Source organism: Carboxylicivirga mesophila, assembly GCF_018271975.1.
Lineage (GTDB): Bacteria > Bacteroidota > Bacteroidia > Bacteroidales > Marinilabiliaceae > Carboxylicivirga > Carboxylicivirga mesophila.
Map to the genome: position 1 here is coordinate 1 of NZ_JAGUCN010000030.1, position 57,671 is coordinate 57,671.

General features: G+C 42.8%; 51 protein-coding genes (1 of these 51 running past the window's edge). 42 read left to right on the forward strand and 9 right to left on the reverse strand.

The window, feature by feature from the left end:
• Positions 1-137 precede the first annotated feature (137 nt).
• Together ftcD and KEM09_RS19305 are read left to right on the forward strand one after the other, a co-directional pair.
• Complete coding sequence (gene ftcD, locus KEM09_RS19300; protein ID WP_212230867.1) at positions 138-1,826, forward strand: glutamate formimidoyltransferase; 1,689 nt, start codon at positions 138-140, stop codon at positions 1,824-1,826.
• A 143-nt stretch (positions 1,827-1,969) separates the two neighbouring features.
• The gene (locus KEM09_RS19305) at positions 1,970-2,323 is read left to right on the forward strand and encodes a hypothetical protein (RefSeq protein ID WP_212230870.1); all 354 of its coding nucleotides are present in this window, start codon (positions 1,970-1,972) and stop codon (positions 2,321-2,323) included.
• A 224-nt stretch (positions 2,324-2,547) separates the two neighbouring features.
• Here the strand turns inward: KEM09_RS19305 and KEM09_RS19310 are convergent, their stop codons facing one another.
• The 5 genes from KEM09_RS19310 to KEM09_RS19330 all read right to left on the reverse strand — a co-directional run bounded on the left by KEM09_RS19310 (position 2,548) and on the right by KEM09_RS19330 (position 11,212).
• Positions 2,548-3,879: a TlpA family protein disulfide reductase gene (locus tag KEM09_RS19310; protein WP_212230873.1), complete on the reverse strand. Its 1,332-nt coding sequence runs from the start codon at positions 3,877-3,879 to the stop codon at positions 2,548-2,550.
• A gap of 207 nt (positions 3,880-4,086) precedes the next feature.
• A complete protein-coding gene (locus tag KEM09_RS19315) occupies positions 4,087-5,601 on the reverse strand; it encodes a RagB/SusD family nutrient uptake outer membrane protein (RefSeq protein WP_212230875.1) in 1,515 nt (504 codons plus the stop codon).
• 38 nt (positions 5,602-5,639) lie between these two features.
• Complete coding sequence (locus KEM09_RS19320; protein WP_212230879.1) at positions 5,640-9,182, reverse strand: SusC/RagA family TonB-linked outer membrane protein; 3,543 nt, start codon at positions 9,180-9,182, stop codon at positions 5,640-5,642.
• Positions 9,183-9,351: 169 nt separating this feature from the next.
• Positions 9,352-10,521, reverse strand: a complete 1,170-nt coding sequence (locus KEM09_RS19325; RefSeq protein ID WP_212230882.1) for a FecR family protein — start codon at positions 10,519-10,521, stop codon at positions 9,352-9,354.
• A 136-nt stretch (positions 10,522-10,657) separates the two neighbouring features.
• Positions 10,658-11,212, reverse strand: coding sequence for an RNA polymerase sigma-70 factor (locus KEM09_RS19330; RefSeq protein WP_212230885.1), 555 nt, complete (start codon positions 11,210-11,212; stop codon positions 10,658-10,660).
• A 374-nt stretch (positions 11,213-11,586) separates the two neighbouring features.
• On the opposite strand from KEM09_RS19330, the gene KEM09_RS19335 reads away from it, so the two are divergent.
• The 15 genes from KEM09_RS19335 to KEM09_RS19405 all read left to right on the forward strand — a co-directional run bounded on the left by KEM09_RS19335 (position 11,587) and on the right by KEM09_RS19405 (position 31,764).
• Positions 11,587-14,385: a T9SS type A sorting domain-containing protein gene (locus KEM09_RS19335; protein WP_212230888.1), complete on the forward strand. Its 2,799-nt coding sequence runs from the start codon at positions 11,587-11,589 to the stop codon at positions 14,383-14,385.
• A 207-nt stretch (positions 14,386-14,592) separates the two neighbouring features.
• Positions 14,593-16,494: a transglutaminase-like domain-containing protein gene (locus tag KEM09_RS19340; protein ID WP_212230891.1), complete on the forward strand. Its 1,902-nt coding sequence runs from the start codon at positions 14,593-14,595 to the stop codon at positions 16,492-16,494.
• Positions 16,495-16,578: 84 nt separating this feature from the next.
• A complete protein-coding gene (locus KEM09_RS19345; protein ID WP_212230895.1) occupies positions 16,579-18,729 on the forward strand; it encodes a DUF3857 domain-containing protein in 2,151 nt (716 codons plus the stop codon).
• Between the two features lie 20 nt (positions 18,730-18,749).
• On the forward strand, positions 18,750-19,250 hold the full coding sequence (locus tag KEM09_RS19350; RefSeq protein ID WP_212230898.1) for a hypothetical protein: 501 nt from the start codon (positions 18,750-18,752) through the stop codon (positions 19,248-19,250).
• An 87-nt stretch (positions 19,251-19,337) separates the two neighbouring features.
• Complete coding sequence (locus tag KEM09_RS19355; RefSeq protein ID WP_212230901.1) at positions 19,338-19,823, forward strand: outer membrane beta-barrel protein; 486 nt, start codon at positions 19,338-19,340, stop codon at positions 19,821-19,823.
• Positions 19,824-19,994: 171 nt separating this feature from the next.
• Complete coding sequence (locus tag KEM09_RS19360; protein ID WP_212230904.1) at positions 19,995-22,295, forward strand: beta-N-acetylhexosaminidase; 2,301 nt, start codon at positions 19,995-19,997, stop codon at positions 22,293-22,295.
• Between the two features lie 192 nt (positions 22,296-22,487).
• Positions 22,488-23,525, forward strand: coding sequence for an aspartate--ammonia ligase (gene asnA, locus KEM09_RS19365; RefSeq protein ID WP_212230907.1), 1,038 nt, complete (start codon positions 22,488-22,490; stop codon positions 23,523-23,525).
• A gap of 145 nt (positions 23,526-23,670) precedes the next feature.
• Entirely contained in the window at positions 23,671-24,885 is a 1,215-nt protein-coding gene (locus KEM09_RS19370) for a M64 family metallopeptidase (RefSeq protein WP_212230910.1), read from the forward strand.
• Positions 24,886-25,116: 231 nt separating this feature from the next.
• Entirely contained in the window at positions 25,117-26,337 is a 1,221-nt protein-coding gene (locus KEM09_RS19375; RefSeq protein WP_212230913.1) for a glycoside hydrolase family protein, read from the forward strand.
• Positions 26,338-26,431: 94 nt separating this feature from the next.
• Positions 26,432-27,844 (forward strand): alpha/beta hydrolase, encoded by a 1,413-nt coding sequence (locus tag KEM09_RS19380; RefSeq protein ID WP_212230916.1) that lies wholly within the window; start codon positions 26,432-26,434, stop codon positions 27,842-27,844.
• Positions 27,841-28,521: a deiodinase-like protein gene (locus KEM09_RS19385; RefSeq protein WP_212230919.1), complete on the forward strand. Its 681-nt coding sequence runs from the start codon at positions 27,841-27,843 to the stop codon at positions 28,519-28,521. The genes KEM09_RS19380 and KEM09_RS19385 overlap by 4 nt, the downstream gene beginning before the upstream one ends.
• Positions 28,522-28,527: 6 nt before the next feature.
• Complete coding sequence (locus tag KEM09_RS19390; RefSeq protein WP_212230922.1) at positions 28,528-29,307, forward strand: hypothetical protein; 780 nt, start codon at positions 28,528-28,530, stop codon at positions 29,305-29,307.
• An 11-nt stretch (positions 29,308-29,318) separates the two neighbouring features.
• Positions 29,319-29,960 carry a SanA/YdcF family protein gene (locus KEM09_RS19395; protein WP_212230925.1) on the forward strand — a complete coding sequence of 214 codons (642 nt, stop codon included), beginning with the start codon at positions 29,319-29,321 and terminating at the stop codon, positions 29,958-29,960.
• A 107-nt stretch (positions 29,961-30,067) separates the two neighbouring features.
• Positions 30,068-30,976: a TolB-like translocation protein gene (locus KEM09_RS19400; protein ID WP_212230928.1), complete on the forward strand. Its 909-nt coding sequence runs from the start codon at positions 30,068-30,070 to the stop codon at positions 30,974-30,976.
• Positions 30,973-31,764: a PfkB family carbohydrate kinase gene (locus KEM09_RS19405; protein WP_212230930.1), complete on the forward strand. Its 792-nt coding sequence runs from the start codon at positions 30,973-30,975 to the stop codon at positions 31,762-31,764. Before KEM09_RS19400 ends, KEM09_RS19405 begins: the two co-directional genes overlap by 4 nt.
• Here the strand turns inward: KEM09_RS19405 and KEM09_RS19410 are convergent.
• Positions 31,738-31,887, reverse strand: a complete 150-nt coding sequence (locus tag KEM09_RS19410) for a hypothetical protein (RefSeq protein WP_212230933.1) — start codon at positions 31,885-31,887, stop codon at positions 31,738-31,740. The genes KEM09_RS19405 and KEM09_RS19410 overlap by 27 nt on opposite strands.
• Before the next feature lie 605 nt (positions 31,888-32,492).
• Here KEM09_RS19410 and KEM09_RS19415 point away from each other — a divergent pair.
• The 3 genes from KEM09_RS19415 (at position 32,493) to KEM09_RS19425 (ending at position 35,714) form a co-directional block, all read left to right on the forward strand.
• Positions 32,493-33,638 (forward strand): iron-containing alcohol dehydrogenase, encoded by a 1,146-nt coding sequence (locus KEM09_RS19415; RefSeq protein ID WP_212230937.1) that lies wholly within the window; start codon positions 32,493-32,495, stop codon positions 33,636-33,638.
• A 307-nt stretch (positions 33,639-33,945) separates the two neighbouring features.
• A complete protein-coding gene (locus KEM09_RS19420; RefSeq protein ID WP_212230940.1) occupies positions 33,946-34,605 on the forward strand; it encodes an NAD-dependent epimerase/dehydratase family protein in 660 nt (219 codons plus the stop codon).
• 191 nt (positions 34,606-34,796) lie between these two features.
• On the forward strand, positions 34,797-35,714 hold the full coding sequence (locus tag KEM09_RS19425; protein ID WP_212230943.1) for a helix-turn-helix domain-containing protein: 918 nt from the start codon (positions 34,797-34,799) through the stop codon (positions 35,712-35,714).
• A 141-nt stretch (positions 35,715-35,855) separates the two neighbouring features.
• Here the strand turns inward: KEM09_RS19425 and KEM09_RS19430 are convergent, their stop codons facing one another.
• Positions 35,856-36,695 (reverse strand): DUF4382 domain-containing protein, encoded by an 840-nt coding sequence (locus KEM09_RS19430; protein WP_212230946.1) that lies wholly within the window; start codon positions 36,693-36,695, stop codon positions 35,856-35,858.
• A gap of 207 nt (positions 36,696-36,902) precedes the next feature.
• Between KEM09_RS19430 and KEM09_RS19435 the strand changes: the two genes are divergently transcribed.
• Positions 36,903-37,388 (forward strand): hypothetical protein, encoded by a 486-nt coding sequence (locus tag KEM09_RS19435; protein ID WP_212230949.1) that lies wholly within the window; start codon positions 36,903-36,905, stop codon positions 37,386-37,388.
• 73 nt (positions 37,389-37,461) lie between these two features.
• On the opposite strand, the gene KEM09_RS19440 is transcribed toward KEM09_RS19435, so the two are convergent.
• The gene (locus KEM09_RS19440) at positions 37,462-38,127 is read right to left on the reverse strand and encodes a Crp/Fnr family transcriptional regulator (RefSeq protein ID WP_212230962.1); all 666 of its coding nucleotides are present in this window, start codon (positions 38,125-38,127) and stop codon (positions 37,462-37,464) included.
• Between the two features lie 125 nt (positions 38,128-38,252).
• Between KEM09_RS19440 and KEM09_RS19445 the strand changes: the two genes are divergently transcribed.
• The 10 genes from KEM09_RS19445 (at position 38,253) to KEM09_RS19490 (ending at position 47,193) form a co-directional block, all read left to right on the forward strand.
• Positions 38,253-38,702, forward strand: a complete 450-nt coding sequence (locus KEM09_RS19445; protein ID WP_212230965.1) for an OsmC family protein — start codon at positions 38,253-38,255, stop codon at positions 38,700-38,702.
• Between the two features lie 559 nt (positions 38,703-39,261).
• Complete coding sequence (locus KEM09_RS19450) at positions 39,262-41,223, forward strand: YncE family protein (protein ID WP_212230968.1); 1,962 nt, start codon at positions 39,262-39,264, stop codon at positions 41,221-41,223.
• A 79-nt stretch (positions 41,224-41,302) separates the two neighbouring features.
• Positions 41,303-41,839: a hypothetical protein gene (locus KEM09_RS19455; protein ID WP_212230971.1), complete on the forward strand. Its 537-nt coding sequence runs from the start codon at positions 41,303-41,305 to the stop codon at positions 41,837-41,839.
• A gap of 196 nt (positions 41,840-42,035) precedes the next feature.
• Positions 42,036-42,578, forward strand: coding sequence for a hypothetical protein (locus KEM09_RS19460; RefSeq protein ID WP_212230974.1), 543 nt, complete (start codon positions 42,036-42,038; stop codon positions 42,576-42,578).
• A gap of 61 nt (positions 42,579-42,639) precedes the next feature.
• Positions 42,640-43,341, forward strand: a complete 702-nt coding sequence (locus KEM09_RS19465; protein ID WP_212230977.1) for a Bax inhibitor-1/YccA family protein — start codon at positions 42,640-42,642, stop codon at positions 43,339-43,341.
• 28 nt (positions 43,342-43,369) lie between these two features.
• The gene (locus tag KEM09_RS19470) at positions 43,370-44,080 is read left to right on the forward strand and encodes an SIMPL domain-containing protein (RefSeq protein ID WP_212230980.1); all 711 of its coding nucleotides are present in this window, start codon (positions 43,370-43,372) and stop codon (positions 44,078-44,080) included.
• 88 nt (positions 44,081-44,168) lie between these two features.
• A complete protein-coding gene (locus KEM09_RS19475) occupies positions 44,169-44,813 on the forward strand; it encodes a hypothetical protein (protein ID WP_212230983.1) in 645 nt (214 codons plus the stop codon).
• 2 nt (positions 44,814-44,815) lie between these two features.
• Complete coding sequence (locus KEM09_RS19480) at positions 44,816-45,316, forward strand: YcxB family protein (RefSeq protein WP_212230986.1); 501 nt, start codon at positions 44,816-44,818, stop codon at positions 45,314-45,316.
• A gap of 37 nt (positions 45,317-45,353) precedes the next feature.
• The gene (locus KEM09_RS19485; protein ID WP_212231003.1) at positions 45,354-46,610 is read left to right on the forward strand and encodes an MFS transporter; all 1,257 of its coding nucleotides are present in this window, start codon (positions 45,354-45,356) and stop codon (positions 46,608-46,610) included.
• Positions 46,611-46,662: 52 nt separating this feature from the next.
• Positions 46,663-47,193, forward strand: a complete 531-nt coding sequence (locus tag KEM09_RS19490; RefSeq protein WP_212231006.1) for a GNAT family N-acetyltransferase — start codon at positions 46,663-46,665, stop codon at positions 47,191-47,193.
• A 16-nt stretch (positions 47,194-47,209) separates the two neighbouring features.
• Here KEM09_RS19490 and KEM09_RS19495 read toward each other — a convergent pair whose 3' ends face one another.
• Entirely contained in the window at positions 47,210-47,740 is a 531-nt protein-coding gene (locus tag KEM09_RS19495) for a hypothetical protein (protein ID WP_212231009.1), read from the reverse strand.
• Between the two features lie 238 nt (positions 47,741-47,978).
• Between KEM09_RS19495 and KEM09_RS19500 the strand changes: the two genes are divergently transcribed.
• From KEM09_RS19500 to KEM09_RS19550, 11 genes are all read left to right on the forward strand, one after another.
• Positions 47,979-48,347: a DUF2200 domain-containing protein gene (locus KEM09_RS19500; RefSeq protein ID WP_212231012.1), complete on the forward strand. Its 369-nt coding sequence runs from the start codon at positions 47,979-47,981 to the stop codon at positions 48,345-48,347.
• A gap of 232 nt (positions 48,348-48,579) precedes the next feature.
• On the forward strand, positions 48,580-49,176 hold the full coding sequence (locus KEM09_RS19505; protein ID WP_212231015.1) for an outer membrane beta-barrel protein: 597 nt from the start codon (positions 48,580-48,582) through the stop codon (positions 49,174-49,176).
• Positions 49,177-49,387: 211 nt separating this feature from the next.
• On the forward strand, positions 49,388-49,717 hold the full coding sequence (locus KEM09_RS19510) for a DMT family transporter (RefSeq protein ID WP_212231018.1): 330 nt from the start codon (positions 49,388-49,390) through the stop codon (positions 49,715-49,717).
• Positions 49,718-49,747: 30 nt separating this feature from the next.
• Positions 49,748-50,383, forward strand: a complete 636-nt coding sequence (locus KEM09_RS19515) for a hypothetical protein (RefSeq protein WP_212231021.1) — start codon at positions 49,748-49,750, stop codon at positions 50,381-50,383.
• Positions 50,383-51,159: a hypothetical protein gene (locus KEM09_RS19520; protein ID WP_212231024.1), complete on the forward strand. Its 777-nt coding sequence runs from the start codon at positions 50,383-50,385 to the stop codon at positions 51,157-51,159. The genes KEM09_RS19515 and KEM09_RS19520 overlap by 1 nt, the downstream gene beginning before the upstream one ends.
• 10 nt (positions 51,160-51,169) lie before the next feature.
• Positions 51,170-51,613 carry a hypothetical protein gene (locus KEM09_RS19525; protein ID WP_212231027.1) on the forward strand — a complete coding sequence of 148 codons (444 nt, stop codon included), beginning with the start codon at positions 51,170-51,172 and terminating at the stop codon, positions 51,611-51,613.
• Between the two features lie 226 nt (positions 51,614-51,839).
• Positions 51,840-54,092 carry a catalase/peroxidase HPI gene (gene katG, locus KEM09_RS19530; RefSeq protein ID WP_280516774.1) on the forward strand — a complete coding sequence of 751 codons (2,253 nt, stop codon included), beginning with the start codon at positions 51,840-51,842 and terminating at the stop codon, positions 54,090-54,092.
• A 184-nt stretch (positions 54,093-54,276) separates the two neighbouring features.
• The gene (locus KEM09_RS19535) at positions 54,277-55,164 is read left to right on the forward strand and encodes a LysR family transcriptional regulator (protein ID WP_212231030.1); all 888 of its coding nucleotides are present in this window, start codon (positions 54,277-54,279) and stop codon (positions 55,162-55,164) included.
• 72 nt (positions 55,165-55,236) lie between these two features.
• A complete protein-coding gene (locus KEM09_RS19540; protein WP_212231033.1) occupies positions 55,237-56,160 on the forward strand; it encodes a YeiH family protein in 924 nt (307 codons plus the stop codon).
• A 3-nt stretch (positions 56,161-56,163) separates the two neighbouring features.
• Positions 56,164-56,886: a sulfite exporter TauE/SafE family protein gene (locus tag KEM09_RS19545; protein WP_212231036.1), complete on the forward strand. Its 723-nt coding sequence runs from the start codon at positions 56,164-56,166 to the stop codon at positions 56,884-56,886.
• Positions 56,887-57,152: 266 nt separating this feature from the next.
• Positions 57,153-57,671: the 5' portion of a YybH family protein gene (locus KEM09_RS19550; protein WP_212231039.1), read on the forward strand. 282 nt of this gene lie beyond the right edge of the window; 519 of the gene's 801 nt are visible here — the first part of the coding sequence; the start codon lies at positions 57,153-57,155; its stop codon lies off the right edge, out of view.

Genomic DNA, 57,671 nt, shown 5'->3' on the forward strand with positions numbered 1-57,671 from the left:
AAAGACGAAAGACATAAGAAGCAAGATAAAAGACAATTCCGGACTTCGGGCTTCGAGCTTCGGACTTATTAAGAATAAACAAGCACGGTGCACAAAGCACTACGCACTAAATATTAAATCGACAAAAACTAAATAACATGCAACAACTAATCGAATGCGTTCCTAATTTCAGTGAGGGATGCGATATGACCATCATCGATAAGATTACCGATGAGATAAAGAAGGTAGACGGCGTTAAGCTGATTGATGTGGACCCGGGCAAAGCCACTAACCGCACGGTAGTGACAATTGTGGGTACACCCGACGAGGTATGTGAGGCAGCTTTCCAGGCCGTGAAGAAAGCCCAGGAGCTGATTGACATGCGTCACCACAAGGGCGCACACCCACGCTTTGGTGCTACTGATGTGTGTCCGCTGGTGCCTGTTGCCAACATCACCATGGAAGAAACCGTGCAGTATGCACACAAACTGGCCGAGCGCATTGGTACGGAGCTGAACATTCCTATCTATTGCTACGAGTTTGCCGCTAAAGAAGATAAGCGTAAGAACCTGGCTACTTGTCGCGAAGGTGAATACGAAGCCATCCCTAAGCGCATTGGTTCGGCCGAGTGGAAACCGGATTATGGTCCTGCTGAGTGGAATGAGAGCGTGGCTAAATCAGGTGTAACAGCTGTTGGTGCCCGTAACTTCCTGATTGCCTACAATGTGAACCTAAACACCACTTCAACGCGTCGTGCCAACGCCATTGCTTTTGATGTGCGCGAGCGTGGCCGTGTGAAGCGTGAGGGCAATCCTGTTACCGGCAAAATCGTGAAAGACGAAAACGGCAATCCGGTGAATGTACCAGGTATGCTGAAGTCGGTAAAAGGTATTGGCTGGTACATTGAAGAGTATGGTGTGGCGCAGATCTCCATGAACCTGACCGACATCACTGTTACTTCGTTGCACAAGGCCTACGAGGCCGTTTATGAGCGTGCCAATGCCCGTGGTATTCGCGTAACCGGTTCAGAAATGGTAGGCGTGGTGCCATTGCAGGCCATGCTGGATGCCGGTAAATACTTCCTGCGCAAGCAAGAGCGTTCAACAGGTATTCCTGAGCGTGAGATCATCAAGATTGCGGTTAAATCAATGGGTCTGGATGAGTTGTATCCATTCGATCCGGATAAGAAAATTATTGAGTACATCCTGAAAGAGGACAAGAAGCAGCTGATTGACATGAACCTGACTGAGTTTGCCGATGAGACAGCTTCTGAGTCACCGGCTCCCGGTGGTGGTTCTATCTCGGCTTATGTGGGCTCATTAGGTGCTGCCCTGGGTACCATGGTGGCTAACCTGTCGGCGCATAAGCGTGGCTGGGACGAGCGTTGGGAAGAATTCAGCGACTGGGCTGAGAAAGGCATGGCTGTGGAGAAAGAGTTGTTGAGCCTGGTGGATGAAGATACCAATGCCTTCAACCGCATTATGGATGCCTTTGGTCTGCCAAAATCAACGGATGCTGAAAAGGCGGCCCGTAAGCAAGCCATCGACGATGCTACTAAATATGCCATTGAAGTGCCTTTCCGCGTGATGAAAGTGGCTTTCAAAGGTTTTGAAGTGATTCGTGCCATGGCTGAGGTGGGTAACCCTAACTCGGTAACCGACGCTGGTGTTGGTGCTTTATGTGCACGCACAGCTGTAATGGGTGCCTTCCTGAATGTGAAAATCAATGCTGCCGGACTGGACGACAAAGCCTTTGTTGAAGGCATCCTGGCCGAAGGTAAAGCTATTGAAGACAAAGCTATTCAGGAAGAAAAAGAGATTCTGGAGATTGTGAATGGTAAAATTTAAGCTGAAAGCTGATTACTATTTACAGGACATAAAAAAACGGCTACCTTTGCGGTAGTCGTTTATAACTCAGGTGAACAGACGGAACATAACACGATAGGTAATAAGGAAAAAATCAACAATTAACTATTTAAAAACAAATCAGCATGAGACATTTATTTTTAATAGCTCTTTGTGTGAGCTTATTTACGAGTGTTACTTTCGCCCAGAGTTCAGATTCAAAAGTTAATGTGGGTGATGTTTTCACCATTGGTGAAGTAGAAAATAACCACTACGAACACATTAACTTCCCTAAAAACAATTTCATTGTTAAAAAAGGGGGAGTTGCTGATTACCAGGCGCTGGTTGGCGAAAAAGTTGAAATCACATCGATTAAAGAACAGAAAGATGGTCAGCTGGTAGCCACTATCAAACTGGCTTCTGACAAGAAATTTTTTAAGAGCCATAAGTACGTTACTGTGGCCATAGATGAGGCCATCAGCTCGAAAGAGTTATTGTAATCTTACAATAAAACAAAAAGCTAACGGCTGCTAATTATATTAGTGGCCGTTTTTTCTTGCCTCTAGTATCCAATAGAAACAATTGCAAGTAATTGGCTCTATTGCAAAAAAAGGCTGTCACGTTTGACAGCCCTCCTGTTGTCCATGAATATGAAGGAAAAACCAGCAGACGCTTAAAAGTGTGTTATGAGTAGGGTCAAAACGTCTGCCAGTTGGAAAGTTTCTTAACTGTTTGATTTAATCAGTGCTTCAAATGCAGGATTTGACGGAGCAGGTGCAAAGGCATCAATAAACCGGCCTTCCTTATCCAGGATTATAAACCGAGGTACACCAAATAGCTCATAGTCTTTAAACTCACTGCGATTACACACAAACTGCATCGACTGCTTCTCATGCTGCTCCAAATAGTCCTTCCAGGCTTTTCTATTGGAATCTATACTGATTGACAAAAAATGGATGGGTTTATCTTTGTACTTGCGAGCTAGTTCCTCAAAGTAAGGCGCTTCGTTTTTGCAAGGTCCGCACCAGGTGGCCCATATATCAAGTACCACCATCTGCCCTCTAAAATCCGATAGCTTAGCCTGTTGCCCATCGATGGTATTAATGGTTAAATCAGAAGCCACATTACCGGGCTGCAGTGTTTCGTATTTACTAAACGCCGTTTTGACTACTTGCTTGTAGTGCGCGGTTTTTAGTTTTGCCTCCGTCTCTTTACGTTGTTCCAACACCTGCTTAACAGGTCCTAACGAAGCCAAACCATAGCATAGGTCAGACGTTTCGATAAAATCACTTAAGTCCGGATTCAGCTGGTCAGCTTTAAAAAGTCCTACTACCACGCCACTAATATCCCGATAGGTATCAATGTTAAGATACTCGGCATTGTTGCTCTCCTTTAAATAAGCATCAACATGTGGTTTAAAATAGGTGTCGGCACTATCCTTGAAGCTCTTTGATTCTTCATCATTCAGTTTCTTCATCCAACCGGCATAGATTGGATAAGACAATAAGGTATTGGCAGCATCAAATTGAATTCGACCACTCTCAAGCATTTTAAACTGTTTGCTAACCCTTGTGAGCTTATCCAATCGTTTTTGCTCTTCCTCAACCGTATTGGCGAGGCGCTCAATCACCTCATCGAAATTAGGATGAGTGTTTAAATTGACATTTGGAATATATGAGCCACCTTTAGGAAATGGTTTGGCACGCAAATACATATTAGCCTCGGCCCCAGTGCCATTGAACACAGCTGCATTTGGATCATTCAAATTCACTTCCATAGATAGCACATCACCGGGAGATAAATACAAGGTATTGCGTCCCAAGCGATAATAGGCAGGATTGTCGAGCTGTATTTTTAGATCAAAACAGCCATTCTCATCTGTTTTTATTTCAAGCGACTCGCGTAATATGTATCCTTCGGGTGTTCCCACTCGCATAATAGCAACCGATGGAAAGTTGATTAGTTTTCCGGTTAAATGTACTTCGGCTGACTGCTTGGTGGCACATGCAGTGCATATCATCAGCAATAAGGCTATTGTAGATATTATTTGTTTCATTATTTACTTAGTTATGTTCATTTATTAAAGCTTGAAGACCATGGAGAGTTGATAATCCGTGCGACTGTTTATTGCATACTGAAGTGCATGACTATAGCTAACAGGATACTTAAAAAGAACCCTGTGAGCCATAGTCAAATCCACTCTTGAGTAAACCATTCCAGAGAAAGCATTAAGGCAGAATCCGGAATGGTTTGATGGTCAAGGTTAGTAAGTATTTTGTTTGATGACTCCTTCTGAAACCGTTATGTCATAGGTAGTGATTGGTCGTGCAAATTTTCTCGACTGCTTATCCAAAGTATAGATAACCGGCGCTTCCTTACCATGTATGGCAGATAAGTTGTAAGGATAAAACTCGCGTGTCATCACCACATCATCACTGGCATCGTCGTTGTTGTTGTAACGGCGTACATCAAACAGGCGCTGAGTAAATGGCATTTCGCGGCGACGCTCATCGATGATATGCTGCAATGCTTCATTTTTGTTAGCTGCCGACAGATTAATCACATTGGCAGGCGCATCGCTACTAATGCGTTTGGCGCGCAGCTGGTTGGCAGTGGCCAGCCCCTGCTCCCACTCGCCTTGTCGCACCTGTGCCTCTGCCTTAACCAGTAGCATCTCAGCCACAGTTGGTCCGCTTGGCACATAGCCATTTTCACAAAAAACATATGACGGATAGCTAAGCGGTGGATCAACCATGCCACGCGTATACGAATAGTCTTCTACAACATGATACCTATAACGTAAATCGTGCGTTTGGTCATATAAAGCCAACAGATCCTTAGAAGGCACAAAGTACTCGCTTGAATTATACAGATAGCGGTAATAATATAGTTCTTTCCAAGCCATACTATTCTGCGAATACATGCCTCCATCAAAAGTAATAGGATAGACGATTTGAATATTCTCATCGCCCACTGTCACCTCCTCAACAAAACTGGAATAGCTCATTTCGGTATTGTAATCGACCAATACGCCGTGGTTGGCCAAAGCCGCTTCTGCATATTTTTTCGCATTTTCATAGTCGTGCATGCACAAATACACGCGTGCAGCAAATGCATTGACAGCCGGTGTACTGGCCCGCCAGATACGGTATTTATCATCATCAAATTTTAAATCGTGCTTCAGCTGAAGTGCTTTCTCCAGATCACTCAATATCAGCGCCCAGGTTTCTTCGAGCGATGCCCTTTCAGCCGACTCTTCAAAGCTGGTCGTCTCCTTTATGGGCAATCCCATCTCCTGCATATTTCCCTGGCTGTATGGCAAACAGTAGGTATTAACCAATTGGTAGTAGCTGTAAGCCCTTACAAAATGGGCTTCTGCTTCTAAATGGCTAATCTCTTCTTTGGTCCCTTCCATTTTATCGAGGTTAGATATAATCATATTGGCCACAAATATTTTCTCCCATTCATGTGGCCAATAAGGACGCTCATAATCGGGCAGGTATTCCACATCCCAGGTGGCAAACTGCACTATATTAACACCGTATATATCTTTATTGTCAAACAATTCTGTATACAAACCATAGTCATCACTGCCATGTATCACATCACGATTAGCCTCAGATGCAAAACTACGGTAACTATTGAGTAAAGCATCGAAGTGCTCGGCCTTACCAGGCACTACATTGGATGATTTATTAGGTTCCTTATCGAGAAAGTCGTTACAGCCAGCCAACAGCAGAGCTATTGAAACTAAAAGTAAGCTACTATATTTTTTCATTTTAATAGATTTTAATTGATAATTAACCGGATTTAGTTTTACAATGAGAAATTAAATCCAAAGGTGTACATAGGCTGAGGTTTCATGGTGCCCATCGGGTATTCAGGATCCTCATCAAAGTCATTAAACAAGATTGTTCCCAGGTTATTCACCTGGCTATAAACCCTGATGCGCTCAAATCCAAGTTTATTAACGATGCGCTTTGGTACGTTATAGCTGACATTAACTTCCTGGAAGCGGATGTGTGATGCATCAGCCGTCAGGTAGTCAAGGAATGGATAGAAGCGTCCCCAGAAATAGTATTTTCTCTCATTCTCAGGGATCGGTACAATCTGATTCGGATCACCGTTCACTACTTCCGAATATTTGTTATTAACCAATGTATTCATTTGTGACATTGCCGGATAATTGAATGAATGGCGGCGATACACATGCCCAAACTTACCAGTGATAATAAATGACACGTCAAAATCATATACTTTAAACGAGTTCTGGAAGCCCAAGGTGTAGGGTGCCACTGTTGTTCCTTCATCAGACATATACTCGCGTGCATCTACTCCAGGAGGCCATGCACGGAAGGTGTATTTATCACCATCAGCACCATGGAAAGCTGGTGTCATCTCCGGATCTGTTTCTGTACCTACATTTGTTAGTCCGGCATAACGCAGAGCCCAAAGCGTATTTACATTGTGCCCCTCTACATACTTCACGGTTGGGTTACTGTTACCTGTCATATCGTAAAACTCATAGTTGGTTTTATACAGGTATTTTATTTCATTCTTGTTATACGATACATTCAGGTTTCCATTCCAGACAATGTCTCTGCCAACGATGGGTAAACGACTTCCCAATATCACCTCAATACCCCTGTTAAGCATGGTTCCATTATTAAACCTCGCACTTTTAGTTCCATGAACTGATGGGATTGACTGGGTTACAATCAGATCTTCACTGCGCTTATTATATACATCCACTGTACCATGCAGTTTACCTTTTAGCATGGCAAAATCTACACCAACATCAATGGTACGGGTACGCTCCCAACGTAAGGTTGGGTTACCAAAGCTGGACACGTTGGCTTTAATATCGTTGGTAACCGGATCCGGCGTACCTGGCATGCTGATTAAGGGTTTAAATGACGTTGAACGATCTACATTTCCATTAAAACCATAGGTTGCCCTCAGGTTTAAGCGGTCTAACCAATCTACATTTTTCAGGAATTCTTCTTTATGCACCTGCCAGCCAATACCAGTGGACCAGAATGGGGAATAACGGTACGATGGATCATCGGTAATAAGGTTAGAAGCATCTGTTCTGATACTACCCGAAATGGTGTATTTATCGTTATAGGTATAGGCCATATTTGAATACAGTGAAAAATAGCGATCGGTACCATAGCCAAATGATGGCATACTATACAGGCTTATGGGGTGAAAATAACGGGCAAATGACAGCGGCCAGCCATTCCACATTTTGGCCGTATTATAATCGTTTAACAAACGACCAACGGTAAGTTTATCATCGTCGTAGCCAACAATATCCGCATCATACTTTGACTCGGTAATCCGGTCGGTTATTTCGGTACCGGCAATCACATTAATCGCATGCTTATCATTAAATGTGCGGTTAAAACTTAACTGATTTCGGAAATTGTAGTTGCGCACCATTGACGAGCTCTGCTGCAAGGCACCACCTGACGGCACATTTTGCGTCACTTCACCGGTTGTTCGGTTCCATTCTGAGGTTTCGTTGATCAGGCTTCGCATGGTAAACGACTCCTCGGCATAGTAGCGCTTGTTACTTGATGTAAACTGCTCATACATGAATTTACTGTCCAGCTTCAGGCCTGGTAATATTTTAACTCCTAAACCTCCCTGCAAGCGCACATTTAAGCGACGATTAGTAAGGTTGCGGTGCTGAATCTCATCAATGGGGTTATACGACCAGTCGGCATAAGGGAAGGCTTCCTTATCCAGCAACTCATTCACCACAGGCTGATAGTAGTGTAAGTGATTCATATCGGTCAACGAACCATCTTCATTTTTCAGCATATCGTACGGAGCTAATCTTCGAATATCACTTAGGCTCACTCCATTATTGGTACGGTTAGATAACTGAATCATGGCACCGAAATCAAAATCTAGCCATTTGGTCACCTTTATCTGATTGCGGTAGTTAACCATGAATTTCTCACCATCATTTTCTTTAAAATAGTCCTTGTCGCCTTCATACATTAAAGTCAATACATTAGACATACGTTCGCTGGCTCCCGACACACTTAAGTTGTACTGCTGCGTAAAAGGATTCTGCAGAAGGTGATCTTTTATCTGATCTTTATTATTCAGCTGTGATAGTTGATTCAGACGTGCGTTCATCTCCGACTCGGAAATACGCCCTAAACGATAATCATTAAGTGTAATATACCCTAATGAATAAGGTGTATCAACATTTGATAAGGTGAAAGAAGGGGCCGGAAATGGTCCGCCAAATAAATCAGTTTCAAAGCCACGCTTCTCGTATTCAATTACCTCGGCACTGGTTGCCAAAGGATTTACGTAATCCAAATCCAGCTTAGGAGCTATTTTCCAGAAAGAAGAAAATTCCACCTTTGCTTTACCCTTAGCTGCTTTCTTGGTGGTTACAACGATTACACCATTAGCCGACTTGGCTCCCCAAATAGATGATGCTGCCGCATCCTTCAGGAGTGTAACACTCTCCACATCGTTCGGGTTGATACTCGATAAACCTCCCTGTATCGGGAAACCATCAACCACCACCAAAGGCTGATCGCCATATCCGCTGAAGCTGGTTTTACCCCTAACCTCCATAGATACGTTACCATTGGCATCCACGGTTGTTTGCACACCTGCTAAGGTTCCCACTAAACGCTCCGAAATATTGGATGCCGGCTTGTCAATCTGCTCTTTATCTACCTTATCAAAAGCTCCCGTAGCCCTTTCCTTAGATAGGGTTTGATAACCGGTTACAACCACCTCATCGAGGCCTTGCATCTCTTGTTCCAGCATCACCTCGAAGTATCTGTTTTCGCCTACAGCCATCTCTACATCTTTATATGACAAACAAGAAATCACCAATACCATCTCATCTTGTAGTTCAACTTCCAGCTCAAATTGCCCGTTTATATCAGTAACACCACCCAATGTGGTTCCTTTGATACTGATGGCAGCAAAAGGGATGGGCGTCCCCTCTTCATCTTTAATGACACCTCTTAGCTTTACTTTTTGTTCCTGAGCGGCTGATTCTGTTTCCAGGGCTTCTATAACAGCCGCCTTACGAATCAGAATAACGCCATTTTCAATGGAAAAAGCATAGCCCTGAGCCGTCAATAACGGTTCCAGAACCTCATCCACCTGTTCATTAAAGGCATTAACAGAGATGCCCTCTATCTTCCCTAGCTCTCTTCCGTTGTATAGGAATCCCAGGTTTGTTTGCTGTTCAATAGCTTTTAAACATTCCTTTAAAGTAACATTCTTCAGGTTGAGTGTTACGCGTTCCTGACTCAATACAGAGGCCGAAACATTCAGGTTAAGGACGAATAACAATAGAATTAAATTCTTCATAAAAAACAAAGTACGCCTTCGACTTCGCGCAAAGTCGAAGACCCATTCTGACATTTTTTTCATAATTTTGTATTGATTATTGAATAATTAAAGGGATCTCCCTTAAACGAAGAGTGGGAAAAGAACCAGTTTTTCCACTCTTCCTGTTTATGGTCGATCAAAACAACTTTTACTTTATTATCACCGTGTTATCCTGCAGGTTAAATTCGACATCACTTACTTTCTCTATCATATTTAATATCACATCCACATTTTCAAATCGCGGCAAGCGTCCGCTGAATATTTGTGCACGTTTCTCATTAGTTTCGAAAAACACATTAATGTTGTACCAGCGTTCGAGGGTTTTGAAGATACTCTCCAAAGACTCATCTTCGAAAAGGAACACACCATGAGTCCACGCAATATAATTCGCTCCGTTAACCCTTTGTACATTTGAATCAAGCGTGTATTTTGAGAAAACATATTGTTGATCGGGCCTGACAATAACTGGTACCGAAGCTCCTTGCTGATTGTTTATTTCAATCAATCCCTCAATAAGAGTGGTTTCAATAACATTTTCATTCTGATAGCAACTTACATTAAAAGTGGTTCCCAGAACTTTGATATTGTGCCCAGGTGTTTTAACAATAAATGGGCGCTGTTGATCGTGTGCTACATCAAAGCAGGCTTCGCCGCTCAGTATTTCAACTTCCCTGACAGACTCATTAAAATTGACAGGAAAACACAATTCACTCAGTGAATTTATCCACACTTTAGTGCCATCAGCTAATATTAAACTGAACTCTTCTCCACGGCCAACACGTATTGTGTTCTTTAAGTCATACCCCGATATGTCTTCATCTGAGTTATAAATGACCTCTTCATCACCCAGGTTAATCACTATTCCGTTTTCTTCAACAACTTCTTGCTTCTCGTTGCCTAGTCGTACCTTTTGCCCATTACTTAAAATCAGTTCTGCGCTGCGGTGACCCGGAACAATGCTTGTGATTTGCTTGGCCAGCTTTACATTATCGGCCGGTTGTTCAAGCAATATTAATAAAAGGGCGGTTACGGCTATAACTGCAGCTATCGAGGCTGCTACCATTACCGGGTGTTTCAAAAGGCGACTGCGCTGAGGCGGCAATCGATGTGTCAGTCTGCTCCAAACGTGCTTAGTATCGATTTCACTGGCATTTCTCACACGCCCTTTTGTATAATAATATTGAGCCTTCTCATAATAATCTCTGTTAGCCTTTTTCGTCAACCATCTCTGAAAACGTTCCTCTTCTTCAGGAGTAAGCTTGGAGAGCACTCTCTTACGAATCAACTCAATATCAACACCTTCTATTTGCTTTAACATGATATAGTTTTACTCATTTATATACAAGACAATGTCGATATACAAAGGGTGACAAAAAATTCATAGTTTTTTATCCTCAATTTTATACTATGTCATTAGCACCTGCTCTAGTTAATAAAATGATGGTTAACAGATATTAGAGAAGAAATAGAAGCCCTGTGCGATGTAGTAATTTTTCTTTCAGCTTTTGCCGGGCACGTTGCAATTGCGTTTTCACTGTATTAACTGATATATCAAGCTTTTCAGCAATTTGATCACGTGACAGGCCATCAACAGTTTTCATTCTGAATACTTTTCCCATCTGCTCGGGCAACTCATCAATAGAAAGCATAATATCTGTAAGGATTTTTGGATCGAAATGCTGCAAATCATCATCTGCCTGCAATACTCCATCCATATATAGCAGATGGTTTTTATCCTTCACTTTGAGAGCCTTTAGGTGATTGATGCACCGGTTGCGTATAGATTGATAAAAATAGGCTTTTATCGAGGTTGTAATATTCACTTTTGTTGCATGCTCCCACATGTAGACAAACAAATCCTGAACAAGATCCTCACTTTCATACTGATCAAACAAATAGCTTTTGGCAAATGCTACAAGTTTTTCATAGTACTCATCAAATAAAGACCTGTAAACTTCTTTATTCCCTTTCTTTATTTCATTAAAGATTATCCTGTCTTCTATTCGCATCTATTGGGGTGTATTAGCTGGATTCAAATATATACAATTATACAAATACTTCCTTATGCTTTCCTTTCACTCACTACATAAGCTTTAAGAAGCACACCTACAAGCTAACGTAAGACACCAGTGCAAGAAGGCATTACTTATTAAAGTATTATAGCCGTTCTCAGACTACTGGCGTGCAGGAAACCACATCCTCCAATGCACAGATATACCAAGCTGAATAACTGAATTTTACAAAAACACCAACTCATTACTACCAAAGACTAACGCTATGAGCATATGTGCACCCCTCATTTTGATAAACATCAATTTTAACATGACAAACGCAACATTTGGCCTGATAAAAAGTATAAGCCATACACCCAAACACGTTACACATGAATTCTAATTACATCTCAAAAAAGCACAGTACATTACTACTGTTTTTATTAGCCATATACCTACACAACCCTCTATCATTAGCATACGGACAATCGGCTGACGCCAATTGCGACGAGTGTTTCAATACTGAAATCATTTCCTTTAATGAGTCTGACAATTACCTGACTGTTGAGCTGCAAGTAAATGCCGATGGCTGCTCTGCTGCTCTATCGCACTTCACCGTTGAGATACCTTGTGGCACAGTGACTGAAGCAACCAATTCGGGCAACTGGCCGATGGAAATTAACAGCACCGATGCCACCACTGGTATTTATGGCCTGAAGGTGGATGATATACAAGGTTTTGGTGAGGATGGACAGGCCGCATCATTCACACTGAAGTACACCATTCAGTACGATGATGATGCCTGCCTGGAGCAATTAAAAAGTAAGCTGTTTAAGGTAGCTTACAAAGCAGGTACCTGCATAGCTATTGACGAAAAAGAACTGGTCAGCAACAAGCTGCAAGCCAGCATTGATGCATCGCCGATTATTTGTTATGGCAGTAATGATGGACAGGCAACAGTGACCGTTACCAATGGCACACCGCCTTATGAGTACGCCTGGAGCAATGGGGCAACAACTGAAACAATCAGCAACCTGTCGCCCGGTACTTATACAGTAATCATTAGCGATGCGGGTAATGAAACAATCACTCTAGAGGCCATCATTACACAACCAGAACCCCTCAGAGCAACAGCACAAGTGATTAATACGACCTGCGGTCAGGCAGACGGCGCCATCAGCACTGAGGTCAGTGGCGGCATTGAGCCCTACGCCTACTCATGGAATACAGGAGCAACAACAACATCTCTCGAAAACCTTAGTGAAGGCAGTTACACACTCACATTGACAGATGCCGGCGGATGTATTAAGACATTCAACTACAGCATTGCGGCAGAAACGGATTTAACGGCCAACATCAGCTCCAGCTACCTTGAGTGCTACGAGGAAGGAAAAGGTAGCTTAACAGCAGAAGTGAGTGGCGGAACTCCTCCCTATTCGTACCTGTGGGATAATGGCGAAACAACGGCCACCATCAGCGACCTGAACAGTGGCACACACCAGGTAACTATTACAGATGCCAATGGCTGTTCCATCACACAAAAGGGTTATGTGGCTATCAAGAAACTGAATATTATCTCAAACGTTAATAATCCGGTATGCTACGGCGATAACAGTGGCTCTATCAGCATTGACATCAGCAATGGTACCGAACCATATGACATTGTTTGGGATAATGGAGAAACAACGGCCACCATCGATGGCCTGGCTGGTGATTGGTATTCGGTAACGGTTACCGATGCTATGGGATGCACCCGCAGTAAATACATCAAGGTGAGCGAACCTGCTCAGATAAACTTAAGCGCACAAGTGAACCGTGTAAGCTGTGATGAAGCCGATGCGTCGATGAGCATTAGCGTGACAGCATCGGGTGGTACACCACCTTATCAAATCTACCACAACAACGAGCTGGTGAACGATTTAGTAGTTGAGCAAGAAGGATATTATGAATTTACAGCAGTGGATGCCAATGGCTGTAGCGTCACTCAACAAATCCTAATCGAACGTCCGGATACCGGACTGGATGCTACTGTCAATATCCAGCAACCAAGCTGTAGCCAGCCCTTGGGAAGTGTTAGCATTAGCGTTGAACAGGGCAGCGAACCATACAATACCATTTGGTCGGATGGATACAGCGGGCTGCAACGTACTGAGCTGGAACCGGGTGAATACATCATTACCATAGAAGATGCTGCGGGTTGCTCTGTAAGCAAGGCAATTACCATTAACACTTTCACTCAGCCAAGTGTCACCATTGTGGTACCAGAACAACAACCGACATGCAACAGTACTGATAATACCATATGGGCAGTTGTGGAGGGAGCAACGCAATACAACTGGTCAATTACCGATGGCGGCAATACGTGGACCATCCAGCAAGAGCAGATGGAAGAACTGCTATACAGTGCCGGCGAAGGACAGGTCAGCATCAGCCTGATGGTTCAGAATGCTGAAGGCTGCGAGGCACAGGATATGATTATCTTAAGTTGTACTGAAGCACCAACAGATGGTGGCGGAGAGAATGATGGCAACGAAGCGATCAATGATTGCGAAAACACCTGCTTTGACATACAAGCTGTTGAATGGACTAAAAACGACAATGGTTGCTATACCTACAAGGCGAAAGTTAGCACAGACGGTAGCTGTCAGCATGATCTATCGCATTTGACCATTCAGGTTGATAAGGGCTATGTGCAAACGGTGAGTAACTCCAGCAACTGGGCTACAGAGCTTAATTCGACCGATCCTACAACTGGCATTTACGGTTTTAAGGTGGATGATATTACTGGCTTTGGCCATTCGGCTGATGCGTTTGAACTTGAATTTACCATCTGCAACAGTCATGAACCGCAGCTAGCCTTTTTAGTGGCCTATAAAGCCGCCCAGTGCATTATGCGCGACACTTTGCAATACAACGCGCCGGCTCAATCACTATCATCGATGAGTTATCCCAATCCGTTTGTGGATCAAACCAGCATTACCTTCACCCCAGAAGAGGATGCCCATGCCATCCTTAATATATATGGCGTTAGTGGCGAGCTGATCGAATGCATTTATGAAGGACCAGTGAAAGCCAACACTAAATACACGTTTGATTTCAGGAGCCATTCAACAGGCAGCAACATCTATTTCTACCAATTGATTTGCGGTGAGCAATCCACCAATGGTAAATTGATACAAACAGCTTATTGATAAACTAATAATCTAACAACAGTATATCAAACGGTTACTTGCTTGCAGGTAACCGTTTCTTTTGCAACAACATTAACTCATACAGACAATAAGGCAATTTGATGGGCGTTTAGCAATAATACAAATAAATGAAACAAAACATTTTATCTTACGTAGTTCTATCGTAAGGTTTTCGAAAATCACTACACACCACACACCCATTTCAAAATGATAAGAACATTCTATTTTATAATTATTCTTGCTTTATCTGTGGCTGTTCAGGCACAAAAAAAGTACACCGATACTGATAAAGCCAATGCCTTAAGAAACATTTATAAAGACCAGCAAGTGGTGGCCAGCAACTGCATATCTGAAATTCGCTTTGAGCTGCAAAACAACCAACCAGTTGCCTACGAACAATACACTACTGATTTAATTGCTTTACAAAGCAATATAAAATACTACAAGAATGTGTATTACAACGACAATATTGACCTTACTAAAGGTCAGGTTAAATATTCTTCTGGCAGGGGTAACTTAAGATACAACAAGGTATTTGGCAACTATGAGGTGGATGACATATTTTACTCAGATGCTAAAATTGGTCATTACAGCTTTGATATGCTTTACGAAGGCACAGAGGCCACGTTTATATCTGAAAAGAAATACAAAGATCCCAGGTACCTGACAAAGGTTTTTTTTAAAGATACAGAACCGGTACATAAACGTGATATTACCTTTATCATTCCACAGGCATTTGATGTAGAATTGGTAGAAATGAACTTTGATGGTTATGATATTGTAAAAGAAGTCAACGAACGAGATGGTTCTAAGCTGATACATTACACCTGCAATAAGCTGAAAGAACTTGAGAATGAAACCAACTCACCTGGCCTCCTTCATTCAACCCCACACATTGTAGTGCTTACCAAAAGTTACAAGGCCAATGCCATTCAAAACAAGATACTGTCGACTACCGACGACCTTTACGCGTGGTATCACAGTCTGACACAAATGGTGCAAGTTAATCACGAGGCCTATCAATCCACTGTCGAGAAGTTAATAAAAGATGCAGGGTCTGATGAAGAGAAGATCAGAAATATTTATTACTGGATACAGGAAAACATTAAATACATTGCTTTTGAGGATGGTATTGCCGGTTTCAGGCCTGAGGCCCCACAAAATGTGTTTAATAACCGCTATGGCGACTGTAAAGGCATGGCTATCCTAACCAAATCAATGCTGGAAGTGGCCGGCATTGATGCGCGTTTAACCTGGATTGGTACCGATAAGATACCATACAATTATGATATTCCATCATTAGCCGCTGATAACCACATGATATGCACAGCCTTTGTAAAAGACGACATGTACGTACTGGATGCCACAGAAAAGTACATTGCCCTGGGCAAAGTAGCCGAACGCATACAAGGCCAGGAAATGTTGATAGAGGATGGCAACAGCTACATCAGAAAAACCGTCCCTGATTGCTCAACAAGTGAAAACCTGATAGCGCGCACTGAAACAATCAATATTAAGGACAACCTGCTGATTGGAAAAGGACAGGTGGAGTTTAACGGAGAAACAAAAAAATCGATTTTATACCTCTCCAATAATAGCAAAGTAGAAGACAAAGCACAGCTCTTTGATTTTCTATCAGTATCCGCCTCGGGCAACGAAGACCTTGTAAACGTCAATAACACGCCTGAAACTGACAGGGATAAACCTCTGGTAATTGAATACGACTATAGCATAGGTAATAAAATATACCAGTTTGATAACGAACTGTTTATTGAGCTTGACTGGGAAAAACCAATGAGCCAAACCAAGATTAAAAAAGAGCGTTTAAGCAGTTATGATTTGGGGCGTAAAATGTTGAATAAGACGATTAAACACCTCACTATTCCTAAAGGTTATAAAATTAGCCACCTACCCCAAAAGGTAAGTTATAAAAACGACAATATTGATGTTGAAGTCCATTATCAACACAAAGGCAATACAATTATTTATACCAATAGCATTACAATCGCAAAGGGTGAGATAAGTGCAAATGAGTTTGAAACATGGAACACCATTATCGAGAGCCTCAACACCTTCTATAACGATCAGATTATTCTTAAAAAGATATAATCCGGTTTATTTAATGAAGTCTTATAGAAGCTCATTAATTTTAATGATAGCACACCCAATATCAGAAGATAAATCACAAACAAAATGAAAGTATTTTTTTTAGCACTGACAGCCTTAATCGTCATCAGCATCCGCACTATGGCTGATGAGCGCAGCCAAATGATTCAGGAGACCATGTGGTCCGAAGATAATCAACTTTTTAACATCACCGAGGTGCCTGAAAAATGGCAAAATGAATCAGCTGTTATTCTTGCCAAACTCAACAGGCTCGAATACAAAAAGCCCCCAATTATTGCCGAGCTGCGTACCAATAGTATCTACCATCTTCGCATTAAACTAAACGACAAAAATGCCATAAATGAATACGCCGAACTGAGCTTTCCATCTGCCCGAAGAGGATTAACGGTTTACACGGGTTTTAAACTGATTAAACCCGATGGGCGTGAAGTGATTATCGACAACAGTCAGGCAGTCGAAATGGAGATGAAAGAAAGAAGTTCTCGTTATGCCTATAAAAAGATCGCCATTCCGGGGCTGGAAGAAGGGGATATTCTTGACTACTACATCTACGAAGAAGAAGCGCTTCCGCTATCCTCTAAGATGTACTATTTTGACCCGGTCCAACATTGCCTGCCACAAGAGTATCCGGTTGTTGAACAGCGCATTGAATTTAAGGCCCAACGCCGTTGTTTTATATCGCTCAACTCAAGCAACGGGGCACCACAACTTACCGAGAGCATAGATGAGGCAAGCGAGGACATTACCTATGTTTTAGTGGACAAAGATCGTGAGGCAGTGAAAGAACTGCGCTGGTTTTATCCCTATCGTGAACTGCCTACGATCAAATTCAGAGCTGCCTATGCTTCTGGCAAAGCCATCCGGCAAAACGATGTATTGTTGGGTGAAGCCGGAAAAGTTAAATGTGAAGTAAGTAACAAGGAACTAACCGATTTCTTAACCTACCTGTTGGTCAACACTTATACCGTTAACAAAACGATGCACAAGCACATTAAAAAGCAAGTACCTAAAGATGCTGGCAATTTTGAGAAGGCGAAAGCTGCTTTTTACTTCCGTCGCAATGAAGAGCTTAACTGGGATGAGGTGCAAACCATTGCTGATAAAGATACCTGGAATCAATCGCTGGCCATGTATAAGGACAGTCGCTTTCAAAGCCTTGACCGCTTTTCAACCTTCCTGGCCGTACAGAAAATTCCACACGATATTGTGATGGCTATCCCACGCGATGTGGCATCAATAGATGATCTGCTGCTCGAACACGAAATCAAATACCTGCTGCGTGTAAAAGAAGGCGACAAATATCTTTACCTCTCACCGGTTGATAACTACCGCATGCCCGGCGAATTTGATGCTGACCTGATGGGTACGGAAGCTTATATTGTCGATGGGTTAGCCAAATTTTCTGATTGGAAACCCGAGCTGATCACACTTCCGGTAATTGATAAGCAAAATAATTGTGAGGTCAGTCAGCTTAATGTAGAACTGGCTGACGATATGAAAACAAGCAATATCGCTATTCAAACCACCCTTAAAGGCTATCTTAAAAACTTCGTGCAATACACACTGCTGGATATTTATGATTATAAAGAAGAGGAAAGCAGCAAGTTTGATATGCAGCAAGACTTTGAAGGCACCCTGTGGATGAAAAAGAAGTTGTTGACTTTAAGGGAATCATATCTTAAGAACAAAGAAAGCAACCGCACTAAGGTCTTAAAGGAGATGACCGCTGGCAGTTACGATTTTGCCATTGATACGATAGCCGACTTTAAACTGATACAGAGTGGCCGATTCGATACCTTACCCGATATGCAATTCAGCTACTCTTTCTCAACCAATGAGTTAATTAAGAAGGCTGGGCGCAATTACATGCTCGATATAGGCAAACTGATTCAGAAGCAAGCCACTCTGGAGAAGGATGAACTGGAGCGTCAGCAAAGCATATACATGTACAGTCCCCGCTCATACTCATATGCGATTACCCTTACCATACCCGATGGCTATGCAGTGCAAGGCATCGACCAACTGAATACTGAGGTAACATCAGAACAGGGCGGTTTTATTAGTACCGCTAAACTAGATGGTAATCAACTCATTGTTGAAACGCAAAAATATTACAATAACATCTACGACGAAGCCAGCACTTGGCCTAACTATGTGGCTTTTTTAAATGCCGCTGCCAACTTCTCTACCCAAAAAGTACTACTTAAAAAACTGTAACAATCTAAATACATCAAACTATGATACAATTTGTAAAAACCTCCCTGCTAGCCCTGGCCATCATCAGCCTGATAGGCTGTAGCAAAGATGATGATCCTACCGTTAACAATGTAAAAATGAATGGGGAATCTTTCAAAATAGTTGAAGCCTCTATAATGGGGCTATCAGTTGACAATGGCGGTCACACAGCTATCTCATTAATAAGTGGCAATGCCAACAACGTACAAACACTCACCATCGACATCGAATCATTTACCCGTGAAACACTTGAAGGCACCTACTCTTATCCAGTAAGTGAAGGGGATAAAGCGCTGGATGACTGGTTAACCAATTATATGTTTTTTGAGGGAACTGAACCTACTACTTCCAACCTTGCAGACGGCACAGTAACAATAACTCACAACAAAGGAGATAACTATTCCATTGATATGGATTTAACCATGGTGGATGGACTCATATTTAAAGGAGAATATACCGGTGATTTTACAGTGGTTTTCCAAAATCTTCAAACAGGCGAATAAGCTTTCACATTCCTGCTTCACAAAAATCAATATAATTATTTACATTTGACTTGTTATAAATAAACCTAAACAATAAAATTAATTAACATGAAAAAGAGCATTGTATTAGTTTTTGCCTTAATCCTTTCTTGCAACCTGTTTGCACAATCGTTTGACTCTTCAAAAATCAGAGCCGGTGCCGGTTTAGTATATGCTACTGACATCAGCAACATTGGTATTAACATCAACGGTGTATATGCCTTTAATGAGAAGTGGGAAGGCGCTTTTGGCTATACGCATATTTTTGAAAAAGACAATATTAGCTACAACATCTTCGACTTTGATGCCCATTATGTATTCCATCAGCAGGATGAAAAAATGAATTTCTATGGTATTGGCGGTTTAAACATTACTGGTTGGAAAGCAGATTTTGGTGCAGCTGGAGATCTTTCTGATTCCGATTTTGGCATTAACCTGGGTGTTGGTATGAACTACAAGCTATCTGATAAATTAAACCTGGCTCCTGAAGCTCGTTTCACCATTGTAGATGATACTTATTTCAGAATTGGTGCCAGCTTACAGTATATGTTCTAAGCACAGATATCAATTATATTAATATAACGACTACCGGTTAACCGGTGGTCGTTTTTTTTATGTCATACTTATTCTTCTTAACGTCTGCAACAATAAATGAACAATTATCCCCCCCTCCTATCCAGATAATCAGGCTGGTTTACTCTAATTTAGTTGCAAACAAACTCAGTTATGATTCAACTAAAAGCAATTGTACCGTTTCTTATTATTTTACTGACCATAGGCTGTCATCATAAAGAAACAATATCCCCATCTATTATTCCTGAACCTCTGCATGTAGCATTGAGCGGCAATAGTCCTTTTCTTATGAAACCGTCAACGCCGGTTGTTATTGAGGATTCGAGCATGCTACCAGCCGTTGCTTTGCTTAGCGAGATAAGCCATATTGATTTTAACCTTAGTTTTGGAGATCCGAAAGACACCTCACATCCGGCCATTGTACTGGCCTTCGACAATCGCCTTGACAGCTTGAGCATGGAAGGCTATGTGCTGGATATCAATCAGCAAACACTAACAATTAAAGCTGCCGGGCCCCAAGGTCTGTTTTATGCCGTTGAAACCATCAGGCAACTGCTGCCTGCTGATGCAGCTACTTCGGGCAGCGAACTGGCCCTGCCTGCAGGCCATATCATTGATCGTCCACGTTTTGAGTGGCGCGGCATGCACCTGGATGTATCACGCCACTTTATGCCCACGGCATTTATTAAGAAATACATCGATTACCTGGCCATGCACAAGCTTAATGTTTTTCACTGGCACCTGGTGGACGGTATCGGATGGCGCATCGAAATCAAATCGCACCCCGAGCTGACAGATATTGGAGCCTGGCGTAAAGTAAAACCCAATCTTCAACCCTGGCAGGAATTTGAGGTATGGCGCAATGGCGACGAAGCACACAAATATGGTGGCTACTACACCCAGGATGAAATACGGGAAATAGTAGCTTATGCTGCCGAACGCTTTATTACAGTGGTACCGGAAATAGAATTGCCCGGCCATTCTGAGGTGGTTTTCCAATGTTACCCTCATCTGACTTGTAAAGATGCAACTGGCAAATTCATTAAGAACAGTGGCGTGTATTGTGCCAGCAACCCGGCTGCCTACCAATTGCTTGAGGATGTATTGGATGAAGTTATTGAGCTGTTTCCTTCCAATTACATACACATTGGTGGCGACGAAGTAAGCAAAACCAACTGGAACAATTGTCCCGACTGCCAACAGTTGATGCAACGCAAAGCTTATGATGCCTATGAGCTTCAGAGCCATTTTATCAATCACTTTGATACCTACCTGAAAAGCAAAGGCCGTCAACTAATAGGCTGGCACGAGATATTGGAAGGCGAATTATCGCCCACTGCCACAGTTATGTACTGGGGAGCCGAAACCGGTGTGGCTGATTGTTTAAAAGAAGGGCACCCAACCGTTTTAACCACCGGCTCGCATCTGTATTTCGATCACTACCAAAGTTTGAGCAAGCACGAACCTAAAGCCTTTGGCGGTTATGCTCCACTCAAAAAAGTGTATGATTACGAGCCTGTTCCTGATGGACTGGACCAGAAACATCTTAACCAGCTGTTGGGTGTTCAGGCTAACATATGGACAGAATACATGCCCAACGAAAAACATGTGGAGTACATGCTGTTTCCACGCATCGCGGCTTTATCAGAAGTAGCCTGGCAAAAAAAGGGCACAAAAGACTGGGAGCATTTCAGGTACAAAATGAACCAAATGCTGAAACACTATGAGACCATGGATATTAACTATGCCTATAGCGCTTTGCGACCAACTGTTCATGTTGAGCTTCTTAATGCGCAGCAACTAAAAGTAAGCCTTAGTACCGAATTGGAGGCTGATATCTATTATACCACAGATGGCACTGAACCCAATCCGGAGAGTGCCACTTTATACAAACAACCATTTATACTCAGCGAGTCGGCCACTATCAAAACCATTGCCTACAAAGATGGCCAAGCAACAGGTAAAGCAGAGAGCCGGGAAGCCATTCTGCATAAAGCAGCCGGAGCCAAAGTAACACTGCACTCAGCACCCGAAGCTAAATACGCATCCAATGGGCCTGCCACACTCACTGACACCGACTTTGGCGGCGACAAATGGGGCAATGGCAAATGGCTGGGCATACTGGATAAAGACTTTGAGGCGACCATCAGACTTAGCGAACCAAAGCAGATTAGCTCACTCAAATTGAGTTGCATTGAAGAGAATGGTGCAGGTATCTTCTACCCCTCATCCATAGAAGTATTGGTTTCCGATAATGGTAAAGACTATCACCTGGCTGGCACATGGGAAAGCCAGATTAATTACCAGCCTCCCTGGTCATCAGCAGTAAGCAACACCAGATTTCCTGTCATATTCGAGCCAGTTACAACTCAGTATGTGAAGGTCAGGGCCCATTACCCAAAGATAAAAGGCATGGGAGTATTCCTGTTTATTGATGAAGTAGTGATTGAGTAACTCTCTGACAATTGTCGCCAGGTTCACCGGTCAACTGTTACTGTTATTAAAGCTAAAAAGCCCTATAGGACTATTTCAATTTAAAACTATCAAATAGATTTTTTGTAGCATTTTAATATTTTAACAACTCACAAAGTTTCTATTTGATAGTTTTTGTTACATTTGCCTAACAAATCACTAATTAAATTTGAGATGGCAAAACTATTTATACCAAAAAACTACGAACCACTTCTTGATCTGAAACAAACGGAACATGCGATTAAAACCGTTAAAGATCATTTTCAAACAGCTCTATCGGCTGAACTGCGCCTGCGCCGGGTAACAGCCCCATTATTTGTAATGAAAGGCACTGGTATCAATGACGACCTGAATGGCACTGAGCGTCCGGTAGCTTTTCCTATTAAAGAGTTCAACGATGAGCAGGCTGAGGTGGTACACTCGCTGGCCAAGTGGAAGCGTATGATGCTGGCAGACTACGAAATTGAGCAGGGCTACGGACTGTATACCGATATGAACGCCATTCGCCCAGATGAAGAGCTTTCAAATATTCACTCGCTGTATGTTGATCAATGGGACTGGGAACGTCACATTGGTAAAGAGGAGTATAATCTGGACTATTTAAAGCACATTGTTCGCAAAATTTACGAAGTGATGAAGCGAACTGAATTTGTGGTATTTGAACGCTACCCATCTATTCAGCCTATTTTACCAGAGGAAATAACCTTTATTCAGGCACAGGATCTGTTGGACAAATACCCGGATCTAACACCCAAAGAGCGCGAAGATGCAGCTGCTAAGGAGCATGGTGCCATCTTTATAATTGGTATCGGCGGTATTCTATCCAATGGCGAGAAGCACGATGGCCGGGCCCCGGATTATGATGACTGGAGTACTCCAACAGCAGATAGCTACAAAGGTTTAAATGGTGATATCGTGGTATGGAATCCCATTCTGGAACGTTCATTTGAAATATCATCAATGGGTATTCGCGTGAGTCCTGAAGTATTGAGCAAACAGCTGGATATGGAAGGTTGTCCGGAGCGTAAAGAACTGCTGTTTCACCAGCGCCTGTTAGATGGCGAATTGCCATTGTCTATCGGTGGAGGCATTGGCCAATCGCGCCTGTGCATGTTCTTCCTGCGCAAAGCGCATATCGGTGAAATCCAGTCGAGCATATGGCCGGCTGATATGCGCCAGAAATGCAAAGAGAATAAAATCATTCTTGTATAAACACCCCATCACTCCCTAAGCACCCGCAATAAGCTTAGGGAGTTTTTTCTGCAACCATCCAGCCAAACTGGTAATGACAAAAAACACTTTTTCCCTCCCTTAGATTCATTAACTTGCATACCATTAAACTCAAAACTATAATCGTATGCATCGTAAATATCTATTATCACTTGTGGTACTGCTGTCATCCATTATAACTTCAGCACAGTACGAACAATACTTCACAACTGCCACCATGCGCCTCGACTACAACCATGTTGGTACTGCCAGTGAAGAACATTTTGCCTTTGACCAGATGGTGAACGATGGCCAGTGGGCCGGTAGTAAAACAGTACTTATCGATGAGTTTCGACTGGGTAAATACTTCTTTGAAGTGAAGGAGCCCGAAACTCAAAAAGTACTTTACTCAAGAGGCTACTCAAGCATTTATGGCGAGTGGGAGACCACACCCGATGCTAAGGATAACTGGGGCAGTTTCCATGAATCGGTTCGCTTCCCTTGGCCTAAAGCTGAAGTGGATGTGACCATTTACAAACGTAATCGTCTGAATGGTTTCGATCCGGTATGGACCTACCGTGTTAATCCGAAACACCACAGAGCATTTACAGCCCCGGTTGAACAGCACTACAACACTTTTGATGTCGTAGTGAATGGTACACCCGAAAAGCAGGTGGATATTGTGGTATTAGGCGAAGGCTATGCCAAAGAAGATATGGATAAGTTCCATAAAGATAACAAAACCATACGCAATGCCTCGGCTGCAGTACCGTATGAGTTTACTGCCATTCTGATGAACGACTCTATCTATGGGGGTGGCGGTATTTATAACCTGTATATCACAGCAGCTGTCAACAATGCTTTCCAGGAGTACCTGTTTGTGCACGAGTTTGGCCATCACTTTGCCGACCTGGCCGATGAATACTATACCTCAGCCACGGCTTATGAGATGGATGCCGAACACCTGGAACCATGGGAATTAAATGTAACAGCCAATCCCGATCCGGAAACTATTAAATGGAAAGACATCGTAACACCGGGCACCCCTATTCCAACGCCCTGGGAAAAAGAGAAGTATGACAAGCATAGCATTGACGTGCAAAAGAAGCGTGTGGAAATGCGCAAAGCCAAGGTAGATGAAAAGGTGATGGAAGATTTCTTCCTGGATAAAAAAGCCTGGGACGATAAACTGCTGGCTAATATGAAATACAGCGGCCAGGTAGGTGCTTTTGAGGGCGCTCAGCACAAAGCCACCGGCATGTACCGCAGTGCGGCCAACTGCATCATGTTTACGCGCCACGACCATTTTTGTCCGGCCTGCCAGCGTGGTATTAAACTCATTATTGATCAGTATACCAAGTAAGCTGAAACTGATTCCGATTATTGAGATAACAACATTAAGAACATCCAAAACATGGGCCACGGCTGATGTTTTGGATGTTTGTTTTTTTGACGGTTTCATAAAAGAAAACCTTCAATGCACACACCTACAGGCATCCTGTTCATAATTCATTATCTTTATAAATCCCAAATACTTATACTCATAAAAATATGGGCTGCAATATCATATTTAAACCTATTAATGTTGGACAGTATGTTAAAACTAGTAAGTAAATTTATCCTGATTGCAGTGACAATAAGTTATCTTGCAAGTTGCAACACCAAAGCACCAGAACCACTACAAATAAGTCCATTACCTGTTGATGCATTTATTGATGGCGATATCCTTATGGGGTCATCCACCTTAAATGATCCCAAACGTTTTATATGGGGAGGCAGTGTTATAAAAGGCGATGATGGCCGTTACCACATGATTTATAACACCTGGGAATGTGGTGACTCCATTCCACAGTTTACCGATTCATGGGTGTTGCACTCAAAGCTGGGCTATGCAGTTTCGGACTATCCGGATAAAGGCTTTGAGTTTCAAAAGATCATCCTGCAAGGCAGACGATTTAAAGGCGACACCACTGCCTGGGATGCACAAATGGTGACTAATCCTCACCTTAAAAAGTTTAACGATAAGTACTACCTGTATTATGTTGGTTCCAGGGAGCCTGGTGTTCAACCAGAAGGTTCGAAGGGGGAACACCTCAATCAGCGCAACCGTATTCAACAGATGCAATGCATTGGCGTAATTGAGTTTGATAGTTTCGAAGACCTGATGGCAGGTAACTTCAGGCGCCCGGACCAGCCCATATTGCAACCTCGGACACGCGTTAAAGCCGATAACATTGTGCATCCATCGCCAGAAGGCACAGTGGCTAAACCCGATAATATTATTGTGGTGAATCCATCGGTGGTACAACGTCCATCCGACGGTAAATACCTCTTGTATTTCAAAGGCAATATCTATGACCCCCATTGGAAAGGAGTTCACGGCGTGGCAGTTGCAGATAGTCCAATGGGGCCTTTTCAACCAGGCGACAATGTGATTTTTGAAGTTATGATGGACGATGGTAAAATTGCCTCAGCCGAAGATCCGTTTGTGTGGTACCACCAAAGAAGCGAACGATTCTATGCTGTTATCAAAGACTTTTCAGGACAAATAACTGGTGCAGAGCCCGGGCTGGCCATACTGGAATCAAAGGATGGCATGAGCTGGACCCAACCCGCCAATCCTTTCTTTATGAAAAAGGAAGTACAACTAAAGAGTGGTGAAGTGGTGAAAGTAAACCGACTAGAACGGCCTCAGCTCTTGCTGGATGAAGAAGGTAATCCATTGGTATTATATGCGGCCTGTTCGCTGGTTAACATCAACCCACGCCAGGACGGCGCCTCATTTAACATCCAGATACCACTTAACATTAAGTAGAATCAAGAATAAATGAAAAATAACATTCATGACTATCCTCACTATACAGTGCAACTATTTTAATGTCCGGATGGTTATGGTTTAAAAGAGGATAATGACAATCAAAATAAAACAGTATCTCATTTTAATACCATGCTTGCTAATGGTAGCCTTATCGTGTAAACGTCAGTCCACAGTTATCACCTTTGAACTGGATATGCGACCAGCCATTGCTGAAGGTTGGTTCACTCCGGATGAAGACCAGGTTGGATTACGCGGCGACCAGCAACCCCTTAGCTGGTCAGAGACCTGTATGGCTAATGCCACCAATACTTATGGTATCTATTCACTTAAAATGCCTTTCTCAATAGTGGGCGATAGCCTTGAACTCAGTTACAAAATAAAAACTGAGGGAGCAGGACACCCGGAAGAAGGCTGGCAAACCGGTCACAATCATCGTTTAGTGTTATACAAAGGCCAACAACAAACCGTTAAACTATCCTGGAATACTCAGGCACCTGAACCTTCTTCGAGCATCACAGGCCATGTGGATATATTGCGCCAATTTGATAGTGGTGCGCTGGCCAGCAGAGATATTTTTATATACCTGCCACCTGGCTACCACCACTCAAACCTACATTACGATGTATTGTACATGCACGATGGTCAGAACCTGTTTGATGCCACCAGCATCGGTCAGGAATGGGGATTAGATGAAGCAGCTGAGGATATGATAACTTCTGGTAAAATAGCTCCATTAATCATTGTGGGTATTGGTAACACCTCCAATCGCATTGATGAATACACGCCAACACGTCAGCACTGGTCATATACCTTCATAAAAGCAGACGGCAATAACAATGAAGTAGCCGGCCATTATCAGACTGATACCGGCGAGGAACTTCAAGTAAAAAAACAATCAGACACATTATGGGTCATCATACCGGGAAGTGATGAATGGCAGTCACTGGAAGCCCAATCTGACACATCGTATTACCTGCCACGAGCCGGTATTCGCTTTACGTTTCAACAAGATAAACAAGGCTCCACTATTCATGCCAACAAGCCTCCGATGGGTGGACAGGGGCCCATATACGAAGCCTTTATTCTGAAGCAACTAAAACCATATATCGACAGTACTTATCGCACCAATCCATCTGCTGAACACACCTCATTGGGTGGCTCCTCACTAGGTGGTCTCATCAGTCTTTATACCGGATTACGCCATCCCGAAACATTTCAAAACTTGTTGATTCTGTCTCCTTCACTCTGGTGGGATGGTAAAATGATGTTTGATTGGGTGAATACCATTGAACCTTCCTCTCACCAAAGAATTTGGTTATATATTGGTGGAGCTGAAGGAGAAGAAGCTGTTAGCAATGTGAGAGCCATGAAGCAACTACTGATTGATAAGGGCTGGCAATTGCAATATAAAGAAGCCGAGCACGAGCAACACAATGAAACAGCGTGGAAGAAACAGGCTGCTAACATCCTTCACTTCGTGGCGGGCAACAACCAGGAGCAATGAAAAAAGACGATTTAACAAAGGAACTAAGAAGAGAGTTATTATCGAAAGACCTGGCAGCTTTTGAAGAAGCCATTGGTTTTACCGAAGAGGAGTGGCATCAAATAAAAAACGGACTCAACCAACGGGAAGCCGGCATGAAGGCGACACTGAATGCGCAAGCTCCAGCCTTTTCTGTGACAATGATGAATGCGGAAGGTGAGATAAGCAGGTCAACCGTGTCACTGGCCGACTACAAAGGTCGTCCGCTGGCACTGGTTTTGGGCAGCTACACCTGCCCTGTGTTTCGCAGGCACAACAGCCGGATAAACGCCATCTATGAGGCGTACCATAACAAAGCAGCCTTTCTGCACATTTACGTATACGAAATGCATCCGGTCAATAGCTGGTTCATACCCATTAATCTGCAGGATGATGTGGTGTATGACCAACCAACAACTCTTAGCGGGCGTGCTGCTGTAGCAAGAGACTGGATTAAAGCACAAAACATACGCATGCCGGTGGCTTTGGATGATATGCACAATACTGTGGATGAACTCTATGCCGGTTCGCCGGAGCGGTTATATGTGATTGACAGCGAAGGATTCATTCGGTACCGCTCCTCACAAGGCCCCTTTGACGACCATGAAATTGACCAGTGGGAAGCAGCTCTTCAGCAACTAACCAGCCACCGTATCTAAAGCACCATGAAAAAGCTCTTTTTACTGATAACCCTTATATCAGCATGGCCCTCGTTAATGGCACAAGACTGTTATGAAGATAAAACAATAGAGTACCTCAGCTATGATTTCTCAGAAATCTGGCTCCATAAAACCTTTCAGGGTACAATAGGTGACAACAACCAGCGGATACAAGTGCGCTTCACAGCCATTACAAAGCTCAATGACTCCACCTATCAGGCCGTTGGCAAATCAAAAGTACGCTCCAATATTTGTGATTTTAAAGGTTACCTGCAGCTTTCGAAAATTGAGATTGTTAAAACAACGTGTGACGAGCCCTACAACTCTTATGGCATCATAACGGCCAGTTATTCGCTCAATGAGGATTCTACCCAAAACCACGTGGGGCAATTTACCGGTGTGCTACAAAGCATGTTTGACCAAGCCGAAGAGGGTTTTCAACAGTTTCCTGGCTGGTATAGCGACGAAGGGGTAAATGTGTTTACGGGTACCTGGCAGGAATACGGAAACCCAGCACCAAAATATTGCAGCTGGGGACTGCAAATCCCGCCTTGCCCTCGCAATGACTTATTCAGGCATCTGGAAAATGAATTCTACCTCTTCAATAACCAGTATATTAACCAAGGGTGGCGCTCATATGTGCTGGCTCACCTCAACACCTTCATTATTGTGCCCAAATCTTTTAATGGCGACCTATCCGCATATCCAAAAGAAACCATTACCTTCAGCAATGAAGAGATAAGCCAGAGCCGGGCCATTGAAGAGGAGCAATGGTGGAATCATTAAAACATGCAAATATGCCCTACCTGTTAGCTTTCATTAAAATTGCCATCATCATGGCCATCCTTAGTCTCTTAAGCATCTTTGGTGCCAACTGGCTGGTGGTGCATTCTACAAAGGATAAATTGTACAACGCAAGCAATGAAATTCCGCATAACAAAGTGGGACTGTTACTGGGTACCGGCAAAGTGCTTTCCAATGGCAACACCAACCTTTACTATACCTATCGTATTGAGGCAGCGGTGCGTCTTTACAAGGCTCAGAAGGTGGATTATATTCTGGTGAGTGGTGACAACTCGCGCAAAACCTACGACGAACCCACCACCATTAAAAACGACCTGATTGCCAAAGGTATTCCCGCTGATAAAATAATTCTGGATTACGCCGGTTTCCGCACCCTGGATTCGGTGGTGCGCTGCAAAGAAATATTTGGGCAAAGCAGTATCACAGTCATTTCGCAGCAGTTTCATAACGAACGTGCCATCTACCTGGCCCAGCACAATGGCATCACTGCCGTAGGATATAACGCCAAAGATGTCAGCCGGCGATATGGCTTTAAAACCAAGCTACGCGAGCGTCTGGCGCGGGTTAAGATGCTGCTGGACGTAGCCTTTGGCAAAAACCCGAAGTTCCTGGGCGAACCCATTGAAATAAAATAGTCATCACCAACCTATATTAAATGTATACCCATATCAAACTCCTGCTTCTTCTGTGCCTGGCCTGTATAAGTTGCCGGCAACAGTCTAATAAAGTCAATCAAACTATAGTGGATATCAACTCAGCAGCCGACACTCTCAGCCTGCTGGGTGAAGGCGTTATCTCCACGCCGCTTTATGAACGAGACATCGCCATATCGCCCCAAGGTGATGAGATAGTATACACCCTGGGCGATTACAAACAAACCTGCCGTGGACTGGTAATACTTACCAGAGAAGGCGAACAGTGGTCTGAACCGGCCCTGATGAATATTTCAGGCGAATACATGGATATTGAACCCTTCTATAGTCACGATGGCCAGCGCCTGTATTTTGCATCCAACAGACCTATTTTTAATGACTCCACGCGCAAGGATTACAACATCTGGTATAGCGACAGGCTGAATGATGGCTGGTCGGCACCGGTGGCACTCGATTCGCTTATCAACACGCGTGCCGATGAGTTTTATCCCTCGCTGAGCCGCAATGGCAACCTGTATTTCACAGCAACAAGGCCCAATGGCATAGGGCGCGAAGATATTTTCATGTCGGAACTGATTAATGGCCATTACCAGACTCCAAAGCCCTTGCCAGCAGAAGTCAATTCGGACCTGTATGAGTTCAACGCTTTTATCAGTCCAGATGAAGATTACCTGCTGTTTGGCTCCTTTGGCCGCAGTGATGGATTGGGAGGTGGTGACATTTACATCAGTGAAAAAGACAGCTTAGGTCACTGGACACAAGCCCGCAACCTGGGAAGCCCCATCAACTCAGACAAACTGGATTTCTGCCCATTTGTAGATGCCTCCTCACGCAATTTTTATTTTACAAGCGAACGAAGCGGCAACCAGAAAAGTCCAATAAAAAGCATAGCTGAACTAAAAACTTCTGCCAACAGTCCTCTTAATGGCTTTGGCAATATCTATAAAATAAGCTTCGAAGCCTTAAACGTAAAAACAACGATAATATCTAAACAATGAAAATAAGTGCATTAACATCCTGTTGCGTTGACTTCTTCCCCGAGGAAGAAAAGGTATATGTTGGTGGTAACTCTTTGAATTTTGCTACCCAATGTAAACTGTCAGGTATTGATAATGTATCTGTACTTGGAGCTGTGGGTAATGATAGCTTCGGCAAAAAGATAATTAATCACCTGGATAAGGTTCAGATAGACCAGTCACATCTGCATACCATGGATGCTCCTACCGCATCAAATAAGATATATCTGGATGAGAAAGGAGACCGTTACTTCAAGGCTGACAGTTGGAATGGAGGAGCTTTTGACCTGTTCCGCCTCTCCGAAGATGACTGGGATTATCTACATGACAGCAACATTATTGCCATGCCGGCAGGCGATCCTAACCTTTCGGAGTTGCTGCGCCGGATCCGTAACGAACAACTGGTTGCAGTAGACTTTCTGGATTATTTTGGCATAGATGATATTGCCAGGCACATAGCTAATATAGACATTGTATTTTTGAGCGGTAAAGAAGGCATGCTGGATGGCCTCCAACAAATATCAGAGCAATCGGGCAAGCTAATTGTGGCTACCCTTGGTGCCCGGGGAAGCATTGCTTTTTATAAGAATAGCGTCACTCATCAATCAGCTATTGAAGCAGATGAGATAATAGATACCACCGGATGTGGTGATGCCTTTCAGGCTGCCTTTTGCATTAATTGGTATACCAACCGCAACATCAAACAAGCATTGAAGGTAGGAGCTCTTGCGGCCAGCAGAGTATTAGGCTTTATGGGAGGTGTGGAATAGTCGTTTCATGCCTTCTACTGCAGCTACTTGTGCATCCATAGTTGTTTTATTTGCTGCAAAAACATCAGCTTCATCAGTAATAATGGTCTGATAACCTTCTTGTTCGAATACTAGGATATACATTTCGGCATCAACCCCTAATACAGTGTAATTACCATCAGCATTGGTAAAGGTATGGTGTACTTCTCTTCAGCGGGCTTCACAGTTAACTGAACACTTTCCAAAGTGTATTCAGCACCCTTCAAGTGCCCTACAAAGCGTCCTGTGGTTGACAAGCTAGCAGATTAATGACCGCCAAATTGTATTTAAAATGCGCATAATGTATAATTTCAAAAACTACAATGGCTTGCTAATTATCCATCCCACTAAATGGTAATCATTGTTTCTGCATCTGTTTTTAAAACATGCTGATGTTTCAATAAAAACATAGTGACGTTTTACTTAAAACATAAGCACGTTTTTTCAGCTCATTAATCGCTATTGATAATCAAAAACTTACAACAATTAAAAATCCTCCTGTTTTTACCGCTGATAAATCACCTCCAAAAACACCTCAATACGTTGCGATAATCACTTACCTCCAGCCAGGCAGATATTTATCGACCTCAACGCAAGAAATATACCCCATCAGTAAAATGTATACATCAATCAGGAATATATTTCAATTAGTGTATTGACAGTGCTCTACTTTTGAATTATCAATTGCATAACACTTAAAACAAACAATAATGAAAGATTTCACATTTTACAATCCCACTCGCATTGAGTTTGGGCAGGGAAAAGAGAATAACATTGGCCAATATGTCACAGAATATGGCGTCAGCAAGGTATTGATCGTTTACGGTTCGGAGCGCATTAAAAAATCCGGCTTGTTCGACCGCGTGGTGGCTTCATTACAAGAAAAAGGCATTAGCTACGAAGAGCTGGGCGGCGTTGTGAGCAATCCGGTTTTGAGCAAAGTGCACGAGGGCATTCAGCTGGCCAAGGAAAAACAGGTGGATGGAATACTAGCTGTTGGCGGTGGTTCGGTGCTCGACTCAGTGAAAGCCATTGCGGCCGGTGCCAAATACGATGGCGATGTGTGGGACTTCTTTGTATTTAAAGCTTTTGTGCAGGAAGCTCTGCCGCTCTTCTCCATTATTACCCTGGCCGCCACCGGTAGCGAAATGAACAATGGCGGGGTAGTCATGAACGAAGCCACCAAAGAGAAATTTGCCCTGATGGCTCCAAGCTTATTCCCTAAAGTATCAGTGATGAGCCCTGAGCTGCAATCAACCGTTACGCGTGAGTACCTGGTGTATTCAGCCGCTGATATATTTGCCCACTGCCTCGACCTGTATTTCTCGGCTTCCTATATACCCACATTCATCAAAGGCCATATCGAGAATATATTAAGGACCGTTATCAGAACCACCGAAATATTACTTGAAGAGCCGGATAATTATGAGGCCCGCGGCGAATTTGCATGGGCAGCCACACAAGCCTTAAATGGTTCAACCTTTACAGGTGTTGAGGGTAACTCTTACGATACGCATATTGTGGAGCATGCCATGTCGGCCTTGTTTAACATTGCCCACGGAGCAGGCTTGTCCATTGTGTTACCAGCCTGGATGAAGTGGCACAAACAGCAAAACATGGCCCAATACGAACGCTTCGCCAGAGAGGTATTTGGCGTGGAAGGTGCCGATGCTGGTATACAAGCGCTGGAAGACTGGTTTAAGCAAATTGGGACACCCGTTAAGCTGGAAGAAGGCAACATACCACGCAGCGCCATTACCGATTTGGCTGAAAATGCCCATGGACTGGCTACCAACTGGGGTGTTGGCGAAAAGTATACAACACAAGTCATCGCCGAAATATTGGAGCTAGCCTAAGCACTGCTAGTTATGAAGAACTTGTCCGAAAATTAAGATAGGCAATTTCAAAACTAACATTATCACCTCATCCCGGCCTTTCCGCTTTGGCGGAATAAATCCTCCCAAGGAGAAGGTGACATTATTGAAAAGGCAACTATCTCTGATGTAAGATTATATCTTCGTTGAGGAGCGGTTTCCTCTCCTTGTAGGAGAGGATTGAGGAGAGGTGTTTTCTTACGAATTACAAGTTTACAATTGTCTTTTTAACGTTTCGGACACCCGCTTCTTAAAAATCAACTAAGAACAGTATCAAACTAAAAAAGCAATGAAAGTAATTATAACCGGTTCAACTGGTATGGTGGGCAAAGGCGCTCTTCTGGAGTGCCTCGACAGCCCTTTAGTAAGCAAGGTACTGGTCATTAACCGAAACAGTGTAGGCATTCATCACCCTAAACTGGAAGAGATCATCCACAAGAATTTCAGCGATTTATCGGCAATAAAAGATCGGCTGGCCGGATATGATGCCTGTTTTCATTGCATGGGCATTTCAGCAGTAGGCCTAAGCGAAGCGCAGTATACCGAGATAACCTACACCATGACCAAAGAGTTGGCAGACACGCTCTACAGCCTCAACCCACAGATGGTTTTCAGCTATGTATCGGGCGCCGGTACCGACAGCAGCGAAAAGGGCCGCGTGATGTGGGCCCGTGTTAAAGGCAAAACCGAAAACATGATTCTGAATAAGGGCTTTAAAGACGCGTATGCATTCAGGCCGGGTGCCATACTCCCCGAAAAAGGTATTAAGTCGCGCACCAGCTGGTACAATGCCTTCTACCTGGTTCTGCGTCCGTTTTTTCCCTTGCTCCGAAAGATGAATTCCGTAACTTCAACCACAAAAATCGGACAAGCCATGATTCAACTTGTACAGCAGCCCAGCAATAAAAAAATACTGGAGAATAAGGATATCAATAGTATTGTTGCATAATATGAAGACAATCAACAGGCAGCTTATGAACCACTGGCTTTTAGCAAACGATGAAAAGTAATTTGCTGTTGGCGATATAAATGGCGCTAATATTTAATTTTTTTGACACCATGTAAATCCATCTCATTACTCATATCTCACTACTCACTTCTTAAAAATACACTACTGACTATTAACTACTGACTAAAAACATGAAAGATATTATCCACATAAACAGCATTGCCGAAGTACACCAGCACATGGGACTTGAAGCCCCCGGGCATCCATTGGTAAGCATTTATAAACATGATGAAATAACTCCCAACCATGAATTCAAGGGGAAGAACCTTTCCATTAATTTGTACCAGGTGATGTTTAAGATGTGTAAGTCAGGCTCCCTCTCCTATGGCCGCAGCAGCTATGACTATCATGAGGGAACCTTAATATTTATGGCGCCTGGTCAGGTCGTTAATTTTGGTCATGAAGAAGAGTGGGACAGGAATGAGATGAAGGGTGGCTGGTCGCTCAACTTTCATCCGGATTTGATACGCCGCTCGCACCTGGGGCAACACATCGATAATTACAGTTTCTTTTCGTACGAGGTAAATGAAGCCTTGCACCTGTCGGATATGGAGAAGCAAACCATTGGCGAGATACGGGATAAAATTATCCACGAATACAGCGCCAACATCGACAAGCACAGTCAAAAGCTGATTATCTCCAACATTGAGCTGATGCTGGATTACTGCACCCGCTTTTATGACCGACAGTTTTACACACGCGAGAATTTAAATAAGGATACCGTCAGCCGTTTCGAAAGGCTCTTAAAAGAATACTATGCCTCGGAAAAACCGCTTGAAACAGGCCTGCCCACAGTCAGATACTGCGGAACAGAGCTTAACCTGTCGGCCAATTACCTTAGCGACCTGCTGAAGAAGGAAACCGGAAAAAATGCCCAGGAGCACATTCATAATTTTATTGTTGACAGGGCCAAAACCAATCTGCTGAACACCACCGAGCCCGTAAGCCAGATTGCCTACTCACTGGGTTTTGAGTATCCTCAGCATTTCAGCAAAGTGTTTAAGAAGAAAACAGGTGTAAGCCCTGCCGAGTACCGTCACAGTAATTAGAACGGCCTGTTATCTGATAGAGGCTTTGGGGTATAATTACCTGTTTAATACGAAATAGGACATCTAAACAGCAAGCGCAGATAACAAAACAGGGAACCCTGTTGGATTCCCTGCATATCTTATAAACCAATAAAGTTAACGCTACTCAGTAATCTCTACTGCCGCCACTTGTGCATCTACAGTTGTTTTATTTGCAGCAAATACTTCAGCTTCATCGGTGGTGATGGTCTGATACCCTTCTTTCTCGAATACCAGGGTATACATACCTGCATCAACCCCTAACACAGCGTAGTTACCATCAGCATCGGTAAAGGTAGTGGTGTACACCTCTTCACCCGACTTCACTGTTACCTGAACTCCTTCAACCGGCACTTCTTCAGCATCCTTCACATGCCCTACCAGACGACCTGTAGTTGACAGATTAGCAGCCTTAATAACCGGCGTAAAGTTAAACCCCTCAATACCAGCAGGTGAACTTATATCACCATTAAGTACAAATGATTTGCTTACATCCAAATCAAGCAGTAGTTCAGCAGTTAAGCCTCCTTTTACCACCAAGGCAGGACTAATAAATACCTTGATACCCGTTTCGGCACCACTCGGTATTTTGAGGGTGTACTCGCTGCCATCTTTCAGCTTGATGCCGGCATCGCTTACATACAGGCGTACCAGATCATATTCCCCGGCCTCAATAGGCAGGTCAACCAATCCGGCTGTTACGCCATTGGTCAAATCCAGCATGTTAAAGTCCATCACCTCTTCGCTTAAAGTGATAAACGGACTGCCCTGTGAATCATCTTTCTTCCTGATTTCAATTTTGTTAATCGTTACGTTCGCCTCGGTCACCAGGTCCGTTGGAAATGGTGCATCAGTCAGGTGAACCTTTAAGGTTCCGTTTGCAGGTACCTCATCACTGCTGCAGCTAAAGAATAAGCCCGACAGTAAAATTGCCATGATGGCAATCAATTGTTTTCCGTCCATAAATTGTGAGATTTAAATTATGTTATCATCTCGCAAACGTTAAAAAAAGATCAAAGGTTTCATTTTTTTACCATAAATTTTCAACAGGCTTATAAACAAGCCCCAGAAATATCAATGCTATATGATGGGTAATAACACAATGGCAATACTCAACAAATAGCCTGAATGAATGGTTAATAAGAGTAATCAGAACTAATACACCGGAACATGATCAATAACCGCTATGTACTTATACTTTTACTACATTTAATGCTATGGCAGGCCAGCGCCCAAAACAATGAGCATGCCTCACACCATCACCACCACAGGAGTGAGTTAGGTATAGCCAATGCACCAGTGTATTTTGTGAATGAAAAAGAACTCGCTTATGGGCTTCACTTGCACTACATACGCATGAAGCCCCATTCACCCTTTGGTATAGGTCTGGGGTATGAGCGAATTTTCGATGACCATGGACATAACACCTTTGGCATAGTAGGTTCGTACCGACCAACTGACAGACTTGTTATTAATCTGTCGCCAGGCATCACCTTTGAAGACGGAGAGAGCGACCACAGTGCATTTGCCCTGCACTTTGAAACCTCGTATGAGTGGGAAATTAACAACCTACATATTGGCCCCGTGTTTGAAGCAGCCTACGATCCGGAAGATATACATATCAGCCTTGGCTTGCATATAGGTATTGGTTTCTAACCGTGGTCAACTATCCTATTCAGACCATACCTGGCTACAACTCCTGGCTTCTCAAAGCATACAATTATTTGCTTTACCCATACACAGAAATATCCTGAAGACGGCTATAGTCCAGAATCGTTATCTTCTTCCCATCACTTTCTACGATGCCTTGCTTTCTGAAGTCGGCCAGATTCTTTAACACACTTTCTTTTGAGAAGCCAATCACCCTGGCCATTTCACTCCTGGTGAGGGGAATTTCAAAAGTATTTTGCCCATAGTTTTTTACAAACTCACTTAACAAAAAGGCCAGTGCCCCTGCCGAATTACGTTCTGTGAGCTTCATGTGCCAGTTAAGAAAATTTTCATTGACCATGGATATGTACTGGATAAAAGACATGGAAAAGCGCGGGTTACTCTCCAGAAGCCTGGTAAACAACTGATAATTGATGATGAGCACCTGGCAATCACTCAACGCCCGGGCCGAGAAGCGATAATGCATGGTTGAGTAGGCACAGTTAACACCTATGATTTCGCCTGAAAATAGTAGCATAAGCGACTGCCGGCTGTTTGTATCGTCCAAAGCCAGCTCCACAGTACCAGTCTGCAAAAGGTACAGATCGTGCACGGGCGAGCCTTTTCGTATCACCACTTCGCCCGCTTTAAAATCGAGGATTTGGGCTGAACCAAACAGTTCATCCTTTTCTTCATGTTTAAGCTGTTCAATACAGCTGCTGCCCGTTGGATAGATTATTTCCATATGTGCCAATCGTTAAACAGGTGTAAAATTACACCCCTCATCATGGTTTAATACACGGCCTGCCTCAGCCTGTCCGCCTCCTAAACACATAGCTTTGCAAAAGTATTAAATTAAAAACTATTCAAATGGAAGCAATGGAAGTGCAAACCATCAATTTCAATGTGGAGTCAACAACCAAATCGGGTTCCCAGTCAGAAGTACAAGTTCGCCAGTTTAAGGTGTTGATTGATGAACCCAGCCAGTTGGGCGGTACCGACGAGGCACCCAACCCGGTAGAATACCTCTTGTGCGGTTTAAGCGGCTGCATGCATATCATGGCGTTCAAAGTAGCACAGGAACTGAATATGGAACTAAGCGACCTGAATATAAAAATTACTGGTGAGCTCAACCCCATGAAACTGTTTGGTATGCCCACCGATGACCGGGCCGGCTACCAGGGCATCACCATTGAGCTGCACCCCGTTACCAGTGCCATTCCCGAAACACTTGAACAATGGAAAACCATAATGGCACAGCGCAGTCCCGTATTGGATAACCTCATTAACAAAACACCTATTGAAGTAAAAATAGGGTGAGACAAACGTTAGCACCTACTTTCTAACACTCATTTTAAAGCCCCGGCCTCAACTTACTCTCCTCCATGGCCGGGCAACCTTTAGTCTGATAACAGGCAAAATACATAAGTTCTAAGGAACAATACATTAGACTTTAGCAATAAGCACCAGGCACTCATCCCACCCCTTACACAGAACTCGTAACCCGAAACCTCCAACTCATAATCCTTCGGACTTCGGACCACGAACCTCGGGCCTACTAATCCCCTCTTTCTCTCCATTCATCAATAAACCAACATAATTTATCAACTGCATAGGGCATATTTAACTAAAAATTCTAATTTAGCATACACTAATCGGAAAACTGCTGCCCCTCGCTGCCAGGTGAGGACGAGAATCGATAAAAGGGGGCGGTAAAAACATAAGGGATAATTTTAGGGATGTATGGGTGTGCATGAGGATGGCGTGGTGGTTCTGATAAATGACTGAGCATTGCCAGGTTATTACTAACACACAGAACTACAGGATTGATAGATAAGTAATTGTAATAAAACAACGCAAATAACCTAAAAAATTAAAAATGAAGAAACATAACTTTGTTTTCGCTATTTACTGGTTCCTTTTTATAGCCTTTGCTGTATCGTATGGCTGTTCTGACGATAGCGAAGAACCACCTGTTGTTGATGCCGAATTAGTTGTTTCCCCAGGTATTTTGTCATTTAACGCATCTGATACTGGCTTGCTATACCTATCTGTTCAACCGGCCTCAAAATTTACCTGGCAAATATCATCAGCACCCGAGTGGTTAAACATCTCACCTATGTCAGGTACAGTAAAGGATGAAATTATAGAACTACAGATAACAGCCAAGGCAGAGGGCTTAGGTGAGGGAAACCATTCCGGCCAAATAGAAATTATATCGAACGGTGCCGGCCACTTTAGAGCAACCGTTGTAATGCATGTAGATCCTCACCCGGTAGCTCAAGTAGAACCAGCAAAAGTAGATTTGGGCACTGAGAATGAGAAAAGCATCTTCATCAACAATTCAGGTACAGGTATTTTAACGTGGCAATTAAAAGATGCACCCGAATGGGTTAGCCTTAGTCGCACCGATGGTCGCTCGGGGGAAGACTACGGGACAGAAGTTATCGTTTCGGCTATCCGCAAGGGCTTGCCCGTTGGCGCAAAAACCGGCAGCATGGTATTAAGTTCAAATTCAGAAGAAGGAGATATTACCATTGACCTTAGTATGGAAGTACCTGCTCTGGCACTCATTAGTTCATCCGTTTCGGAAATTACATTTGCACACTCTGTCATCAACCAATCGTTTTATGTCAGAAACGAAGGAAATGTGGATGCTAATTGGGAATGGAGTATGAACGAAACTTTTCTATCAGCGGATATCACGGAGGGAACCATTAATCCTGGTGATTCGGCAAAAGTCACACTCACGCTCGACCGCTCTCAATTAACCGAAGAACAATATAGTACAGAAGCTACACTTTCCTGCAATGACGGAAATACCATCAGCTTACCCATTCATATTACCCATTACAATGAAGTTGAATTGCAAATTGATGGTAAAATTATTGATGCCGAATACGACCGAATCAATGATGTGATTATAGCTGTATCTGAAGGGCCTAATGAGCTACGTAAATTTGACCCGGTAACACAAACAATTAGTACTGTTGCATTAAACATGATTCCTAAATGTGTTTCGGTGAGTCAGGATGGTAACTATGCCGCTGTTGGGCACGATGGTCAAGTGGCTTATGTCAACCTGTCTACTATGACCATTGAAAAACATTATGGACTCACAACCAATGCCTATGACATTGTACTGGCGCCAAACAACTGGGTCTATGTGGTACCTGAGTCGAGCCAGTGGGAAAAGTTGAGATGCATCAACCTGGCCACTGGCGTTGAATCGAACCAAACCGGCTACTCCATCCATGGCCGCACAAAAATTAAACTACATCCTACGGGTGACTATATCTATGGTGCTAACAATGGTCTATCTCCTTCTGATTTTGAAAAATATGACATCACAGGAGGAACGGCGGCATACCTGTATGATTCGCCTTACCATGGCGATTATGACTTTAGTGGTGATATCTGGATATCAGAAGATGGCAACCGCCTGTTTGCCAAAAGCCGGAATGTGTTTAACTCATCTGCCACCCAAGCAAATGACATGACCTATAATGGCGCATTATCGGGTGAAGGGTATGTAATGACTTTAGATTATAGTGCGGCAGCCAGTAAGATTTGTGCTGTGTTTACCGAGGGTAGCTACTGGGACCAGATACCAGGCAACGAAGTGCATATTTATGAAACCACCTACCTGGCGTTTCAGGAAACCATGACTCTGCCAGCTTTCCTGGTTCCTGACGGACAAGGTGGTGTTACTAAATTTGAATCGCAAGGCCACTTTGGCTTCTTTAATGCCAGCGGAACAGCCTATTATGTTTTAGTAAAAGCAGAAGCCGGTTCGGGCATGATTAACGAATGGGCTATTACGACAATAGATATAGATTAAAAAGTCCCTTTAGTGGCGCAGATCCAATCTGCGCCACTATTAACCAATTAAACAAAAATAATCACCTTACACACATTATATGGAAACAATTGACAAAGCAAACACATCTTCATCCAAGTACCTGTATATACCGCCAAGCCGTTTTCTGCTGATGAGCATCATCACCGTTGGCCTTTACGAAACCTATTGGATGTATAAAAACTGGAGCTATCTGCGCCAGCGCGATAATCTGGATATTATGCCTGTATGGCGAGCCATATTTGGCGTATTCTTTATCCATAGCCTATTGAGTAAAATGGAAGATGACCGCGAACTCAGCCAGGTTACTAAAGCTGGGTTTTCGGCTGCCTCCCTGGCCACCGGTTGGCTAATTGTTATTCTATTGGGCAACATCCTTGGTCGCTTCGACGAGTACGAGATTAATGTTCTGGGTTTCATCATCGCATTTCCGTCATTTCTATTTTTTTTACCGGTTCAGAAGCACATCAACCGAGCTAACAGTAAGCTTACCCCCGGCCTTCAATACAACAGCTGGTCAGTTGGCCACACGGTATGTTTGATGCTTGGCCTGCCACTATTTATATTGGTATTGATGGGGTTGTTTGGCGGGTATTAAGTGTAGTGTGGCAGTGCTAGCCTATAAGCAACCCCTCCCGTTCGGCGAAGTTTACAACTTTGCCGACAGTTAATAATAAAGTAGCTGGAAACCATTAACACTCAAAAGTTATATCACCTAATATGCCGGTGATAATCAACCAGCCATTACGAACAATCTATAAGGCCCATTGCCTTAATAAGTAAGAAATCAACAAATGAAGAAAGTTATTATTAAGTCTGGATTCACTTCACATCAGAGGTTCATGCTCATTCTATTTTTTATTTTCTCCTTTATTGTCGGAACAGGAGAGGTTATTGGAATCGCCATATCTGATTCATTGGATCTATATCCTGGAGATTATATTGCATTGTTCCTATTCATCATTTCACCAGGCATACTGATTTTATTATTAAGCAAAGAGGGTATACTAATAAGCAAGGACCAATTATACAACTCTCAATTCATATTTGGCAAACCTTATTTTAAAACAAAAATAGACCTGAAAAACATGAAGGATATTAGTATACTAAACTATAATATGGCTCAACGATTGGTATTCATCTCTGCAGCCAATCCTAACTTCGCAGAAAAGATCCGAGTAAATAAGGTTTTTCTTCTTAATGAAAATCATAGCCAGAAAAGACTTGTACTAACAACAAAAAAAATGGAACATGCTGAGTTACTCGTGAGAGAGATTGAAAATGCATTTGCTCTTAACCATAGCGACTATAATCCACCAACACGAAGACGATGGTAATAAAGCAATACTTGATTCTTAACAAATTAATCTAATCCACCTCATCAATACGACAAATCTCATGAAACAATCAATTTCATTCACCCAGGAAGCCGCCATCGCAGCCGAACAGCAACGATTTATGACAAAAGTTTATGGATGGATGTCTTTTGCACTAATCATTACCGGGCTTGTGGCCATGTGGACAGCGTCTACCCCACAGCTAATCAACCTGATTTTCAGCAATCAATTTGTTTTTATAGGCATAATAGTGCTTGAATTTATATTGGTTGCCCGCCTGGTTTCGGTTATTAAGAGCATTTCGGCCCAGATGGCCACCATGCTGTTTATACTCTATGCCTTCCTCAACGGGATCACCTTGTCGGCTATATTCATTGTATTTACAGAGGCATCCATTGCCACCACCTTCTATGTAACGGCCGGCACCTTTGGCATAATGAGCCTCTATGGTTACTTTACCAAGTCAGACCTAAGCCGCTTTGGCAACCTGTTTTTTATGGCACTCATAGGCTTGATATTAGCGTCAGTGGTGAATATGTTCCTGCATAACGAGCAGCTATACTGGATTACCACCTATGTGGGTGTTTTACTATTTGTTGGCCTAACAGCCTACGACACCCAGAAAATCAAAAAGATGAACATCATTGGGAACGAGGGGACAGAAGAAGATAAGAAAGAAGCCATCATTGGCGCACTAACCCTGTACCTCGATTTCATTAACCTGTTTTTATACCTGCTCAGAATATTCGGGAAAAGGAAGTAATGTTTTAATCCCTTAAACAACAACACTTATGAAAAAAGAACTATTTATGCTAACAATTATGCTTTGTACAGCTAATTTGATGGCACAAAACGGAGATAAAAATTTTATAGTTCAGAACTACATTGAAGTCATTGGGAAATCTGAGATGGAAATCAGTCCTGACCTGATTTATATTAAAGTTCTACTCGATGAGAAGGATACTAAAAACAAAGAAAACCTGTCGCAGCTTGAGGCAAAAATGACGACCACACTCGAAGGCATCGGTATTAACACCAAAGAAGACCTATTAATAAAAGACATAAGCAGTAACTTTAAGTATTACTTATTAACCAGGAATAAAATTCTCTTATCAAAAGAATATCAAATTCTTGTTCGCGATGGAAAAACAGCTTCACAGGTGTTTATAAGCCTTGAGAATATTGGCATCTCAAATGTATCCATCGACCGACTGGACCATAGCAAGATAGTTCAACTAAGAAAGGATGTGAAAGTTAATGCCATAAAGGCCGGGAAAGATAAGGCTGAGTCATTGGCCCTGGCAATTGGACAAAATGTGGGGCGGGCACTATACATTCAAGAACGTGATAACATGCAGGATTACAGGACATCAAACAATATCATGATACGTGGCGTGTCCAGCAAAATATATGGTTCCAATGCAGCTTCTGCAGCACTTGATTTTGATTTTGAAAAGATTAAAATAGCGTATTCAATCCTTTGCCGCTTTGAACTTGAATAACGATTAAACTTCCTGACTAATCGCTAAATAATCTAATGAGGACATCGTCATGTGCACTATTAATTACAAAATAACAACCATAATATCTATGAAACAGTTCGTACTACTAATAACACTTATAATCTTAATAAACTCGTGCATTGTACCAGTCAATAATAACTCAACCAATCAGATAGTAAAGGAAGAACCCTATGCCTTATATGAAGATTTTGTAAGTAATAAATTAGGATGGATTGAAGAAAAAACCTATCAGCATGAGTTAGAAATAAAAAACGGGTACTACTTTATTCACTCAAAAGATACTTCATTTATTTACACTAGCACCTCACCATTAGATAAATCATTTTTATATGGACTTAAGAACTTTGAGTTAGAATCCAATTTGCAGTTAGTCAAACAAAGCCCCAAGGAAACCCAGTTTGGTGTTTTCTTTATCAGTGGCACCCTTCAGTATGATTTTATATTAAATTTTGAAGGACTCTGTAAAGTTTTTGAATATAATCATGCCAACCAGACAGAAAGAACTTTATTGGAAAAAGAGCTTACCAACTTCAACAATAAATCAATTAACAGTTTTAAAATCAAGATGCACGACAAAAAGTTTTCGTTCCATATTGACAATGAATTGGCAGGAACTGGAGAAATTGGGTCGGGCAGCTGGCAGGAGATGCGTTTATTTGCTTCATCGGGTACCGATTTAATGCTGCATTCATTTACTATTCTAAAACAATAACTATGAAAATTGAAACCAAAATTGAATTAAAAGACTACATCAAACTGATGTTTATTCTGACTTACAGAAAAGGGAGTATTATATTCAGCAGCATTATGGGTGTTTTTTTGGCAGTCATTACCGTAGCCACCTTAACAGGCGATATGGTTGGAAGCGATGGTTTTCCCGTCATGCCACTTGTATTATCCATGGTGATTCTCATTGTAATTCCTGCATCAGTTTACTATTCTGCCACAAAGAACTATAATACCCATTCGAGACTACAGGAGACCATTACCTATGAGATAGACCATCAGTTAATCCGCTCAATAGGCGAATCATTTAACTCAGAGATGGACTGGAGCAAGATGCATAAGGTACTGGAATTAAATAGCTGGTTTCTGCTCTATCAGAACAAGATGGTGGCCAACCTCATCCCCAAACAAGCGATGGGTGAGCAACGGCATGAACTGAGGGAAATCATCAAGAAACAGAACATTAAATACAAATTGAAAAAGGATTAGGACTGCCAAACTAAATAACCCATAGAAGAATAAACAGATGAATGAAACACAAAAGTCAAGCATAGCCTTTCTAATTTTTTCGAAACTATTTAATCGCCTGGCCTTTTACCTGATGATTACAAATCTGACTAGCTACCTGATGAACTCGCTAAATATGGCGCATGAAATGGCAGGTGGCTATTATAGTATATTCTATGGTACGATCACTTTTATAACTTTTTTCTCAGGCCTACTTGGTGATTTAAAGAACCGTGCTAAAGTGGTTACTACCGGCTTTATAATTCTGACTATTGGGTACATCGCCTTAGTATTTCTACCACACATGCAAGGAGCTGTTATGGTAGCGTTAATAATTTTAGCGCTTGGTCTCGGACTGGTTGGGCCAAATATGACTGTTTTTCTGGGCAATACCTACAATGAAAAGGGTACCGAAATTTTTGGACTACCTGGATTTATTCTGTTTTCTATGGTAATTAATTTGGTCGTATTCATTGCCCCACCACTATCCAATTACCTGAAACATTTATTAGGCTATAGCTCAATATTTTTTGTAGCAGTTGCTTTTGCTCTTACGTCTCTTCTTCTGTTTTTGAAGTTTAAAGCCAATTACAGCCAGCTTGATTTACACATTGAAAACAACACGAAGCAACCTGATGTTACTTATATAAATATAAACACCACCTTGCTGGTTTCCACCCTTTTTATCTATGCATTGATAGGATTTGTATTATTTCAAAAAGGAATGATCTTTAAATATTCTTTAGGGGAATTTGTTAATCAAGGATTCGCCTTAGAGCAAACACTAACAGATGCTGGAAAGTATATTTCTATCATATTGGCTGGTATGTTCGCTATAGTCGCAATTAGAATGAAGCAACTCACTTGGAAAGGCATTCTAAACATTATTCTCACCGGTACTGTCATTTGTACAATAGCCTGGGTGATGATTGCAGCTAATAAACCTTTGTCGGAGTTAATGGGTAAAAAGTCCATATTTATTAATGCCTTTGTCATGATATTAATTGCTGAAACATTGATATCTCCAACTGTATCTTATATTGTGTATAGAACCTCACCAGAGCGTTACAAAGGACTATTTCAGGGCTTGTTATATGCAGTAGCAGCAATCTCTCTTTCTTCTCTTGCTATAGGAGTTAGCTTATACAAAAATGCTAGTCCATCAATTGCATTTATCTTTTTCATAGCAGTACTAGCCACTAGCTTAGTGCTAATAATCGTTTTAAAAAGTGCTGTCAGAAAAAAAGTTATCAGTGATGAAATAAAGACTATTTAACCGTGTAACAAAAACTACAATATGATCTAATAGCTAAATCTAATTATTACCCATGATCCTATTCGAAACGCCCAGACTCATCGCCAGGCATATTACACAAGCAGATATTTATGAGCTGCTTCCGATTTACAACAAGGAAGCCAACATGCGCTACATCTCCAGCGGTAAGCACCAATGGACGCATACTGAACTGACGAATAAGTACAGGCAGGTGAACCAAAACTACCATCTTGGCATCGGCATTTTTGCACTGATATTAAAGTCAGATGATTCGGTGATTGGAGAAGCCGGCTTATTTAACTCTTTCGATAACCTCCAAAGGTTAGAAATGGGCTATATCATCGACTCAAGCCATTGGGAAAAAGGATTGGGTAAAGAAGTCTGTTGCGGACTAATTCAATATGCTTTTCAAACACTGAACACCCAAACACTTATTGCACGCATGTATACCGACAATAAAGCGTCTGTTGCCCTATCTGAGAAATGCGGGATGGCCAAAACCGAGAGTGGCCACACTGATGATGGCAAAGAATATTTAGTATTTTCTATTAATAACACCTGCCCTCTGAACCCTGAACTCTGAACTATTAAACAGTCCACTAATGCATAATTTCCAGCTCTTTCAGCTTCAACTGTTCGGCATTCAAAATACTTTCCATGCTATTTACATCAACATTACTTGCCTCTAAAAAGTCTGATGGCACTACCACAACCCTGAAGGTCTGATTTTGCGTGTATCCAGGCGGCAGTGTTGACAAATCCAGGTAACTATCCAGAAACACCGACATATCAATAATCTGGTTACTGGCTATATCAGCCGAAAAATCATAGTTATACTGAAAAGATGTTCCATTATTGAAATAAACCGTTTGTGGCAAGGGGCGCCAGTAGTCAATACCTGCCGACTCCCATAAGACATAGGCCAGTATCACATCCGATTCGTAAGGTATAAAACCATTTTGCCTGAAGTTAAATACCAGCTGATAAGCATTTGAGCGGTTAAAGTCTCCTGTAAACTCGAAGGTTGTGCCAATAAAATCGCCTCCCTGCGATGGCGGGTGTCCGATAGTATTATCGCACGACGACAAAACCAGGCTTAGTGTAAGTAGTATAAGTGCTAAATATTTCATGAGATTGTTCTTTAAATGACTTAATTCAATATTCGTGCCGCAATACCCGTTAACCCAACTCGTCCATTAAGAGACAGTCCATAGACGACTATGCTTAATAAACATCCATACCATCTGTTCAGCAACATCCAATCATATGCAGCACATACGGTCAGCTTTTAAATATCTGAGAACTTATAGATGTAATACACAAAGTATTTGTACTTTAAGCCTGATATAACCAATAATACCAAAAGCAATGAATACCAGCAGCAAGCAAGATGAGCGCATCGCTCGCATGACATTTGCCTCAGTTTATCCGCATTATCTGGCCAAGATTGAGAAGAAAGGCCGATCAGAAACAGAACTGCAACAGGTGATAGAATGGCTGACCGGATTTGATGCCCCCAAACTACAGCAACTAATCGAGGACAAAGTCACATTCGAATCTTTTTTTCGGGAAGCCACAATTCATAAAAACGCACAGCTCATCACCGGGGTCATTTGCGGATACCGGGTTGAAAACATCACAACCCCTTTGAATCAGCAAGTTAGATACCTGGATAAACTGGTAGATGAACTGGCTAAAGGGCGTAAAATGGAGAAGATTCTGAGGGGTAGCCTGTAAGCTAAACTGCGGTTGACCTTACGTGTGGACATCATTGGGTTCTACTATTGAAAAGATACCCCACTTGTAGATGCACCAACATTAATTAATCACCTGGCAATTTGACATTTACAAGCAATGCCTTTAAATTGCCAAAAATCATTATAAACCAGTCGAGCAAGCTCTTAAACAACAACTTAATTGTTTATACAAATCATATCTGGATTAATATTTTTAACTAAATCAAGTAAACATGAGAAAGAAGAGAATGTCATTGGTAATATCCTTTATTGGATTAATGAGCTTTATAAGCTTTGCTTACTCTCAGGTTACTATTAAACCGGGAATAGGTATTAACATTACTAACTGGTCGAAAGACCCGGGTGGGGCAACAACAAGCGGAAATGTTGGCTGGCAGATTGGTGGTACAGTGGCTTTTGGTGAGAAGCTATTTTTTGAACCCGGTTTGTTTTATGTGGAGCAATCGACAGAAGTAGATGTCATCGATAGTGAATTGCCCGATAACTTTAAGTTCGATAATAAAATTACTTCGCTCAGGATACCTGTTAACGTTGGCTATTCAATCCTTGGCAAAGAAGATGGCATGTTTTCGTTACACGTCTTTGGTGGTCCTACTGCCTCTTTTGTTTTAGACGTGAAAGAAACTGAACTACTGTCAAAAGATGACCACAAAAGTGTTAACTGGGGCGTTCAGGCTGGTGCAGGCATCAACCTAACCATGTTTTATCTGGATGCATCCTATGAGTGGGGGCTAAACGAATTTCTGGAGGATATGGATGAAAAAGTTAAATTACAAGGTTTTTATCTCACCGCCGGTATCAAATTTTAACCCACAATTTCCATTTGGCTATCTGGTTGCTCACATACAAGGCTGCCAGCGAATTATATTTGGTTAATATTAACAGAAATGGGTGTTCAGCAAATGAGCGCCCATTTTTTGATTAACCTGATTGATGTGCTTAATAATCCACAAACATATCAACCAACTAACTAAAGTTTGTATCTTCGTTAAAGTCCAATAATATCAGACTCTCTAATTCATGAACTGGATCATACTTACCATAGCCGGATTATTTGAAGTGGCTTTTGCCTTTTGCCTGGGTAAAGCGAAAGAAACAACTGGTCAGCCCATGTACATGTGGTACACGGGCTTTATTGTGGCGCTTTGCCTGAGTATGGCCCTGCTGATTAAAGCCACACAAACCCTGCCCATTGGTACAGCCTATGCTGTATGGACCGGTATAGGGGCAGTCGGAACTGTTCTGATAGGTATCTTTGTGTTTAAAGAGCCAACCACTTTCCTGCGTCTGTTTTTCCTGACCACACTTATTGCCTCCATCATTGGCCTCAAAGCAGTATCGCAACATTAAAAAAAGTCATACCAACCCAATACAAACAAAATGGAACAAGCAACCAACATTGAAAAACTACAGGCTTTTGCTAAACGAACAGGCCGCGAGATATTCTTTACCGAAGATCAATACCCACTGCCTCCCTATAGGCAGATACCGCGCTATAAAAGAACCGTTTACATCCCTTACAACGAAGAGAAGCAACTGTTTTTTGTGCTTTTCAGCGATCCCTATTATCAAATAGGCGAACACACCGTCTTTTGTGGCATTTACTTTAAAACCAACATACCGGCATCGGTCAGGCTCAATTTCAGACCGAAAAGTATTTTTGACAAGCTGAATCCCTTTTTATCGAAGAAAACACTTAAAATCGATGAGCGCTTATTCGATTCTAAAGTAGTCATAAGCGGTAACGATACATCCACCATAAAGCGCTACTTCAAGCACTCGGTGCTGCAACGCTTAATGATTGAGAAGCTCAACTCCAATATGTTCATGAAGTTCTCCATTAACGAAACGCCGGTTGATTTTGTGCCCGAGCTAAAAGATAACTCCCATTTTGCCCTCATTAATCCGCAGGAGTGGGTGCTTGATGCTCAAACCATTGAGCAGTGGTTTAGCACCATGAAACAAATACACGCCATATTTCAAAAGAAAGAAGTAGAACATATCACCTACCTGTAATGGAAGAAAACAAACGCCTATTTTCACAAAAAGCCATAGCTCTGGCAACATTCTTTGGGGGACCAGCGGCTGCAGGCTACCTTATCAAAAAGAATTACGATGCATACGGTGAATTGAGTAAAGGAAAAAATGCGTTTGCCATTGGGGTGATAAGCACTATTCTCTTATTCTCTGGCATCTTTTCAATCCCTGAATCCATCATCGATAAGATACCTAATGCCCTTATCCCGGCTGTTTATACAGGCATCATCTATCTCATTGTTGAAAAATTACAGGGACATTGGCTGGATGAGCACAAAGCCGCGGATGGTGAGTTCTACACAATGTGGCGTTCAGCAGGCATTGGGGTCATATTTACGCTTATCATCCTGGTTGGTGTTGGGGCTACGGCTTTTATCGCTGGTGATTTATCACAGCCTGACTACAATGCGGATTATTATAATACTGAGTTCAATAAGTTCATTAAAAATGAAAATACAGCACTTGCCATATTTGAAGTGATTGATGTAGCCGATCCTCAGTACAGTATTAAAGAACTTAGCAAAGGCGTTGTATTGTGGCAACTTAATAAAGAAATCATTACCAATTTGGACACTATCAGCAATTTACCTCCTGAATTCATATTACAAAACAATAAACTGAAAGAGTATTGTGATCTGAGAGTGAGTTATAATGAAGTTATTATTAAAGCAATATCAGAAGATACAGACCTCTACAATTCGGAGATTGACAAGATTGGTTCACATATTAACAAAGTACTCGAAGAGCTTAATTAACAGATTCAACATGCAAAGAGCCGTCCTGTTATATGCCCTGTTAGCTATAAACCTCCATATATCGGGTCAGTCATCCTGCCTGATAGATTGCCATGCTTCTAGCTGTGACGAAGAACAGGAACCGGATAATTTTGACAACAGGTTGTCAGAACTACTTTTCAGTAATGACACCTTATTAATCATTGTTCAGCTGGTTGATAACTGTGCCTATGCCAGTGAGCCGCTTTATGCCGAAGCTCAATTAGTCAACGACACCATACAACTGTCTTACTCGCTGGAGCCACAAATAACCGATACCCTTTATCAGGATGGACAAATCATTTATGAATTTACCTCCCCTTATTATGAGTGCGATTGTTGCTTTGAACTGACCTATCTGCTCCGAGACATTCCTCATCGTTCAATGCCCATCAGGTTAAACAATCAAATCATATACCCCGCCATCAAGCGTTAACTCAAAGGCGTTATACAACATTCTTCTGTGACTCCGGACACGAAATCAAGGCAACATCATTCAAGCATCCTCAGAGCATTTATGCGTTCAACTACCCGCTAACATTGCGTTAAGAGCCCTATACTCCATCAGCGTTAGTGTTTAAAAACTAAATACTTAAGCTTAATTGTATTGATTCTAAATACGCTTATGTGTATCTTTTATTGATTCAATAAACACCTATGTCATGAAACAAATCATTGGTACACTACTCCTGCTCACCCTCCTTTCAGGATGTACCCAAAAGCCAACAGAAACGCAAACCGTTATGGAAACATCAAGTGAATGTCCTTTTCATAAAGGCGCCCAGATGAGTATGGACAACAAAGATTGGTGGCCCAATCAGGTTGACCTGAGCATTCTGCGACAACATTCAAGCCTATCTGACCCTATGGACGAAGGCTTTGACTACACAAAAGCCTTTAACAGCCTCGACTACTATGCCTTGAAAAAGGACATTAAGCAGGTAATGACTGAATCACAAGATTGGTGGCCAGCCGATTTTGGTAATTATGGCCCCTTATTTATCCGCATGGCCTGGCACAGTGCCGGTACCTACCGTGTTGGCGACGGACGCGGTGGTGGCAACCAGGGGCAGCAGCGCTTTGCTCCTTTAAATAGCTGGCCCGACAACGCCAATCTTGACAAGGCCAGGCGACTATTATGGCCCGTTAAGCAGAAGTATGGCAACAAAATATCATGGGCCGACCTGATGATACTGACAGGTAACGTGGCGCTAGAATCAATGGGCTTTAAAACCATAGGATTTGCCGGCGGACGCAGCGATGTGTGGGAACCAGCCATGGAAGTTTACTGGGGCTCAGAAGGTAAATGGCTCGAAGACAAACGCTACTCGGGCGATCGTGAACTGGAAGATCCGCTGGCAGCTGTACAAATGGGACTTATTTACGTTAATCCTGAAGGACCTGACGGTAACCCCGACCCTGTGGCTGCGGCCATTGACATACGTGAAACCTTCGCTCGCATGGGCATGAACGATGAAGAGACTGTAGCATTGATTGCAGGTGGCCATACCCTGGGTAAATGCCATGGTGCCGGCGATGCAGCCCAGGTAGGAGCTGACCCTGAAGCGGCTCCTATGGAACAGCAGGGACTTGGCTGGAAAAGCAGCCACGGCTCAGGTAAAGGTGCCGATGCCATCACATCAGGACTGGAAGTCACCTGGACAGTCACCCCAACTCAATGGAGTCATCAGTTCTTCCAGATTCTGTTTGATAACGAATGGGAACTCACCTTAAGTCCGGCTGGTGCCAAGCAATGGGTAGCCAAAGATTCACCAGAGATTATTCCGGATGCCTTTGATCCCGAAAAACGACACAAGCCAACGATGCTAACCACTGATTTATCGTTACGCTTCGATCCTGCCTACGAAAAGATTTCACGCCGCTTCTATGAGCACCCTGAAGAGTTTGACATGGCTTTTGCCAAGGCTTGGTTTAAGCTCACTCACCGCGACATGGGACCACGAGCCCTCTACCTGGGACCCGAAGTACCTGAGGAAGTGTTTATCTGGCAAGATCCTATACCGGAGCTAAACCACAAACTGATAAGTAACGCCGATGTTAAAAAGCTTAAGACAGCCATTCTGGATGCCGGTCTGACCACACAGGAACTGGTAGCTACTGCCTGGGCATCGGCAAGTACCTTCCGTAATTCTGATAAAAAAGGGGGTGCCAATGGTGCACGCATCCGTCTGGAACCACAGAAAAACTGGGAGGCTAACAACCCTGCTCAGCTGAGTAAAGTGCTAACAGCACTTGAAAAGATACAGCAGGACTTCAATGCCTCATCGGGCAACAAGCAAGTATCAATGGCCGACCTGATTGTACTGGGAGGTTGTGCAGCTATAGAGCAAGCAGCCAAGGCAGGTGGTTACAACATGGCCGTTCCGTTTACACCCGGCCGTATGGATGCCACACAGGAACAAACCGATGTAACATCAATGGCTGTACTGGAACCATTATCTGACGGTTTCCGCAACTACCAGAAGACCAAATACAAGATGTCAACAGAAGCCCTGTTGGTGGATAAAGCTCAACTGCTTGGGCTGACAGCGCCTGAAATGACCGTATTAGTTGGTGGTTTGCGCACCCTGGATGCCAACTACAACCATTCTAAACACGGTGTATTTACCGATAAGCCCGGCACGCTTAGCAACGATTTCTTTGTGAACCTGCTGGACATGAGTACCGAGTGGAAGGCTACATCGGAAGATGAAGAGCTATTTGAAGGTAAAGACCGTGTAAGTGGTGAAGTGAAATGGACAGCTACAAGGGCCGACCTGGTGTTTGGCTATAACTCCGAATTAAGAGCTTTAGCCGAGGTATATGCCAGTAACGATGCCCAGGAGAAGTTTGTAAAAGATTTCATCAAGGTATGGGATAAGATCATGAACCTCGACCGCTTTGACAGTCAGTAGATAAACACATTACTTGAACCAACAAGTACAAATCACAGGGTTAGGTTCCGAAGGGAGCTTAACCCTTTTTTGTTTAAACAGTAATAACTCTATTTTGCTCACACTCCTTATCTGCATTCAATGACCACTTTGAACTCAGCTTAATTAATTACCTTTAGCAGCAGTAACTCAACATGCTCTAACAATGGATTACCGGGATCAAGTTTTTATTGCCGTAGCCGAACACCTTAGTTTTTCCAAAGCCGCCGAAGACCTCAACATCAGTCAGCCAGCGGTTACCAAGCATATTAAAGAGCTGGAAAACCGCTACGACATTAACCTGTTTGAGCGCAAAGGCAACAAAATATACTTAACCAGAGCCGGCAAGAAGGTGTACAATGCCTTTAAGCAAATAGCCACCCAATACCGTGAGCTGGATTTTGAAGTGAGCCAGATGCATGATACAGTGGCGGGTGAATTCATCATAGGTGCCAGCTCAACCATATCGCAGTATGTTATTCCTCAAGCAATTGCTTCATTTCACAAGCGCTACCCAAAGATTCAGATACACCTGGTCAACGGCAATTCATTTGATATGGAAAAGCTGCTGCTGAATAACCAGGTGGACCTGGCACTGGTCGAAAACCAGGGGTCGCAGGCCGGCATCGGCTACAAAAGCTTTATGAATGACGAACTGATAGTGGTGACAGGGGCCAATAGTGTGTATGGCAAGCGCAAAACCATTAGCAAAGAAGACCTGATGCGCTTTCCCATCGTACTGAGGGAACAAGGTTCCGGCACATTGGAAGTCATTAAAAAAGCCTTCACCGGGCAAAGCATCCCATTTGATAACCTCAACACCTTTATTCACCTGGGCAGTACTGAATCCATCAAAAACTTTCTGCTTGATTTTGACGGCATTGCCATCATCTCTGAAAAAGCAGCCTTAACAGAGCTATACATGAAAAGCCTGGTTAAACTGACGGTTAACGACTTCACCATTCCACGCACATTCAGAATGGCTTTTAAGCAGGGACACAAAAGCAGACTGGTTGAACTATTCGAGAACTTTCTATTCAACTATAACTTTTAGTTATCTTTAATAAATATATAGTATTTGCTTTGGTTATACCTACTCAATACTTTTGCTCGAAAGTTTTGAGATATGAAAACAGAGCAAAACACATTCAGATGGGTATATATAGCACTGGCAGGCACCTGCTTCCTGCCCTTTGTATCGCCGGCCATGGCGCTGGGTGCTGGTATTATTGTTTCCCTGCTGGGCTATAGTCCCAGAAATGCTCACCAGTATACGTCAGTTATATTGCAGGCTTCCATTGTTTTAATGGGCTTTGGCATGAACCTGAATGAAGTGATAGCCGCCTCCAAAAATGGTTTTATTGAAACATTCGTATCGGTAATACTGGTCATGGCGCTGGGCCTGCTATTGGGGCGACTGCTTAAAGTAGAAAAAAACATTACTCTGCTGATAGCTGCCGGCACGGCCATATGTGGTGGCAGTGCCATTGCGGCTGTATCACCCATACTCAAAAGCAAGGATTATCAAAACTCATTTGCTCTCATTGTGGTATTTGTGCTCAATGCGGTTGCCCTGTTGGTATTCCCCTTTATTGGTCATCAGCTGAACCTGAGCCAGGAAGTGTTTGGCAACTGGGCAGCCATCGCCATACATGATACCAGCTCGGTGGTAGGCGCCGGGGCCGAATATGGCGAACAAGCCTTACAGATTGCGACAACCGTGAAACTGATACGCGCCTTGTGGATCATCCCGCTCTCTATAGTGATTGCCCTGCTAAACAAAAACCAAAACACCCGTAAGGTAGCTGTCCCCTGGTTCATTCTGCTGTTTGTGGCAGCAATTGTTTTTGCCTGGCTGTTCCCTGATTACACCCAGAGCTACGGACACCTGAACTGGCTGGGCAAGCGTGGCATGGTGCTGGCCCTGCTGCTGATAGGTTCGAATATTTCCATCAGGCAAATTAAACAATCAGGTACCAAAAGCTTTGTGCTGGGCCTCACCTTGTGGATAATTACCGGAGTTGTGTCATTAATTGCTTTAAATCACTAAGTCATGCCTAATATCTGGATTCTTTTAATTGTAGTGGCTTCGAGTCTTATTAAAGGCATCACCGGTTTTGGTTTTGCCCTCATATCATTGCCTTTGCTCCTTTTCTGGTATCAGCCTGCCGAGATTATACCAGTACTGATGATCTGTAATTTCATCGCCTCTATGTTTATCATACTGCAGAAGAAGGAGCACCAGCTGGTGAACAGACAGGAGCGTCTGCTGATTATTGCGGGCGGCTTTTTCACCATCGCAGGTGTTATCCTCTTAAAGTCAATCAATCAGCAGCTACTGGTTCATGTTACTGGTGTGGCATTCATCATTATCACCCTCCTATCGCTCAAACCACAAAGCAAACCACTGAAAAAACTTTCGGACCTGAGCTACCTGGCTGCCGGTGCTGTTATTGGCATTATAACCGGATCGATATCCGTTAGTGGCCCTCCATTGGCCCTGTTTCTGAACAAAGCCCGTGTGGATAAAATGGCCTTTCGAGAGGTGTTTGCCTGGTTTAGCGTTGTTACAGCATCCATTGCCATTATTGGCTATATACCGGCTGGTTTATTGTCGCTTGAAAGCCTGAAGCAAGTGGCTGTGTTTGTGCCCATCCTGCTCCTGGGAACTGTAGCTGGCAAGCGACTTAATCACCTGATTCCCGGCAATAACTTCAGACTCATCAATATTGTTATCACTTTACTGGCAAGCCTGATGCTTGTGATTGGGCAATAACGGCTTATCGTCATTCAGATAAGATAGACTTAAGAAGTAAGGCTAAAGATATTAACCCTATGGAGCTATTTGCTGGTAGCAATTGGGTATTAATGTTCCATCCCCATACCCGAAATATGGTTTCGGCAGCGCTCGGCCTGTCATACAATGGGACAATGAGGAACTGCCTCCTGCAGCAAAGAAATTGACAAAACACTCCTTAAACAGTAACTTGCTTGCCATTACCCGCTCAATCTTCGCGCTTCTTACCATTAAATTGTATCGCCATGAAAACAAAACTGTCAGTCAAGAGCAGCTTGTTTGTGCTGCTTGCATTAATTATCGCCAGTGCCTGTACCCCCGTTAAGCAAGATGTTACAGCCGAGATTGAAGAAATGAACATCGTGTATATGACGGCTGTTAAAAACCAGGATGTGGAAACACTCGTCAGCTTGTATACAGACAATGCGGTTATTTTGCCATCGAACCAAAAAAAGGTAGAGGGGCTGGATGCCATCCGCCAAATGTGGAATGATGCCTTTGCCTTTGGCATGGGTTACCTTAAGCTAACAACCACAGAGGCCACTGCCTATGGTCATGTAGCCCACGAGACAGGCATTTATATGTATTACACACGAGATGATAAGCTGGTAGATGAAGGCAAATTCATTGTGGTATGGGAAAAGGTTGATAACAACTGGAAGATTGCCAGAGACATCTGGAACAGTTCAATGCCCATGCCGCCCAGAGCCACTGATAAAGATACCGTGGCCATGGTTATAACAGAGGTAGCACCTGAAAAAATG

Excerpts from the sequence above, each read along its gene's own strand:
- ftcD (WP_212230867.1), top strand. The coding sequence starts at position 138 with ATGCAACAACTAATCGAATGCGTTCCTAATTTCAGTGAGGGATGCGAT.
- KEM09_RS19305 (WP_212230870.1), top strand. The coding sequence starts at position 1,970 with ATGAGACATTTATTTTTAATAGCTCTTTGTGTGAGCTTATTTACGAGT.
- KEM09_RS19310 (WP_212230873.1), bottom strand. The coding sequence starts at position 3,879 with ATGAAACAAATAATATCTACAATAGCCTTATTGCTGATGATATGCACT.
- KEM09_RS19315 (WP_212230875.1), bottom strand. The coding sequence starts at position 5,601 with ATGAAAAAATATAGTAGCTTACTTTTAGTTTCAATAGCTCTGCTGTTG.
- KEM09_RS19320 (WP_212230879.1), bottom strand. The coding sequence starts at position 9,182 with ATGAAGAATTTAATTCTATTGTTATTCGTCCTTAACCTGAATGTTTCG.
- KEM09_RS19325 (WP_212230882.1), bottom strand. The coding sequence starts at position 10,521 with ATGTTAAAGCAAATAGAAGGTGTTGATATTGAGTTGATTCGTAAGAGA.
- KEM09_RS19330 (WP_212230885.1), bottom strand. The coding sequence starts at position 11,212 with ATGCGAATAGAAGACAGGATAATCTTTAATGAAATAAAGAAAGGGAAT.
- KEM09_RS19335 (WP_212230888.1), top strand. The coding sequence starts at position 11,587 with ATGAATTCTAATTACATCTCAAAAAAGCACAGTACATTACTACTGTTT.
- KEM09_RS19340 (WP_212230891.1), top strand. The coding sequence starts at position 14,593 with ATGATAAGAACATTCTATTTTATAATTATTCTTGCTTTATCTGTGGCT.
- KEM09_RS19345 (WP_212230895.1), top strand. The coding sequence starts at position 16,579 with ATGAAAGTATTTTTTTTAGCACTGACAGCCTTAATCGTCATCAGCATC.
- KEM09_RS19350 (WP_212230898.1), top strand. The coding sequence starts at position 18,750 with ATGATACAATTTGTAAAAACCTCCCTGCTAGCCCTGGCCATCATCAGC.
- KEM09_RS19355 (WP_212230901.1), top strand. The coding sequence starts at position 19,338 with ATGAAAAAGAGCATTGTATTAGTTTTTGCCTTAATCCTTTCTTGCAAC.
- KEM09_RS19360 (WP_212230904.1), top strand. The coding sequence starts at position 19,995 with ATGATTCAACTAAAAGCAATTGTACCGTTTCTTATTATTTTACTGACC.
- asnA (WP_212230907.1), top strand. The coding sequence starts at position 22,488 with ATGGCAAAACTATTTATACCAAAAAACTACGAACCACTTCTTGATCTG.
- KEM09_RS19370 (WP_212230910.1), top strand. The coding sequence starts at position 23,671 with ATGCATCGTAAATATCTATTATCACTTGTGGTACTGCTGTCATCCATT.
- KEM09_RS19375 (WP_212230913.1), top strand. The coding sequence starts at position 25,117 with ATGTTAAAACTAGTAAGTAAATTTATCCTGATTGCAGTGACAATAAGT.
- KEM09_RS19380 (WP_212230916.1), top strand. The coding sequence starts at position 26,432 with ATGACAATCAAAATAAAACAGTATCTCATTTTAATACCATGCTTGCTA.
- KEM09_RS19385 (WP_212230919.1), top strand. The coding sequence starts at position 27,841 with ATGAAAAAAGACGATTTAACAAAGGAACTAAGAAGAGAGTTATTATCG.
- KEM09_RS19390 (WP_212230922.1), top strand. The coding sequence starts at position 28,528 with ATGAAAAAGCTCTTTTTACTGATAACCCTTATATCAGCATGGCCCTCG.
- KEM09_RS19395 (WP_212230925.1), top strand. The coding sequence starts at position 29,319 with ATGCCCTACCTGTTAGCTTTCATTAAAATTGCCATCATCATGGCCATC.
- KEM09_RS19405 (WP_212230930.1), top strand. The coding sequence starts at position 30,973 with ATGAAAATAAGTGCATTAACATCCTGTTGCGTTGACTTCTTCCCCGAG.
- KEM09_RS19410 (WP_212230933.1), bottom strand. The coding sequence starts at position 31,887 with ATGTATATCCTAGTATTCGAACAAGAAGGTTATCAGACCATTATTACT.
- KEM09_RS19415 (WP_212230937.1), top strand. The coding sequence starts at position 32,493 with ATGAAAGATTTCACATTTTACAATCCCACTCGCATTGAGTTTGGGCAG.
- KEM09_RS19420 (WP_212230940.1), top strand. The coding sequence starts at position 33,946 with ATGAAAGTAATTATAACCGGTTCAACTGGTATGGTGGGCAAAGGCGCT.
- KEM09_RS19425 (WP_212230943.1), top strand. The coding sequence starts at position 34,797 with ATGAAAGATATTATCCACATAAACAGCATTGCCGAAGTACACCAGCAC.
- KEM09_RS19430 (WP_212230946.1), bottom strand. The coding sequence starts at position 36,695 with ATGGACGGAAAACAATTGATTGCCATCATGGCAATTTTACTGTCGGGC.
- KEM09_RS19435 (WP_212230949.1), top strand. The coding sequence starts at position 36,903 with ATGATCAATAACCGCTATGTACTTATACTTTTACTACATTTAATGCTA.
- KEM09_RS19440 (WP_212230962.1), bottom strand. The coding sequence starts at position 38,127 with ATGGAAATAATCTATCCAACGGGCAGCAGCTGTATTGAACAGCTTAAA.
- KEM09_RS19445 (WP_212230965.1), top strand. The coding sequence starts at position 38,253 with ATGGAAGCAATGGAAGTGCAAACCATCAATTTCAATGTGGAGTCAACA.
- KEM09_RS19450 (WP_212230968.1), top strand. The coding sequence starts at position 39,262 with ATGAAGAAACATAACTTTGTTTTCGCTATTTACTGGTTCCTTTTTATA.
- KEM09_RS19455 (WP_212230971.1), top strand. The coding sequence starts at position 41,303 with ATGGAAACAATTGACAAAGCAAACACATCTTCATCCAAGTACCTGTAT.
- KEM09_RS19460 (WP_212230974.1), top strand. The coding sequence starts at position 42,036 with ATGAAGAAAGTTATTATTAAGTCTGGATTCACTTCACATCAGAGGTTC.
- KEM09_RS19465 (WP_212230977.1), top strand. The coding sequence starts at position 42,640 with ATGAAACAATCAATTTCATTCACCCAGGAAGCCGCCATCGCAGCCGAA.
- KEM09_RS19470 (WP_212230980.1), top strand. The coding sequence starts at position 43,370 with ATGAAAAAAGAACTATTTATGCTAACAATTATGCTTTGTACAGCTAAT.
- KEM09_RS19475 (WP_212230983.1), top strand. The coding sequence starts at position 44,169 with ATGAAACAGTTCGTACTACTAATAACACTTATAATCTTAATAAACTCG.
- KEM09_RS19480 (WP_212230986.1), top strand. The coding sequence starts at position 44,816 with ATGAAAATTGAAACCAAAATTGAATTAAAAGACTACATCAAACTGATG.
- KEM09_RS19485 (WP_212231003.1), top strand. The coding sequence starts at position 45,354 with ATGAATGAAACACAAAAGTCAAGCATAGCCTTTCTAATTTTTTCGAAA.
- KEM09_RS19490 (WP_212231006.1), top strand. The coding sequence starts at position 46,663 with ATGATCCTATTCGAAACGCCCAGACTCATCGCCAGGCATATTACACAA.
- KEM09_RS19495 (WP_212231009.1), bottom strand. The coding sequence starts at position 47,740 with ATGAAATATTTAGCACTTATACTACTTACACTAAGCCTGGTTTTGTCG.
- KEM09_RS19500 (WP_212231012.1), top strand. The coding sequence starts at position 47,979 with ATGAATACCAGCAGCAAGCAAGATGAGCGCATCGCTCGCATGACATTT.
- KEM09_RS19505 (WP_212231015.1), top strand. The coding sequence starts at position 48,580 with ATGAGAAAGAAGAGAATGTCATTGGTAATATCCTTTATTGGATTAATG.
- KEM09_RS19510 (WP_212231018.1), top strand. The coding sequence starts at position 49,388 with ATGAACTGGATCATACTTACCATAGCCGGATTATTTGAAGTGGCTTTT.
- KEM09_RS19515 (WP_212231021.1), top strand. The coding sequence starts at position 49,748 with ATGGAACAAGCAACCAACATTGAAAAACTACAGGCTTTTGCTAAACGA.
- KEM09_RS19520 (WP_212231024.1), top strand. The coding sequence starts at position 50,383 with ATGGAAGAAAACAAACGCCTATTTTCACAAAAAGCCATAGCTCTGGCA.
- KEM09_RS19525 (WP_212231027.1), top strand. The coding sequence starts at position 51,170 with ATGCAAAGAGCCGTCCTGTTATATGCCCTGTTAGCTATAAACCTCCAT.
- katG (WP_280516774.1), top strand. The coding sequence starts at position 51,840 with ATGAAACAAATCATTGGTACACTACTCCTGCTCACCCTCCTTTCAGGA.
- KEM09_RS19535 (WP_212231030.1), top strand. The coding sequence starts at position 54,277 with ATGGATTACCGGGATCAAGTTTTTATTGCCGTAGCCGAACACCTTAGT.
- KEM09_RS19540 (WP_212231033.1), top strand. The coding sequence starts at position 55,237 with ATGAAAACAGAGCAAAACACATTCAGATGGGTATATATAGCACTGGCA.
- KEM09_RS19545 (WP_212231036.1), top strand. The coding sequence starts at position 56,164 with ATGCCTAATATCTGGATTCTTTTAATTGTAGTGGCTTCGAGTCTTATT.